This window comes from Thermaerobacter sp. PB12/4term (assembly GCF_003403315.2).
Taxonomy (GTDB): domain Bacteria; phylum Bacillota; class Sulfobacillia; order Thermaerobacterales; family Thermaerobacteraceae; genus Thermaerobacter.
The window spans coordinates 288,358-346,028 of sequence record NZ_CP048407.1; the positions used below are offsets into that span (position 1 = coordinate 288,358).

A 57,671-nucleotide genomic window follows, 5' to 3' on the forward strand; every position below is an offset into this window, starting at 1 on the left:
GGTGCGGGGCAGTGTGGCCTGGCTGCCCGAGCGGGGACTGAGCGTGGCCGGGGAGCTGGCCGTGGCGGTCGAGCAATTGCGCCGGTTCGTCCGGGAAGAGGGGCGGGGAGCGAAGGGCCGGGGTACCGGCTTCGACGACGAGGTCCTGGTGCGGCAGGCGGCGGGGGCGGTGGTGGCCCTCTCCCACCTGGCCCGGGTGATCAACGCCACCCTGCGCCCGGACGAGGTGGCCGAGCGGGTCCTGGACACCTTCCTGCAGGTCGTGGGCGGGCGCGTGTTGTGGCTGGTTCCGGGGGGCCGGACCGGCGTGCTGCGGGTGGCGGCCCTGCGCAACGGGCCGCCGGGCCTGGTGGGCGGAGAGCTGGATCTGCACCGTCCGCCCTTCCAGCGGCTGCTGGAAGGGCGCAGGCCGCTGCTGGCCCGGCTGGAACCCGGCCAGGGGCCGGACTGGCTGCTGGCGGGCCAGCGGCGGTGGGTGCTGGCCCTTCCCCTGGTGGCCAGGGACCAGCTGCTGGCGGCGGTGGTGGTGGTCCGGGACGAGCCCCTCCCCCAGGCCCTGAGCCAGACGGACCTGCTGGCGGTGGTGGCCAGCCAGGCGGCCCTGAGCCTCGACAACGCCCGGCTGTTCGAGCAGGTCCAGGCGCGCCTGCAGGAGCTCACCGCCCTGAAGCGGTTCCAGGACCTGATCTTCGAGCAGGTGGGGACAGGCATCGTCGCCGCCGACGCCGCCGGCACGGTCACCCTGGTCAACCGCGCGGCGGCGGCCATCCTGGAGCGGGCCGGCTGGGCGCCGGCTGTGGTATCGCGGCCGCGGCCCTTGGGGGCGAGCAACCCCTGTGATAGCATGCTGCTGGAACAGCTGGAGGCGCCCGAGCCCCTGCCCCCGCGCCTCCTGGAGCTGGAGGGGCGGGACGGGTCGCCGCTGGCCGTGGCGGTCCGCGCCTTTCCCCTGGTGGGACCGGACGGGGAGAAGGCCGGGGCCGTGGTGCTGTTGCAGGACGTGACCCAGGAACGGGAACTGGAACTGCGGGCGCGGCGCTCGGAGCGCCTGGCGGCGGTGGGCCAGCTGGCGGCGGGCGCTGCCCACGAGATCCGCAATCCCCTGACCGCCATCAAGGGGTTCATCCAGCTCCTGGACCGGCGGCTGGAAGGCGAGGCAGCGGGCTACATCGACATCGTCCTGCAGGAGATCGAGCGGATCGAGACCATCGTCAACGACCTGCTGCTGCTGGCCCGCCAGCCCCGGCTGCGCCTGCGCCGCGTGGATGTGGGCGCGCTGCTGCAGCGGCTGGTGGACATGATTCGCCTGGACCAGGCGGCCCGGAGCTGCGCCGTGGAGCTGCGGGTGAGGGAGCCGCTGCCGCCCGTGGTGGCCGACGAGGGCCAGCTGCGGCAGGTGTTCCTCAACCTGATCCGCAACGGCCTGGACGCCATGCCGGAAGGCGGCTGCCTGCAGATCCGGGCCTTCGCCAATCCCGCGGCGGGGACCGTGGTGGTCGAGGTGGAAGACCGCGGGCCCGGGATTCCGCCCGAACACCTGGGCCGGATTTTCGACCCCTTCTTCTCCACCAAAGAGGGGGGCACGGGCCTGGGCCTGGCGGTGAGCTACGGCATCGTCCGCAGCCACGGCGGGCACATCGACGTGGACAGCGAGCCGGGTCGGGGCACGCGGATGCGTGTGGTGCTGCCCGTCGACGGCCCCCCGTCCGCGGACGAACCGGCGGCCGCCGGCCCCCCGTCCCCGGGCGCGCAGCCGGGGCCGGCGGGCCGGGTGGGAGGACCAGGCCGGACCGGCTCCTGACCGGCATCGGGGCGGGGCCCCGGTCCGGCAGGACCGGCCCGGGGTGTTTCGGGACCGGCAGGCCCGGCGTTGGGAGGTTCTGGTTTTGGCGGATTTGCTGGCAGATCTCAACCCGGCGCAGCGGGAGGCGGTCACCCATCCCGGCGGTCCCGTGCTGGTGCTGGCCGGGGCCGGGAGCGGCAAGACCCGGGTGCTGACCCGCCGGGTGGCCTACCTGCTGGAGCAGGGGGTGGCGCCCCACCAGATCCTGGCCATCACCTTCACCAACAAGGCGGCCCGGGAGATGCGGGAGCGGGTCGAGCAGCTGGTGGGGGCCGGCGCCCGGGACATGTGGATCGGCACCTTCCACGCCAGCTGCGTGCGCATCCTGCGCCGGGACGGTTACCGCATCGGCTACGATCGCAACTTCGTCATCCTGGACGAGGACGACCGCCGCGCGGTGCTCCGGGAGGTCCTCAAGGAGCGGAACCTCAGCGAGACCCGCTACCCGCCCAATGCGGTGGGGGCGGCCATCTCGGCCGCCAAGAACCAGCTGCTGGATCCCGAGCAGTTCGCCGCCCGCTACCGGGACTTCTACCGCCAGCAGGTGGCCATGGTGTACGCCGCCTACCAGCAGCGGCTGGAGCGCAACGGCGCCATGGACTTCGACGACCTGCTGATGCAGGCGGTGCGCCTGCTGGAAGAGGCGCCCGACGTGCTGGCCTACTATCAGCGCCGGTTCGTCCACATCCTGGTGGACGAGTACCAGGACACCAACCACGCCCAGTACCGGCTGCTGCGCCTCCTGGCGGCAGGGCACCGCAACCTGTTCGTGGTGGGCGACCCGGACCAGAGCGTCTACCGCTGGCGGGGCGCCGACATCACCAACATCCTGCGCTTTGAGGAAGACTATCCCGACGCCCGGGTGGTGCGGCTGGAGCTGAACTACCGCTCCACGGCCTCCATCCTGGGAGCCGCCCAGGCGGTGATCGAGCACAACACCCAGCGCAAGGAGAAGCAGCTGCGCTCCGTCCACGGGGAGGGGGCGCGGGTGGTGGTCTTCGGCGCCGCCGACGAGCACGACGAGGCCTGGTTCGTGGCCCGGGAGATGGAGCGGCTGCACGCCGAGGGCCACGAGTACGGGGAGATGGCCGTGCTCTACCGTACCCACGCCCAGTCGCGGGTGGTGGAGGAGACCCTGCTGCGCCGGGGCATCCCCTACCGCATCGTCGGGGGCCTCAAGTTCTACGAGCGGAAGGAGGTCAAGGACATCCTGGCCTACCTGCGCCTGGCGGTGAACCCCGAGGACCGGATCAGCCTGCGGCGGGTGATCAACGTGCCGCGGCGCGGGATCGGGGAGGCCACCCTGGCCCGGCTGGAGGCGTACCTGGACCGGGAGGGCGCCGGCATGCTGGAGGCTCTGGCGGCCGCCGAGACCATTCCGGGCATCACCCGTCCCCAGGCGGCCGCCCTGCTGGCCTTCGGCGGGGTGATCGCCGACCTGCGGGCGGCGGCGGAAAACCGGCCGGCCTATGACGTCATCGCCCTGGCCCTGGAGCGCACGGGCTACCGGGAGATGCTGGAGCAGGAGCAGACGCCCGACGCCATGACCCGGCTGGAGAACCTCAAGGAGCTGCTCTCGGTGGCCCGGGACTTCGAACGCCAGCGGGGGCCGGGCGACGCGCCCCTGGTCGACTTTCTGGCGGAGGTGGCCCTGGTCAGCGACGTGGACCAGCTGGAGGAAGGGGCCCGGGCCGTCTCCCTGATGACCCTGCACAGCGCCAAGGGCCTGGAGTTCGACGTGGTCTTCATCACGGGGATGGAAGAGGGGGTCTTCCCCCACAGCCGTTCCCTGGACGACCCGCAGGAGCTGGAGGAGGAACGCCGCCTCTGCTACGTGGGGATGACCCGGGCACGGCAGCGGCTCTACCTGTGCTTCACCCGCCAGCGGACCCTGTTCGGCGCCACCCGGCGCCAGGTGCCCTCCCGCTTCCTGGAGGAGGCCGATGAGCGCTACCTGGAGTGGCAGGGACTGCCGCCCGGCGGGGGCGATCCGGACCTGGACGAGGAGGAGCCCCTCTGGGGCGGGAACGGTCGCCCCGGGCGCGGGTCCAGGGCGGCTTTCCCGGGAAGCTTCCCGGGGATCTTCGCGGGGGCAGGCGGGACCGGCCGGCACGGCGGCCCATGGGGTGCCGGGCGGGCCGCCCGGGCCGGTTCCACCGGTCCGGGCAGGGGTGCTTCGGGAGGAACCGGCGGCGCCGGCGGCGCCCACGGCGGGGCGGGCGCGGCGGGGAGCGCCCTGCCCGGGCGCGGCCCCGGGGGCGATTTCCGGCCCGGGGAGAGGGTGGTTCACCCGCGTTTCGGCCAGGGCACCGTGATTATGCGCCGGGGTGAGGGGGACGACGCCGAGGTGACCATCGCCTTCCCCGACGCCGGCCTCAAGACCTTCATCGTGCGCTACGCCAACCTGCGGCGGGCTTGAAGACGCCGGGGCAAGGGGGAATGGTCATGGACGGCCAGGGGGACCTGTGGAGCGCGGGGGAGGGCGCGGGAGCAGGCCCGCAGGCCGCGGGGGATGAGGCTCCAGCGGCGGACAAGGGCCTGGGGGCGGCCGGGGCCGGGGGAGGGGCGCCGGCGGGGCGCCCGGCGGCGGGCGTTCCGGCCGACCTGGAGGCGGCCCGGGCCCGGGTGGAGGCCCTGCGCGAGCAGATCCGGCATCATGACTACCTTTATTACGTGCTCGACCGGCCCGAGATCGACGACGCCGCCTACGACGCCCTGATGCGCCAGCTGCGGGAGCTGGAGCGGCGGTTCCCCCAGCTGGTCACCCCCGACTCGCCCACCCAGCGGGTCGGGGGCCGCCCGGCCGCGCCCTTTGCCCGGGTCGAACACGCCGAGCCCATGCTCAGCCTGGACAACGCCTTCAGCCGCGAGGAGCTGGAGGCCTTCGATCAGCGGGTCCGCCGCGCGGTGGGGGACGATGTGGCCTATGTGGCGGAGCTGAAGATCGACGGCCTGTCCATTGCCCTGACCTACGAGGGAGGCCGGTTCGTCCGCGGCGCCACCCGCGGCGACGGCGAGGCGGGGGAAGACGTCACCGCCAACCTGCGCACCATCCGCAGCCTGCCCCTGCGGCTGCGGGACCGGGAGCGGCCGGTGCCCCGGCGGGTGGAGATCCGCGGCGAGGTCTACATGACCTTCGACGCCTTCCGCCGGCTCAACCAGGAACAGGAGGCACGGGGGCTGGCGCCCTTCGCCAACCCGCGCAACGCGGCGGCCGGCTCGGTGCGCCAGCTGGATCCGGCGGTGACGGCCTCCCGGTCGCTGAACCTGTGGGTCTACGCCCTGGCGGGCTGGGAGGGGGACGAGCCGGCGCCGCGCACCCAGTGGGAGGTGCTCCAGACCCTGCGGGCGTGGGGGCTGCCCGTCAACCCCCACGCCCGGCGGTGCACCAGCCTGGACGAGCTCTTCGCCTACATCGACGAGTGGGCCGAGCGGCGCCACCAGCTGCCGTACCTGACCGACGGCATCGTGATCAAGGTCGACGACCTGGAACAGCAGCGGCAGCTGGGCGCCACGGCCCGCAGCCCGCGCTGGGCCATCGCCTACAAGTTCCCGGCGGAGAAGGCGCGGACGCGGGTGCGGGACATCCTGGTCAGCGTGGGCCGCACCGGTGCCCTGACGCCGGTGGCGGTGCTGGATCCCGTGCTGCTGGCGGGGACCACCGTCAGCCGGGCCAGCCTGCACAACGCCGACTACATCCGGGAGAAGGACGTGCGCATCGGCGATCTGGTGGTGGTCCACAAGGCGGGGGAGATCATCCCCGAAGTGGTCGAGGTGGTGAAGGAGGCCCGCACGGGCGCCGAGCGGCCCTTCACCATGCCCGAGCACTGCCCCGCCTGCGGCAGCCCGGTGGTGCGGGTGGAAGGCGAGGCGGCCACCCGCTGTCCCAACGCGGCCTGCCCGGCCCAGCAGCTGGAGCGCATCCGCCACTTCGCCTCGCGGGACGCCATGGACATCGAGGGGCTGGGGCCGGCCATCATCGAGCAGCTGGTCGGCCGGGGGCTGGTGCGCGACGTGGCCGACCTCTACCACCTGGAGCCGGAGCCCCTGGCCCAGCTGGAGCGCATGGGTCCCAAGTCCGCCGCCAACCTGGTGGCCGCCATCGACGCTTCCCGGGGGCGGCCGCTGCGCCGGCTGCTCTACGGCCTGGGCATCCGCTTCGTGGGCGAGCGGGTGGCCGGGCTCCTGGCGCGGCACTTCGGCACCATCCAGCACCTGATGGCGGCGGGGCAGGACGAGCTGATGGCCGTCCGCGAGATCGGGCCCCGCATCGCCGAGAGCGTGGCCACCTTCTTCCAGGACGAGCACAACCGCCAGCTGATCTGCCGGCTGGCGGAGGCGGGGGTGCAGGCGGCGGCGGGCGCGCCGGAGCCGGGCAGTGCCGCGGCGCGGGCGGTGGTGGCGGCAGGGACGGCCGCGGGCGGGCCCGGGGGAGCAGCGGGCACGGCCCCTGGCGGCCCGGCGGCTACAGGAACAGGGGCGCCAGGGACCGCGGTGGGCAGCGTCGCAGCGACGGGCGCCGGGGTGGCCGCGGGCGGCGGGGCAGGCGCCGGGGATGGGGCTGCGGGGGCCGGGTTCGTCCCTGGAGCCGGCCCCGGGGCGGGAGCGGGTGCCGCCGGTGCGCCGGCCGGTTGGCCCGATGTGCCGCCCGAGGTACGGGAGCGGGTGGCCGGCAAGACCTTCGTGTTCACCGGCGGCCTGGCCAGCATGACCCGGGATGAGGCCCAGGAGCTGGTGGAGGCGTTGGGCGGCCGGGCCACCGGCAGCGTCAGCCGCAAGACGGACTACGTGGTGGCAGGCGAGGGGGCGGGTTCCAAGCTGGCCCGGGCGCGGGAGCTGGGCATCCCCGTGCTGGACGAGGCGGCCTTCCTGCGGCTTGTCGGCCGCGAGCCGGCGGAAGGGTGAGGGGCCCGCTGTGCAGGGGTGCGGGATCCGGCGGCGCATCCGGCCATGCCCCGGTGGAACGGGAATCCGGCGAAGGCCTGGCGGGATGGGCCGGGGCAGGCATGACGGCGGACCTGCCCGGCCGGAGCCTTTGCAGGCCTAGGCGGCGCGCGGGGAGGGGGCCCGGCCGCCACCTCCGGCCGCCGACGGGAAGGATCCCGGAATCGTGCAGCGAACCACTGCAGGGAATCGCCACCGGACATGCTGCGCACCGGGCGCCGCCGGCCCCGCCGGCGGCGCCCCGTCTACCGCACCTGGGAGGAACCCGCGTTGCCCGAGGCAACCCAGTCCCCGTTTGCGGCCGCGGCCGGGACGGGAAGCCCGTTCCCCGGCCGGTCGCTGGCCCACTCCGGCCCCCCCTCGCCCTCGCCGGTCCCGCCCAGGACCGGGTCCCGGCCCGCTGGCGCGGCGTCCCGGGCCGGTACGGAACCGGCGGCGCCGGACCGGCGCGGGAGTGCCGAGCCCCTTCTGGAAGTGCGCGACTTGCGCACCGAGTTCCACGCCGGCGGGGTCCGCTTTGCCGCCGTGGACGGTGTCAGCTTCACCATCCACCGCGGCGAGACGGTGGGCCTGGTGGGGGAGTCCGGCTCAGGGAAGAGCGTGACCTCCCTTTCCATCCTGCGGCTCATCCCCTCGCCCCCCGGCCGCATCACCGGCGGCTCCATCCTGTTCGAGGGCCGGGATCTCTTGCGCCTCGGCGAGGCCGAGATGCGCCGCATCCGCGGCAACCGCATCGCCATGATCTTCCAGGAGCCCATGACCTCGTTGAACCCCGTCTTCACCGCCGGCGAGCAGATCGCCGAGGCCCTGCGCTGGCACCGCCGCCTCTCCCGCCGGGAGGCGCAGGCCCGGGCGGTGGAGCTGCTCCGGCTGGTCGGCATCCCCGACCCGGAGGTGCGGGCGCGCCAGTACCCTCACCAGATGTCCGGGGGCATGCGCCAGCGGGTGATGATCGCCATGGCCGTGGCCTGCGATCCCCAGCTGCTCATCGCCGACGAGCCCACCACGGCCCTGGACGTGACGGTGCAGGCCCAGATCCTCGATCTCATGAAGGACCTGCGCCGGCGCCTGGGCACGGCCATCCTGCTGATCACCCACGACCTGGGCGTGGTGGCGGACATGGCGGACCGGGTGCTGGTGATGTACGCCGGCCGCATCGTGGAGGCGGCGCCGGTGGACGACCTGTTCGCCCGGCCGCTCCACCCCTACACGGAGGGCTTGCTGGCCTCCATGCCCCAGCTGCACCGGCGCGCCCAGCGGCTCCACGTGATCCCGGGCCAGGTGCCGAGCCCGGCGCGGCTGCCGGCGGGGTGCCGGTTCCACCCGCGCTGCCCCTACGCCATGGACATCTGCCGCCATCAGGAGCCGGCGTTGAAGCCCGCCGGCGAGGGGCGCTGGGTGGCCTGCTGGCTCCGGGACGAACCGGCCGCCGGCGGAGCGCCGGCGGCGGGCGCCGCCGGGGCGGGCGGTGCCCCGGGTGCCGGCGACCTCCCGGCCGGCGGCAGCCGAGCCGGCAGTGTCCCGGCAGCGAGCGGTGCCCCGGCCGGCGTTGACGGCCCGGCCGGCGTCGATCGCCCATCCGGTGGGACGCAGCAACGGCCCGGCGCGGCCACGGGAGGGATCCGCCCATGAGCCGCCCCCTGATCGAGATCCGCGGCCTGAAGAAGCACTTCCCCGCCGGCGGCGGCCGGCTGGGCCGCCCGCGCGGCTGGGTGCGCGCCGTGGACGGCATCGACCTCGACATCTTCCCGGGGGAGACCCTGGGGCTGGTGGGCGAGTCCGGTTGCGGCAAGACCACCACGGGGCGGCTCGTCCTGCGCCTGCTGGAGCCCACGGCCGGTTCGGTCCGGTTCGACGGCACGGACATCTTCCAGCTGCGCGGCGCGGCCCTGCGCCGGCTGCGCCGGGACATGCAGATCATCTTCCAGGATCCTTTCGGGTCCCTCAACCCGCGGCTGACGGTGGGGGACATCATCGGCGAGGCCCTGGCCGTGCACGGCATAGCCCGCGGCCGCGCGCTGCGGGAGCGGGTCGCCGAGCTGCTGGAGCTGGTCGGGCTTGCCCCCGAGCACGCCCGGCGCTACCCCCACGAGTTCTCCGGCGGCCAGCGCCAGCGCATCGGCATCGCCCGGGCCCTGGCCCTTAACCCGCGGTTTGTCGTCTGCGACGAGCCCGTCTCGGCACTGGACGTGTCCATCCAGTCCCAGGTGATCAACCTGCTGGAAGACCTGCAGGACCGCTTCGGCCTGACCTACCTTTTCATCGCCCACGACCTGTCGGTGGTCCGCCACATCAGCGACCGGGTCGGGGTGATGTACCTGGGCAAGCTGGTGGAGCTGGCGCCGGTGGAAGACCTGTTTCGCCGCCCCCTGCATCCTTACACCCAGGCCTTGCTGTCGGCCGTGCCGCTGCCCGACCCGCCCCGCCAGCGGCAGCGGGAGCGCATCGTGCTGCAGGGCGACGTGCCCTCGCCGGCCAACCCGCCGGCCGGCTGCCGTTTCCACACCCGCTGTCCCTTTGCCGAAGCCGTCTGCCGCCAGGAAGAACCGGCCCTGCGGGCCGTGGAGGGCGGCCGCCTGGTCGCGTGCCACCTGGCCGAGAAGCTGCCTGCCACCGGTGCCTGGGAACCGGCCGGCTCCCCGTGAGGTGCCGCGGGGACCCCGGCGAGCCTGCAGGCGCCCGTGCGCGCGGCATCGCCGGCGAGGCACGGGGGGATGGCCCCGAGCATGGTGAACCAGCGGGCGGCTCTGCGGAGTCCGGGCGGCGGTGGCTGCACGCGCCGGGCGGGGTCCGGCCAGCGGCACCGGCGGCGTCCGGAAGGGACTGGTGGTTGAAGGCTGGCGGCAGCGCCGCTTATTCCCTGGCTGGCGGACAGCGGGCAAGAAGGAAATTGCTTACCTGGCGAGAACATTCCCACGGTGTATGCTGTTTGTCGAAAAACGACCGGCGAAAGGAGGTGAATCCCCATCAGGCCGGTCTGCGCCACCGGGCGCAAACCTGCATCAGGGGGGTACCCATATGTTGAAGCGGAACCGTAAGTGGCTGGCCCTTTATAGCCTGCTGGTGGTGGCTGCCCTCGTCCTCTCCGCCTGCGGAAGCGGCGGGGGCGGGCAGAGCACGGACAACCAGCAGCCCCAGCAGCAGGAGCCGTCTCAGGCCAGCGGGCCGGACAGCCCCAACTATCTCAAGCTGAACCTGGGCGACGAGCCGCCGAGCCTCGATCCCCAGCTTGCTACTGACACCATTTCCTTTGAGATCATCGGCGCCACCTACGAGGGGCTGGTGCGCCAGGACGCCAACGGCGACTTCCCTCAGGGCAGCGGCATTGCCGAAAGCTGGGAGGTCTCCGAGGACGGGCTGACCTACACCTTCCACCTGCGTGACGCGCAGTGGAGCGACGGCAAGCCCGTGACCGCCAACGACTTCGCCTTCGCCTGGAAGCGGGCCATGGACCCGCGGACGGCCTCGCAGTACTCCTACATCGTCTACCCGTACATCAAGGGTGGCGATGCCGTGGCGGGCGCCTGCGGCGACGACGGCTCGTGCGAGGGCGACGATGCCAAGATCGAAGAGGCGCTGAACAACGTCGGCATCGAGGTCGTCGACGAGAAGACGCTGAAGGTCACGCTCAGCCAGAACGTGCCCTTCTTCATGAACCTGCTGACCTTCCCGGTCTGGCGGCCGGTGCGGCAGGACATCGTCGAGCAGTACGGCGACCAGTTCGCCACCGATGCCGACAAGGCCGTGTACAACGGTCCCTTCATCGTCAAGGAATGGAACCACAACAACTCGCTGCGCCTGGAGAAGAACCCGACCTACTGGGATGCCCAGAGCGTCAAGCTCGACTACATCGACTTCGTGATGGTCAGCGACGCGGCGGCCTACATCAACGCCTATGAGGCCGGCGAGATCGACATCACGGGCGTCCCGGCGGAGTTCAAGGAGCAGTTCGAGCAGACCCATGCCGACGAGCTGGGCCGCTACGCCGACGGCGCCACCTTCTACCTGGTGCTGAACACCACCAAGAAGCCCTGGAACAACCCCAAGGCGCGCCGGGCCGTGGCCCTGGCCATTGACCGGGACATCTACATCAACACCCTGAACAAGGGCATCGGCCTGCCGGCCGTCAGCTACACCAACCCGGTCATCACCTCGCCGGGCGAGCCGGGCGTGAGCTTCGAAGAGAAGTACGTGCGCCCGCTCAACCTGTTCCCCACCAAGGCCCAGCCGGAAGAGGCCAAGCGCCTCTGGCAGGAGGCCCTCCAGGAGGAAGGCATCAGCGAGCTGCCGACCCTGGAGTTCGTGGGTGACAACGGCGACGTGGTGAAGACGCGCCTGGAGTTCTTCCAGCAGCAGCTGAAGCAGAACCTGGGCATCGACATGCAGATCGTCCAGGTGCCCTTCGAGGAGCGGCTGGAGCGCCAGCGCACCCAGAAGTTCGACGTGATCATGGCCGGCTGGGGTCCGGACTACGACCACCCGCTGACCTTCCTCGACATGTGGGTGTGTGACGGGCCCTACAACGACGGCAAGTACTGCAGCGAGCAGTACGACAACCTGGTCAAGCAGCTCCAGCAGGCGACCGATCCCGCCCAGCAGCGGGAGCTGGCCATCGAGCTGGAGAAGCTCATCGGCCAGGACGTGCCCATCGTGCCCATCTACCACCGCGAGGTGCTGTATGCCCAGAAGCCTTACGTCAAGAACCTGATCCGGCGCGCCGTCGGCTTCAGCCCCGAATTCAAGTGGGCTTACACCGAGGGCCGCGGCAAGTAAGCTTGGCGTGAGGCCCGCGGCAGGCAGGGTCAAGGCCCGGTGCGCGGCGGGACGGCCGCCGCGCACCGCCGGCCGCGGGTTCCGGGCGGCAACCTGCAGCAAGGAACACGAGACCGGTTGGGACGGGACGAGATCCCGGCCTCGCGGCCGGGATCTCGTCCGTCCTGCCCCTGTGGTGGCGGGAGGGGGGAGAACCAATGCGGCGTTACGTAGCGCAGCGCCTGGTCTTGATGGTGATCTCCATCTGGGCCGTGGTCACGCTGACCTTCGTGATGATGCACGCCATCCCGGGGAATCCCTTTGCCGACCCCCGGTTGAGGCCCGAGATCCTGGCGCTGATGATGGACAAGTACGGGCTCAACGACCCTTTGTGGGAGCAGTATCTGCGGTACTGGGGCAACCTGCTCCAGGGGGATCTGGGCGTTTCCCTGAAGAACATCGGCCAGAGCGTCAACCGGATGATCGCCGAAGGGTTCCCGTATTCGGCCTGGATCGGCGGGCAGGCCCTGATCTTCGCGCTGGTCGTGGGGCTTAGCCTTGGGACCGTCGCTGCCCTGAACCGCAACCGCTGGCCGGACTACACGGCCATGGTCATCGCCGTGCTGGGTGTGTCGGTGCCCAGCTTCGTCATCGCCGTCTTTGCCCAGTGGCTGTTCGCCGTGAAACTGGGCTGGGTTCCGGTCCTGTGGAACGGTACCTGGAAGACCTCGATCCTGCCGTCGCTGGCCCTGGGCGGCACCATGCTGGCTACGCTGGTGCGCCTCATGCGCACGCAGATGCTGGACGTCATGGGGCAGGACTACATCACCACCGCGCGGGCCAAGGGGCTGTCGCAGGGCGAGGTCATCTGGCGCCACGCCCTGCGCAATGCGATCCTGCCCATCGTGACCATCATGGGCCCGCTGGTGGCGGGGATTCTGACCGGCACCGTGGTCATCGAGGCCATCTTTGGGATTCCTGGCCTTGGCAAGTATTACGTTGATAGCGTGTACCAGAGGGACTATCCCTTGATTCTAGGGACCACGGTGTTTTACTTTGTGTTCCTGATCATCGCCAACTTCCTGGTCGACCTGTCCTACGGGATCATCGATCCGCGGATCCGGCTGACCAATCGGGCCAGGGGGTGAATCCATGGCAGTCAACCGGGCGGCACCCGCCCAAGTCCCGGCGCCGGCGCGCCCCACGCTGACGCCGGATCTGTTCCAACCGGCACCGGTGGCCGCGAGCGAGGCCGAGGCCATCGTTCGCCCAAGCCTGACCTTCTGGCAGGACGCGTGGATCCGCTTCCGGGCGAACCGGCTGGCCATGCTGGGCCTGGTGCTGCTGATCTTCATGGCCCTGGGGGCCATCTTTGGCCCGATCCTCTCGTTCCACCTGCAGGGCCACACCTTTGACTACCAGGACTACGCCAACATCAACAAGCCGCCCTCGGCCCAGTTCTGGTTCGGCACCGACCAGATCGGCCGGGACCTGTTCACCCGGGTCTGGATGGGCGGGCGCATCTCCCTCTTCATCGGCATCGTGGCCGCGCTGCTGGAGCTGATCATCGGCGTGCTGTACGGTGGCATCTCCGGCTACCTGGGCGGCCGGGTCGATGAGATCATGATGCGCATCATCGACATCCTGTACGGTATCCCGTACTTGCTGCTGGTGATCCTCCTGCTGGTGGTGATGAACCCGGGCCTGCCCACCATCATTCTGGCCATGGGCATGACCGGCTGGGTCGGCATGGCACGGCTGGTGCGCGGTCAGATCCTGCAGCTGCGGGAGATGGAGTTCGTCCTGGCGGCGAGGGTGCTGGGCGTGCCCACCATGGCATTGATCCTGCGCCACCTGGTGCCCAACGTGATGGGGCCCATCATCGTCAGCCTGACGCTTACCGTACCGGGGGCCATCTTCGGGGAGGCGTTCCTGAGCTTCATCGGGCTGGGCGTGCCGCCGCCGCGGGCCAGCTGGGGTACGTTGATCAACGAAGCCTACACCGTGATGCGCATCTGGCCCTGGCAGTTCGCCTTCCCGGCCCTGGCGCTGAGCATCACCATGTTCGCCTTCAACGCCGTGGGCGACGGCCTGCGGGATGCCCTGGATCCGCGCCTGCGGGCCCGGTAGAGAAAGGACGAAGGCCATGGAGAAGCTGCTGGAAGTCCGCGACCTGCGCGTTCACTTCCGCACCCACGGCGGCGAGGTCCAGGCGGTCCGCGGCGTCTCCTTCGACCTGCACAAGGGCGAGACGCTGTGCATCGTAGGGGAATCGGGCTCCGGCAAGTCCGTCACGGCCCAGACCATCATGCGCCTGATCCCCATGCCGCCGGGGCGGATCGTGAGCGGCAGCATCCGCTTTCAGGGGAAGGACCTGGTCAAGCTGCCCGAGCGGGAGATGCAGAAGATCCGGGGGCGGTCCATGGGCATGATCTTCCAGGATCCCATGACCTCCCTCAACCCGACCATGACCATCGGGCGGCAGATCACCGAACCGCTGATCAAGCACCAGGGGATGCGGCCCGACCAGGCCATGGCGCGCGCCATCGAGCTCCTGCAAATGGTCGGGATTCCGAATCCGGAGACCCGGGTGCGCCAGTACCCCCACCAGTTCTCGGGGGGCATGCGGCAGCGGGCCATGATCGCCATCGCCCTGGCCTGCAACCCGGCGCTGCTCATCGCCGACGAGCCCACCACGGCGCTCGATGTGACGATCCAGGCCCAGATCCTGGAACTCATGCAGGATCTGAAGCAGCGGCTGGGGACGGCCATCATCCTGATCACCCATGACCTGGGTGTGGTGGCGCGCATGGCCGACCGCATCGCCGTGATGTATGCGGGCCAGATCGTGGAACAGGGGACGGCGGACGAGATCTTCCACCATCCCAAGCACCCGTACACCGAGGCGTTGCTGCGGTCGATCCCGCGCCTGGACGACCGCCGGGACCGCCTGCAGGCGATCCCCGGAACGCCGCCCGACCTGTTCGCGCCGCCGGCAGGCTGTGCCTTTGCGGCTCGCTGCCCGTACACCATGCGCGTCTGCCACGACTACGACCCGGAGCTGGAGGAAATCCGGCCGGGGCATCTCGCCCGGTGCTGGCTCCACCACCCGTACGCGCCGGTGGTCGGTCTCAACGCCGAGGAAAGGGGGGCGTGATCCATGGCCAGGGACGGATCCGGAACCGCGACGGCACAGGCCCCGCGGCGGGCCGCGGCGCCGGACGCCACGACGCCGGCGGAAGAGCGCCCGCTGCTTGAGCTGCGCAACGTCAAGCGGTACTTCGAGGTGGGCCGGGGCGCGGTCCTCAAGGCCGTGGACGGCGTCTCCTTCAGCCTGCGGCGCGGCGAGGTGCTGGGGCTGGTGGGCGAGTCGGGGTGCGGCAAGTCCACGGTGGGCCGCACCGTGGTGCGCCTGTACGACCCGACGGAAGGCCAGGTGCTGTTTGACGGCCAGGACGTGCACAAGCTGGCTGGCAAGGACCTGATGCAGTTCCGCCGGCGGGCCCAGATGATCTTCCAGGACCCGTACGCCTCGCTGAACCCGCGCATGCTGGTGTCGGAGATCATCGGCGAGGCCCTGGACCTGCACGGCATGGTGAAGGGGCGCAAGGAGCGAACCGAGCGCATCCACGAGCTGCTGAACCTGGTGGGCCTGAACCGGGAGCACGCCAACCGGTTCCCCCACGAGTTCTCGGGCGGCCAGCGGCAGCGCATCGGCATCGCCCGGGCACTGGCGGTTCAGCCCGAGTTCATCGTCGCTGACGAGCCCATCTCCGCCCTGGACGTGTCGATCCAGGCCCAGATCGTCAACCTGATGACCGACCTCCAGGAGCAGTTCGGGCTGACCTACATCTTCATCGCCCATGACCTGTCGATGGTGAAGCACATCAGCGACCGGGTGGCGGTGATGTACCTGGGACAGGTCATGGAGCTGGCGCCCAGCGACGAGCTCTACCTCCGGCCCCAGCATCCTTACACCCAGGCGCTGCTCTCGGCGGTGCCCATCCCTGACCCCAGCGTGGAGCGGACCCGGGAGCGCATCGTGCTCAAGGGCGACGTGCCGAGCCCGGTCAACCCGCCGCGGGGGTGCCCCTTCAGCACCCGCTGCCCCCTGGCGGAGAAGATCTGCTTTGAAGAGCGCCCCGCGCTGGAGGAGATCGCCCCGGGCCACTGGGCCGCGTGCCACCTGGTCAAGGGGACCAGCGCCGCCGCCTGAGCGGGCTCCGGCGGCAGTCCTTGGCGCCACCGGACGAGAGGTCATGGCCAAGGCGCAGCCCGGGCGCAACCCCCGACTGGACGAACCGGCAAGGCGCCGGAGGACCGTCACGGTCCTCCGGCGCCTTGCTTTTCGCCTCTGATCGTCGCGGGGGATTGTCATGCCGGCGGGTGGGCCGATACCGTGTTGATGCGGCTCATCGATGTCATGCTCTCGTTCCCCTCCCTGTTCCTGAATATCCTGGTGCTGGCCATCTTCAGCTCGGATTTCAAGTATCTGATCTCCATCCTGGTGCTGACCAGCTGGATGGGGGTGGCACGGCTGGTCCGGGGCCAGTTCCTCCAACTGCGGGAGATGCAGTACGTGGAAGCGGCGCGGGCCATCGGCACCCCGGCCTGGGAGATCATCGTCCACCACCTGCTGCGGAACGCCACGGCGCCTCTGATCGTCAATGCAACCCTCATGATCGGCGGGGCGATCCTGGCCGAATCGGCCCTGTCCTTCCTCGGTCTGGGGGTCCAGCTGCCCCAGACCAGCTGGGGCCAGATGCTGAACAACGCCCAGGAGTACATGCTGACCAACCCCATGCTGGCCGTGTACCCGGGCGCGTGCATCTTCTTGACGGTCCTGGCCGTCAACTTCGTGGGCGACGGGATCCGCGACGCCCTTGACCCGCGGCAAAAGGAGCGGATCGGGCGCGGCATGCGGCTGGCCGCCCGGGCGGCCGTGGCCTTCGGCCGCCGCCATGCCGGCGAGCTGGAGGCCCGGGGAGGTGAGGCCCGTTGATCCGCAAGGCATGGGCTGCGTCGCCGGCCGGAGCATCGCTGCCGGCGACCGGTGCCGCCGGTGGTACCGGCGCGGAGAGGGCAAGCCGGCCCTTGCTGCAGGTGGAGGACCTGACCGCCGGGTTCATCACCCGGCAAGGCCCCATGCTGGCCGTGGAGGGCGTTTCCTTCCGCGTCGACGTGGGGGAGACGGTCTGCCTGGTGGGCGAGTCGGGCAGCGGCAAGAGCGTCACCTCCCTGGCCATCATGCGGCTGCTGGAATACGACAACGGGGCCATTTTTGGAGGCCGGATCCTGCTGGACGGCACCGACCTGGCGGCCCAGAGCCAGGAGGCCATGCGCCGGATCCGCGGGCGCCACGTGGCCATGGTCTTCCAGGAGCCCATGACGGCGCTGAACCCGGTCTTTCCTATCGGCGACCAGATCGCCGAAGCGGTGATGCTCCACGAGGGCAAGAGCCGGGCGGAGGCCTGGTCCCGGGCGGTGGAGATGCTGCGGCTGGTGGGCATCCCCGAGCCCGAGGTGCGGGTGCGCCAGTATCCCCACCAGTTCTCCGGCGGCATGCGCCAGCGGGCCATGATCGCCATGGCCCTGGCGTGCCGCCCCCGGCTGCTGATCGCCGACGAACCCACCACGGCCCTGGACGTGACGATCCAGGCCCAGATCCTCGAGCTGCTGCGGCAGCTCAAGGCCGAGCTGGGCATGTCCATCCTGCTCATCACCCACGACATGGGCGTGGCGGCGGAGATGGCCGACCGCATCGTGGTCCTCTATGCCGGCCGGGTGGTGGAGGAAGGACCGGTGGACCGGATCTTTGGACAGCCCGCCCACCCCTACACCATGGGCCTGCTGTCATCGGTACCGGATCTGGAGCGGCCGCGGCAGCGCCGGCTGTGGGCTATTCCCGGTTCGGTGCCCAGCATCGACCGGATGCCGCGGGGGTGCCGGTTCCACCCGCGCTGTCCCTATGCCGAGCCCCGTTGCAGGGAAGAGGAGCCGCCCCTGCGGCCCTGGGAGGGGGGCCACGTCGCCTGCTGGCTGGCCGAGCAGGTGGCCGCCCAGGGGCTGCGGTTCGGAGGCACCCCTGCCGGGCCGGCCGGGTTTACCATCGGAAACCCGGAGGAGGCCGGGGTGGTTGCAGGGGACTGGGGTACAGGGGACGGTCCGCCGGATTCTTCCAGCGGCCCGGCAGCTTTCGGCAACGGCCGGGCGGAGGCAGCGGGCGGTGCTGGGGAGGTGACCGGTTGATGGCAGCGGTCGAACCCGCAACCCCCACGGTCCGGCCGGCCGGAGCGGGGGGCGCCGGTGAAGCGCCAGGCCAGGCCGGCCAGGGGGGCGAACCCCTGGTCAGGGTTGAAGGACTCAAGAAGTACTTCCCCATCACCCGCGGCATCCTGTCCCGCACCGTGGGGCACGTGCGGGCCGTGGACGGCGTGTCCATGGAGATCTACCCCGGGGAGACCTTCGGCCTGGTGGGGGAGTCGGGCTGGGGCGAATCGACCCTGGCGAGGCTGATCCTGCGGCTGGTCGACGCCACCGAAGGGAAGGTCTGGTTCGACGGCCAGGACCTGTTTGCCCTGCCGCCGGCCGCCATGCGGCGGGTGCGGCGCCAGATGCAGATCATCTTCCAGGATCCCTTCGGCTCGCTGAACCCGCGGTTCACCGTGGCGGACATCATCGGCGAGCCGCTGCGGGTGCACGGCATGCGCCGGCGGGCCGACCGCGATCGCCGGGTGGCGGAGCTCCTGGAGCTGGTCGGGCTGAACCCGGCCTGGCGCCACCGGTTCCCCCACCAGTTCTCCGGCGGCCAGCGCCAGCGCATCGGCATCGCCCGGGCCATCGCCCTGAACCCGCGGTTTGTGGTCGCCGACGAGGCCGTCTCCTCCCTGGACGTGTCGGTGCAGGCCCAGATCCTCAACCTGCTGGCGGACTTGCAGGAGCGGCTGGGGCTGACGTACCTCTTCATCGCCCACGGGCTCAACGTGGTCCGCCACGTCTCCACCCGCGTGGGGGTGATGTACCTGGGCCAGCTGGTGGAAGTGGCGCCCGTGGACGAGCTGTTCCAGCACCCGGCCCACCCCTACACGGCGGCCCTCCTGTCGGCGGCTCCGGCACCCCACCCGCGGCGCCGCCGGGAACGCCTCGTCCTACAGGGCGACGTGCCGTTGCCGGCCAGCCCGCCGCCGGGTTGCCGGTTCCACCCCCGCTGCCCCTTTGCCCAGCCTCGCTGCCGGGAGGAGATGCCGGCGCTGCGGGTGCTGAGCCCGGGGCACGCGGTGGCCTGCCACTTCCCCCTGGAGTGAAAGGATGTCCAGGGCGGTGGAACCGGCAGAGCCGGGCCCGCGCCCCTAGGCTCCGGCTTTGCCCCTGGCTGCTGCGAGCCTTGCCCCTTCCGGCGGCCCCCCAGGGCGCCCGGCCCCTGCCCGTGCAATACCCGCCACGGGCAGGGGCCGTCATGCCGGGAGGGAATGCCCGCACGGCCGTGGAAGGTGGGTCCACCGGCGCCCCCGTTGCCACCCGCGCCATGGCTGATCAAAGGGCTCGCCATGGCGCCCCTGGCACCGGCCCCCGCGGCGCCGGCCCCACGCCGGCCGGCCGTTCCCTCACCCGGCCCCGCGGCCGGCCCACGCTGGTTGATGAGGAGGGATTCTCCCTTGGAAGGTGCCCTTGCCTACAGCCGGGCCCACCGGGAGACGGCGCTGGACGACCTGCGCACCCTGCTGCGCCAGCCCTCGGTGGCGGCCCAGAACCTGGGCATGGAGGACTGCGCCCGGCTGGTGGCCGCGATGCTCAAGGGGATCGGCGCCACGGTGGAGGTGGTTCCCCTGGAGGGGGGCTTCCCCGTGGTCTATGGGGAGATCGACGCCGGTGCCCCCCGCACCCTGCTCTTTTACAACCATTACGACGTCCAGCCGCCCGAGCCCCTGGAGGAATGGGAGGTCGACCCCTTCGCGGCCGAGATCCGCGACGGGCGCCTGATCGCCCGGGGCGTGGCCGACAACAAGGGCAACCTGATGACCCGCATCAAGGCGGTGGAGGCGTGGCTCAAGGGCGAGGGCCGGCTGCCCGTCAACGTCAAGTTCGTCATTGAAGGGGAAGAGGAGATCGGCAGCGTCCACCTGCACCAGTTCATGGAGCGGTACGCGGACCGGCTGGCCGCCGACGGCGTGGTCTGGGAGTCGGGCGGCAAGGACGCCCGGGGGCGGCCTGCCATCTCCGCGGGGTGCAAGAGCATCCTCTACGTCGAGCTGGTGGCCCGGGCGGCCAACCAGGACCTGCACTCCAGCCTGGCCGCCATCGTGCCCAACCCGGCCTGGCGGCTGGTGCAGGCCCTGGGCACCTTGAAAGACGTGGCCGCGGACCGGGTGCTGATCGAGGGCTTTTACGACGCCGTGCGCGGCCCGACCCCGGCCGAGCGCCGGCTCCTGGAGCAGTTCCCCCTGGAAGAAGACGAGATGCTGGCTTCCTGGGGGCTTGAGGAGTTCATCGGCGGCCTGCGGGGGACGGCGCTGCAGGAAAAGCTGCTCTACGCTCCCACCTGCACCATCTGCGGCCTGGTATCGGGCTACACGGGCCCGGGGACCAAGACGGTGCTGCCCCGGGAGGCCCGGGCCAAGATCGACTTCCGCCTGGTCCCCGACCAGCGGGCCGATGACATCCTGGCGAAGCTGCGGGCCCACCTGGACCGCCACGGCTTCGGCGACCTGGAGATCGTGGTGCTCGGCCCGGAAGACCCGGCCCAGACCGACCCGGACCATCCCCTGGTGGGGGTGATCCGCGACACGGCCCGGGAGGTTTACGGGGTCGAACCCGTGGTGCGGCCGCGGGCGGCGGGGACAGGGCCCATGTTCCTGTTCCACCGTATCGGCCTGACCGCCACCGTGGACGGGGTGGGCATCGGCCACCACGGCTCCCTGGTCCACGCGCCCAACGAGAACGCCTACGTGGACGACTACTACCGCGGCATCGAGTACGTGATTCGCATCATCGACCGGTTTGCCCGGATTTGACGCGCACTTCCGGATTCCACAGTCCATGGGCGCTTAACGGCGCACTGCACGGAGAGGGCGGCGATGGGACGATGACCGTCAACACCGGTGGCCACCAGCACGACTGGCGCATCAGCGACGCCGAGCTTCTGCGCCGGCGCCGCCGGGTTCAGGAGGAACTGGCCCGGCAGGGGGCGTCGGCCTTCATCACCTATAGCCCCACGTCCATCTTCTACCTGACCAACTTTCACTTCATCCCCACCGAGCGGCCGGCCGCCCTGGTGCTGGACGAGGGCGGCCGCTGCGGCCTGCTGGTCCCCCGCCTGGAGCTGGAGCATGCCCAGCTGGTCGCCCCGGTGGACGAGGTGAGGGACTACCCCGAGTACCCCGGCGAGATCCACCCCATGGAGCACCTGGCCCGGTGGCTCAAGGACCGGGGCCTGGGGGCGGCCCATCTGCTGGCGGAGGCCGCGGGCTACGGCTCCTCCTGGGGCTACCAGGGGCCGGCCCTGGCCGACCTGCTGCCGGAGGCCCGCATCACCGTGGATGCCAGGCTCATCGAGCGGCATCGCCTGGTCAAATCGGCCGAGGAGATCGCCCTGATCCGGGAGAGCTGCCGCTGGGGCAACCTGGCCCACGAGCTGCTCCAGGAGTATTCGGTCCCCGGGGCCAGCGAGGTGGAGATCAGCCACCAGGCCTCCCACGAGGCCACCATGGCCATGATCCGGGCCTTCGGCCGGGCACGTCGGCCGGTGGGACCGCTCTCGGCCTTTGCCGGCTTCCGCGGCCAGGTGGGACCCAACAGCGCCCTGCCCCACGCGGTGACCATCAACGCCATCCTGAAGCCCGGCGACGTGCTGGTGACGGGAGCCGCCGCCTACGTGGGCGGGTATTTGAGCGAGCTGGAGCGGACCATGTTCGTGGGGGAGCCCAGCGCCGAGCAGGTCCGGTTCTTCCGGCACATGGTGGAGCTGCAGGAGGTGGCCTTTGCTGCCATCAAGCCGGGCGTGCCCTGCTCCGCCGTCGACCGGGAGGTGCGCCGCTATTATGACGAGCACGGCCTCTGGCCCTACTGGCGCCACCACGTGGGGCACAACCTGGGCCTGCTGGCCCACGAGGCACCGTTCCTGGACATCGGCGACGAGACCCTGATCGAGCCGGGCATGGTCTTTTCCGTCGAACCCGGGCTCTATGTGCCCGGCCTGGGCGGCTTCCGCCACTCGGACACGGTGCTGGTCACCGAGACCGGGATCGAGCTTCTGACCTATTACCCGCGGGATCTGGAAAGCCTGATCTGCGGGGTGTGACGGGGGTGAGGCGACCCGTGCCTGCGGCGCCGGGCGGCGCTGCCGGTTCCTCCGGGGCCGGGAAGCCTTGGTGTATAATGGCCGCACGAGAGGAGGACGAGCATGGCCGACATCACGCGGGAGGAGGTGCGGCGCATCGCCGCCCTGGCCCGGCTGGGGCTCGATCCGGCGGAAGAGGAGCGCCTGGCCGGCCAGATGGTCCGCATCGTCGAGGCCATGGCCCAGCTGCGCCGGGTCGAGACCGGCGACGCCCAGCCCCTGACCCACGTTCTCAGCGGCCTCGGCAACGTCACCCGGCCCGACGAGCCCCGGCCGGGGACCGACCGCGAGGCGCTGCTCGCCGCCGCCCCCGATCGCAGCGGCCCATTCCTGCGCGTTCCCCGGGTGATCGAATGATGGAGGAACTCTGGTTCGAACCGGCCCACCGCCTGGCCCAGCGCCTGGCGAAGGGGGAGGTCAGCTCGCGGGAGCTGACCCGCCTCTTCCTGGACCGGATCCAGGAGCTGGACGGCACGGTGGGGGCCTACCTGACGGTGACGGCGGAGCTGGCCCTGGCCCAGGCCCGCGAGGAAGACGAAAGGCGCCGCCGGGGCGAGGCGGCGGGGCCCCTGGCGGGAGTCCCCGTGGCCATCAAGGACAACCTTTGCATCCAGGGCGTTCCGACCACGGCTGCCTCCCGGCTGCTGGCCGGCTACCGGCCGCCGTATACGGCCACGGCGGTGGAGCGGCTGCGCCGGGCGGGGGCCGTGATCCTGGGCAAGACCAACATGGATGAGTTCGCCATGGGGTCGTCCACGGAAAACTCCGCCTTCCGCATCACCCGCAACCCCTGGGATCCCCAGCGGGTTCCCGGCGGATCCAGCGGCGGGTCGGCGGCGGCGGTGGCGGCGGGCGAGGCGCCGGCGGCCCTGGGCTCGGACACCGGCGGCTCCATCCGCCAGCCCGCGGCCTTTTGCGGCGTGGTGGGTCTCAAGCCCACCTACGGCCGGGTGTCCCGCTACGGGCTGATCGCCTTCGCCTCGTCCCTGGACCAGATCGGCCCCCTGGCTCGCGACGTCACCGATGCGGCCTTGCTGCTGGAGGCCATCGCCGGGCCGGATCCGGCCGACGCCACCTCGGCGCCCGTGCCGGTGACCGCCTGGCGGGACGCCCTGACGGGGGAGGTGGAGGGCCTGCGCATCGGCCTGCCCCGGGAGTTCTACGGCGAGGCGGTGGAACCCCCGGTGGCGGAGGCGGTCCGGGCGGCGGTGGAGCGGCTGGTGGCCGACGGTGCCGTGGCGGAGGAGACCTCCCTGCCGTCGGCGGAGCACGCCCTACCCGCTTACTACCTGATCGCCACGGCGGAGGCTTCCTCCAACCTGGCCCGCTACGACGGCGTGCGGTACGGTTTCCGGGCCGAAGCCGGCGACCTGGCGGGCATGTACCTGGAGACCCGGAAGAACTTCGGCCCGGAGGTCAAGCGCCGCATCCTGCTGGGCACCTTCGCCCTGCGGGAAGGCTACTACGACGCCTACTACCGCAAAGCGCTGCAGGTGCGCCGGCTGATCAAGGACGACTTCGACCGGCTCTTCGCGACCTTCGACGTGCTGATCACGCCCACCTCGCCGGTGGTGGCCTTCCCCCTGGGCGCCCGCACCGAGGACCCGCTGGCCATGTACGCCGCGGACATCTGCACGTTGCCCGTCAACCTGGCGGGCCTGCCGGCGGTGTCGGTCCCCTGCGGCTTCGCCGGCGGGCTGCCCGTGGGGCTGCAGATCATCGGCCGGCCCTTCGCCGAGGACGCGGTGCTGCGCGTCGCCTACGCCATCGAGCAGCGGCTGCGGCTGGACCTGCGGCCGCCTGTGGGGAGGGTTGCGGCATGACGGGTGCGGCGGAAGCCCATCGCCCCCGCGACGCCGCGGCGATGCCGTCCCGGGCCGCCATGGCGCCGGCCGCGGCGACTGGGGTTGCGGTGCGCGATGCCGCTGCGGGGCAGGCCGCTGCGATCCCTGCCGCCGGCGGCCCGCGGCCTGCGGCCGGTTCGTCCGCGGAACCGTGGCAGGAGCAGGACGGGCTGCGCTACCGGGTGATCGTGGGGCTGGAAGTCCACGTGGAGCTGCGCACCCGGACCAAGATCTTCTGCAGCTGCCCGAACCAGTTCGGCGCCGAGCCCAACACCCACGTCTGCCCGGTGTGCATGGGCCTGCCCGGCACCTTGCCGGTCCTCAACCAGCAGGCCCTGGAGTACGCCGCCCTGGCGGCCCTGGCCCTCAACTGCCGGATCGCCCGGGAGACCAAGTTCGACCGGAAGAACTACACCTACCCCGACCTGCCCAAGGGCTACCAGATCTCCCAGTACGACCAGCCCCTGGCCACCGGCGGCTGGGTGGAGATCGACACGCCGGAGGGGCCGAAGCGAATCCGCATCCGGCGGCTGCACCTGGAGGAGGATGCCGGCAAGTCCGTCCACGACCAGGACGCCACGGGTACCCTCCTGGACTTCAACCGGGCGGGGGTGCCCCTGATCGAGATCGTCACCGAACCCGACCTGGCCTCGCCCGAGGAGGCGCGCCTGTTCCTGCAGGAACTGCGGGCCGCCATCCTCTACACCGGCGTCTCCGACGTGCGCATGGAGGAGGGCTCCCTGCGCTGCGACGCCAACGTCAACGTGGTGGTGGCGGGGGCCGGGCCGGGCGGGACCGATCTGCGCACCCCCATCACCGAGATCAAGAACCTCAACTCCTTCCGCTCGGTGGTGCGGGCCCTGGAGCATGAGGTGGCCCGGCACCTGGACGCGGTGCGCCGGGGCGAGCCGCTCCAGCGGGAGACCCGCCACTGGGACGAGGGGCGGGGCGTGACCCGGCCCTCCCGCGGCAAGGAGGAGGCCCACGACTACCGCTACTTCCCCGAGCCCGACCTGCCCCGGCTGGTGCTGGACGAGGCCTGGGTCGAGGGCTTGCGGGCGCGGCTGCCCGAGCTGCCCCGCCAGCGCCGGGCCCGGTACGTGGAAGAATTCGGCCTGCCGGCCTACGACGCGGGCGTGCTGACCGCCGATCCGGCCCTGGCCCGGTTCTTCGAGGACGTGGTGGCGGCAGGGGTGGCGCCCAAGGCGGCCAGCAACTGGATCATGAGCGAGGTGCTGGCCCACCTCAACGCCACCGGGCGAACGGTCCAGGACCTGCCCTTCGGGCCGGGGCAGCTGGCGGCCCTGCTCCGGCTGGTCGACCAGGGCACCATCAGCGGCAAGATCGCCAAGCAAGTCTTCGCCATCATGCTGGAGGAGGGCGGCGACCCGGAGGCCATCGTCCGGGAGCGGGGCCTGGTGCAGGTGACCGACGAGGCCCAGCTGGCGGAGTGGGTCGACCGGGCCATCGCCGAGAACCCCGAGGCGGTGGCCAACTACCGGGGCGGCAAGGAGACGGCCCTGGGCTTTCTGGTCGGCCAGGTGATGCGCTTCAGCAAGGGCAAGGCCAATCCCCAGCGGGTCAACGAGCTCCTGAGAGAGCGGCTGAAGGGCTAGACGGCCGAACCGGTGGCTCCGGCCGGGCCCCGGCTGGGCTCCCGAGCCTTCGCCGGGGGTGCCCCCGGGTCCGGAGCGGAGCGGAAACCACCGGGCCCGGAGCGGAAACCAGCGGATAAAACGGGGGCCGGCGGGCCACCCTCCCAACCGGCGGCGCCTGCGCGCCGCCGGTCCTTTTCGGGGAGGGTCCGCGGTGCCGGTATGGCGCTGGGCCATCGCACGGCCGGTGGCCACCCTGATGGCCATGGGGGTGCTGGTGTGGGCCGGGTTCTTCGCCCTGCGCACCTTGCCCGTCGGCCTGTTGCCCGCCCTGAACCCGCCGGTGCTGACGGTGGTCGCCTCCCTCCCGGGGGCCTCCCCGGAGGCCATCGACCAGCTGCTGGGCCAGCCCCTCACCCAGGCCCTGCGGACCGTCAGCGGGGTCGACGAGATCACCACCCGCTCGGGTGACGAGACGGCCGTGGTGGTCTTGCGCTTCCACTGGGGGACCGACCTGGAGGTCGCCCGGGAGCAGGTGCACCAGCGCCTGGACGCCGTGCCCCTCCCGCCCGGGACGGGCCGGCCCCAGATCCTGCGGTTCGACCCCCAGCAGCTGCCCGTCATGGAGGTCAGCCTGGCCGGTCCCGGCGATGCGGTGGAACGGGCCCGGCGGGCGGAAGAGGCCCTGCTGCCGCGGCTGGAAGCGGTGCCCGGCGTGGCCGCCGTCACCCTGCGCGGCGCTCCCGCGGAGCGGGTCGAGGTGGTGCTGGACGCCGCAGCGCTGCGGCGGCACGGGCTGGTGCCGGGGCAGGTGCAGGCCGCCGTGGCGGCTGCCGCGGCCACCGTGCCGGCGGGCGCCGTGGCGGGGAGCGACGGGAGCCGCCGCTGGCCCGTGGAGGTGGAGGGCGGGTTCCACCGCCTGGACGCCCTGGAGCGGGTGGTCGTCGGCCTGTCCTCGCCGGTGGCGGTGCCGGCTCCGGCGGCGCCGGGCGGCGTCCCCGGCGTCCCGGGCGTCCCGGGCAGCGAGCCCGGCCTGCCGCTCCCGCCCGGCAGGACGGCGGAGGACCTGCTGCTGGACCCGGGAGCGTTGCTCCGGAAGCTGGGCGGCGGGTTGCTTCCCGGCCTGTTCCCTGGCCGGTCCCGGGACGGGATGGCGGGGGCAACGGATCTCGCCGAGGCCCCGGGTGGCGCGGCCCCCGGTGGTCGAACGGGGCGGGCTCCGGGACCCGGGAGTGCCGCGGGGCTCGCTCCGGGCCGGGCTCCGGGATTCGATGGCGCCACCGGGCTGGTTGTGGGGCGGGCTCCGGGGTCCGATGGCGCGGCGCCCGGCCAGGCTCCGGGGTGGGGCGCCGCGGCCGGGGGTGGAGGGGACCCGGCCGCGGTGGCGGCCGGCGTCCTCGGCCGGGCCGCGGGGCAGGGGACGCCGGTGCTGGCCGGCGCCGTGCCGGTGCGGCTCGGCGATGTGGCCCGGATCCACATCCGGCGGGATCCGCCCGGCAGCCTGGAGCGGCTGAACGGCAGGGACGGCCTGGGCCTGGTGATCTACCAGGAACCCGCGGCCAACACCGTGTCCGTCAGCCGGGCGGTGCGCGCGGCCCTGGCGGCCGCCCTGGCCTCCCTGCCGGGCTGGCAGGCCACGGTGACCTACGACGGCGGCCTGCTGGTGGAGCGGGCGGTGCGGGGCGTGGGGCAGTCCCTGCTGGCCGGCAGCCTGCTGGCCGTGGCCATCCTCTGGCTCTTCCTGCGCCGCGGCCGGGCGGTGCTGGTCATCGCCGCCGCCATTCCCGTCAGCGCCTGCGCCACCCTGGCCGCCATGCACCTGGCCGGCATGACCCTCAACGTGATGAGCCTGGGCGGCCTTGCCCTGAGTGCGGGCGTGCTGGTCGACCAGGCCATCGTGGTGCTGGAGAGCATTGCCCGGCGCCGGAAGGAAGGCCTCCCTGCCGCCGAGGCCGCCGCGGCCGGCACCGAGGAGGTGGCGGCCGCCATCGCCGGCTCCACCGTCACCAACCTGATCGTCTTCCTGCCCGTGCTCTTCCTGGGCGGGCTGCCTGGCCAGCTGTTCCACGACCTGGCGGTGACCAACGCCCTGGCCCAGGCCGCCTCCCTGCTGGTCGCCGTCACGGTGGTGCCCGCCCTGGCGGCCTGGTGGCTGGAAGAACCGGCCGCTGCGCCGGCCGGCTCTCCAAGCCCCCAGGATGTCGCCCCTGCGCCTCCCGGCCCGCGGTCTCCCGCCCGCGGATGGCCGGCCTCCGCACCGTTCGGCCGGCCCGCTGCGCCCGCATCCGCCGCCGGCATGAGAGGGGCGGCCGCAGCCGGCCGGTTGCCGCGGCCGGTGGAGGCCTGCCTGGCCCGTCCGGGTCTGACGCTGCTGGCGGCCCTGGTGCTGGTGGCTGCTTCCATCCCGGCGGCGGCGCGCCTGGGGACCGAATTCCTGCCCGCCGTGGACGAGGGCGCCGTGGACATCGCCGTGACCCTGCCCGAAGGGGCGTCCCTGGCCGCCACCGCCGACGCCATCCGGCAGGTGGAGTCGGCCCTGGCCGGCCTGCCCGGGGTCCAGGCGGTGATCAGCCGGGCGGGCGGCGGCCCGTGGCCGGGGCAGGCGGGAGGACCGAATCAGGGGCTGGTCAGGGTCCAGCTGGCGGCAGGGGCCGGTTCGTCCCAGGCCTGGGCCGAGCGCATCCGCCGGCTCCTGGCCCGGGCCGGGGAAGGCCGCGACGGCCTCGGGGGAGCCGAGGTCACCGTGCGGCCGCGCAACCTCTGGGCCGAAGTGGGGGCCGGGGCGCCGGTGGTGGAACTGGCGGTGCGGGCTCCCGACGCCGCGACCCTGGCCCGGGCGGCGGAACGGGCCCGCCGTGCCCTGGCGGCCACCCCCGGGCTGGCCGACGTGGCGGTCGATCTGGACCGCACCGAGCCCCGCCTGGCCGTCCGGGTCGACGCGGCGGCCGCGGCGGGCTTCGGGCTGGCCCCGGTCCAGGTGGGACAGCAGCTGCGCCTGGCCCTGGCCGGCGAGACGGTGGCCCGGGCGCGGGTGGAAGGGCGCTGGCTGCCCGTGGTCCTGCGCCTCGACGAGTCGCCGGCCGGGGTGGCCACCCCGGCCCTGGCCGCGGCGGCAGGCGGCGCCGGCGGCGCGGGGGGTGCCGGGGGCCGGGAAGGTGGCGGGGGACCCCAGGATGCCGGGGGCCGGGAAGGTACCGGAGCACCGCAGGGCACCGGGGGGCCGGGCCTGGCGGGCCTGCCCGTGGCAGGAGGAGCGGGCTGGGCGCGGCTAGGCGACCTGGCCGTGGTGCGCCCCGGCCACACGCCGGCGGCCCTGGTGCGGCGGAACGGCTGGCTGGCGGCGACCCTGACGGCCCGGGTCCAGGGGATCGACCTGGGCACCGCCGTGGCCCGGGCGCGGGAGCGGGTGGCCGCCGTGCTGCCGCCGGGCGCCGCGGTGGAACCGGCGGGCACTGCCGTGCTGATGGCCGAAGGGTTCGGCACGCTGGTGCCGGCGGCCCTGGGCGCTCTGCTTCTGATCTACATGGCGATGGCGGCCCAGTTCGAATCCCTGGTGCATCCGCTCCTGATGATGGTGACCCTGCCCCTGGCCCTGACCGGCGCCGTGGCGGGCCTGGCCGCCACCGGCCATGCCATTGGGCTGACGGCGGTGATGGGGGCCGTGGTCCTGGCGGGGATCGCGGTCAACAACGGCATCGTGCTGGTCGACGCCGCGCGCCGTTACCGGGCGGCCGGTGCGGATGCCGCGACCGCCATCCGCCTGGCCTGGAGCCGGCGGCTGCGGCCGGTGTTGATGACGGCCCTGACCACTTTGCTGGGCTCCCTGCCCATGATCCTGGTGCCGGGGCAGGGCAGCGAGCTGGAGGTGCCCCTGGCGGCGGTGCTGGTGGGCGGCTTGTTCACCTCCACGGCCCTGACCCTGGTGGTCTTGCCCTGTGCCTGGCTGCTGGCCGAAGGCCGGCGACGGCCCGGTGCGGCCGACCGGGCCTGAACGGGAGTCGCCGGCGGTCCGCGCTGGTGCGCCGCCGCCGGCCCCCGGCACGCCGCCGGCGGGGGCTCGCGGTCCCTCCAACGCGGCCACAGGCCCAAGAACTTCAACCGGAGGGGGCCGCGTTGCTCCTCCGCCGCGGCCACTGGCCGTGGCACTCCGCCGGCGGGGCCCGCCGCCTCCCTTCAGCGCGGCCGTGCGCCTCGGGGACGCCGGGGCCCGGCGCGCGAGCCTGCGGGATGCCATCATCGACGTGGCGAGCTATGGTCTCCATGCACGACCTGCGCCACCTCCTCACTCCTTTTGCCACAACCGCCCAGCCAGGTGCCGCCGCCAGGCGCGTACCATCGCGCCGCGCCGCGGCTACTGCCCGCCGGGGGTGCGCGGAGCCAGCATTCGCCAGACAACAGGGCAGGGGCCGCGGCCGCCGGTGGCGAAGCGAGCCTGCCGGGCCCGCCGCGGGCCCCGTCCGCCTGCGGGCCCAGGGCCCGCGGTCATGGCATGGGGGGAAGGGGATGGACTGGCGGAACTGGCGCCATGTGGTCAAGCTGGATCCCGCCCGCCCGCTGGATCCGGCGGTCATCGCCCGGCTGCCGGCCACGGGCACCGACGCCCTGGTCCTGGGCGGCAGCGACGGCATCCGGCGCGGGGCCGTGTTCGGCCTTCTGGGTACGGCCCGGGAGACGGGGCTGCCCGTGGCCATCGAGGTCTCGTCGGTGGAGGCGGTGGTGCCGGGGGCCGACTGGTACCTGATCCCCATGGTGCTGAACACCACCGACCCCCGCTGGCTGGTGGGCGCCCACCAGGAAGCCTTTGCGAACCTGCACCGCATCGCGCCGGGCATTCCCGTTCCCTGGGACCGGGTGGTGACGGTGGCCTATGTGGTCTGCAACCCCGCCGCCACGGTGGCCCGGGTGGCGGCGGCGCGGCCGCCGGAAGGACCCGGCGCGGTGGCGGCCTGGGCGACGGTGGCGGAGAGGCTCTTGCGCGCAGACATCGTGTACATTGAGTACAGCGGCCGGTTGGGCGACCCGGCGTGGGTCGAGGCGGCGGCCGGTGCCCTGCGGAGGGCCCGCCTGTTCTACGGCGGCGGGCTGAGCACCGCCGAGCAGGCGGCGGTCATGGCCGCCCGTGCCCACACCGTGGTGGTGGGCAATGCCCTCTACCGGCCGGACGGGCTGGAATGCATCCGGGCCACCGTGCGGGGCGCGCGCCAGGTGCGGCCCGGAGAGGGAGGGGAACCCTTTGCCGCCGGAAGTCGTCTTCCTTAACGGATCCTTTGTTCCCTACGAGCAGGCCGTGGTGCCCGTGGAGGACCGCGGCTTCCTCTTCGCCGACGCGATCTACGAGGTGATCCGCTGCTACGGCGGCCGGTTCTTCCGCCTGGACGATCACCTGGAGCGGCTGGAGCAGAGCGCCGCGGCCCTGGACATCCCCCTGCCCTATGACCGGGCGCGGTGGGCGGCCCTGCTGGACGAGCTGATCCGGCGCAACGGGGTGCGGGACGGGTCGGTGTACGTCCAGGTGAGCCGCGGGGTCGCCCCGCGCAGCCATGCCTGGCCCCAGGGGCTGCAGCCCACGGTGGTGGCCATCGCCCGGCCGGGCGGCACGCCGCCGGCGGAGGCGGTGGAGCGGGGCGTCAAGGCCATTACCGTGCCGGACAACCGCTGGGGGCTCTGCTGGGTGAAGACCACCGGTCTTTTGCCCAACGTCCTGGCCAAGCAACAGGCGGCGCGGGCGGGGGCCTACGAGGCCCTGTTCGTCCGGGACGGCCTGCTGACCGAGGGCACGTCGAGCAACGTGTTCGTGGTGCTGGACGGGGTCTTATACACCCACCCCCTGGCCAACATCCTGCCCGGCGTCACCCGGGCCGTGGTCCTGGACGTGGCGCGGCAGGCGGGGCTGGCGGTGAGGGAACAGGCCATCCCCGCCGGCTGGCTGGAGCGGGCGGAGGAGGTCATCCTCTCGGGGACCAACAGCGAGGTGCTGGCCGTGGTGGAGGTCGACGGGCGGCCCGTGGGCGGCGGCCGGCCCGGACCGGTGTTCGCCCGCTTGCGGGAGGGCTACCTGGCCCGGGTGGCGGCGGAGACCGGCGCGGCGGTGCAACCGGGCCCGGGCGCCTGACGGCCTCTCCGGAAGGTGAGCCCCGTGGCGACGCGGGTCCTGGTGCTGTCCGACACCCACATCCCCGGCCGGGCGCGGGCGCTGCCCCCCGCGGTGCTGGAGGCGGCCGCTGCGGCCGACCTGATCATCCATGCGGGGGATCTGGTGAGCCTGGACGTGTATGATGAACTGGCCCTGCTGGCGCCGGTCGTCGCCGTCCACGGCAACGTGGACGGCCCGGAGGTGTACCGGCGGCTGCCGCCACGGGCCGTGGTGGAACGGGACGGGGTCCGGGTGGGGGTGACCCACGGCCATCTGGGCCGGGGACGGTCGACCCCCGAGCGGGCCCTGGCGGCCTTCGCCGGCGAGGAACCGCCGCCGGCGGTGGTGGTCTTCGGCCACAGCCATCAGCCGCTGCTGGAGCGGCGGGGCGGGGTGCTGTTGCTGAACCCGGGTTCGCCCACCGACCCGCGCTGGGCGCCGGCGCCGAGCTATGGGTGGCTGGAGCTGGAGGGGGGCGAGGCCCGGGCGCGGCTGGTCCAGCTGCCCCGGCGGTAGGGACGGGGGAAGGGCGGCCGTCCCCCGCGGCGCCGGGGCGGGGCCCGGGCAGGGCAGGCAAGACCCTTGCCGCAGCGCGCCATGGGTGAGCAACGGGTAGGGAGAGGATGGCGCTTGACCGAGCAGACGCTGAGCTGGCGGCGCCGCCTGGGGGCGGCACTGATCCTGGCCCTGGTGATCACCGCCGTGGCAGGAATCTGGCGCATGGCCGGCACCACGGGTCGCGCCCCCGCGATGCCGGCCGGCGGTGGCGCGACGCCTGCGCCGGCGCCCGGGGACGGCCCCCAGCCGCCCCAGCTGGTGCTGGGCAGCCTGGGCGGGTTTGAAGGGTGGAACCCGCTCTTGACGGAGCGCCACCCCCTGCAGCCGCTGCTCTTTCGCAGCCTGGTGCGGTACAACGACCGGATGGAAGTGGAACCGGACCTGGCCGCCTCGTGGGAGGTCGGCAAGGACGGGCGCGTCTACACGCTGCACCTGGCGGAGGCCACCTGGTCGGACGGCCGGCCCGTGACGGCCAGCGACGTGGTCTTCTCCCTGACCACTCGCCTCCACCCCCGGGCCGACCGCCTGGCGGCCTACAACCTGGCCGCCTTGAACGGCGCCGAGACCTACCTGGCGGAGCTGGAGCGGCTGGACCGGGACCGCCAGGCAGGCCTGCTGGATGAAGCCGCCTGGGAGGCCCGGGCCATGGCGGCCTACGACCGCTGGCTGGAACGGGGAGCGGTGCGGGCTCCCGATCCCCGGACGGTGGTGGTCACCTTTTCCGAGCCCTACGCGCCGGCGCTGGAGCTTTTCACCCTTCCCATCGTTCCGGCCCACGCCTTCGCCAGCCAGGCCGAGGCGCTGGACCCCCGCAACCCCTTCCATACCGGTCACCCCGTGGGTTCCGGGCCCTATCGCCTGGACAGCTGGGTGCCGGGTGTCCAGGCGCGGCTGGTGGCCCGGGAGGACCTGCCGAGGGAGCAGGCCCCCGGGTACCCGGTGGTGGTGGTCCGGTTCTTCCGCGATCAGGAGGAGCTGGACCGGGCGGTGCTGGCAGGCGAGGTCGACGCCGGCAGGCTTTCGCCGGAGGCCGCCCGCCGGGTGGTGGCGGGCCAGGAGCCGCTGCGCCTGGTGGAGTTCCCGGACCTGGGCTATACCTATCTGGCGTACAACCTGGCCGACCCGATCCTGGCCGACCCGGCGGTGCGCCAGGCCATGGAGCAGGCCGTGGACCGGCCGGCCCTGGTGGGCGCGCTGTTCGGCCGCTATGCGGAGGTGCTGGCGGGACCGGGCCTGCCCGGGACCTGGTGGGCGGCGACCCAATCCCCGCCGCGCTATGATCCGGAGGCCGCCCGGGCCCTGCTGGAACAGGCCGGGTGGGTCGACGGCGACGGCGACGGCGTGCGCGAGCGGGGCGAACAGCAGCTGGCCATCCGTATCATCACCCACCGGGAGAACCGCTACCGCGAGGAGGCGGCAGACATGCTGGCCGGGTTCCTCCGCCAGGTGGGCATTGCCGCCGAGGTGCAGGTGGTGGACTGGCCCGACCTGGTGGCAGCCCTCCGGGAGGGCCGGTACCAGGCGGCCCTGCTGGGGGTCGGCGTGGGCGTCGACCCCGACGGGTACGCCCTCTGGCACTCCACGGGCCACCTCAACTTCACCGGGCTGCACGACGCCGAGGTGGACCGGCTGCTGGAGGAGGGCCGGCGCGGCGGGGACCGGCGGGTGATCTACCGCCAGGTCCAGCAGCGGCTGGCCGAGCTGGAGCCCGCCCTGTTCCTCTGGCAGGAGATCCTGGTGCTGGGCGTGCGGCAGGGGGTGGAAGGCCCCATCAGCGGCTCGCCGGGCGGGTTCTTCTGGAACGTGGCCGCCTGGCACCCGGCGGACGAACCCGGCCCCACCAGCGGGCCGGCGGCGGCAGGGGGCGGGACCTAGAAGGCCCGCCGGCAGGCGGTGCAGGGTGGCCGGCGGGCCCGGCCCGCACCGGCTCGGGCCCCGGTGACCGCGGCCTGCGGGGACCCGGTTGCCCGCCGGGGGGAGCCCCGGGCGGCGCCCCGGGAGTCCACGAGGCCGCATGGCGCTTTGGTTGACACCCATTTTTGCTTCTCCATATAATGTGGATGGCTTTCGGGCGGGCTCCGTCATGTTCCGAATTTCACGAAGTCCCGCCCGTCGCCTTTCTTACCTCTTGCCCGGTGACGCCTTCCCGGTAACGCCGGCCGGTAGACGGTGTCCGGTGGCGGCAGCCCGCCGGGGGAACGGGGGTCGGCCAGTTGGATTCCCGGATCTGGATCGACGTGCTGGTCTTCCTCATCGCCGGGGCCAGCTTCCCCATGGTCAACGTGGCCGTGAGCCGGCTGCTGCGGCGCGACTGGCGCGAGCCCAGCAAGCTCACCACCTACGAGACCGGGATCCGCCCCTACGGCGATGCCCGCGTGCGGTACAGCATCCACTATTACATCTTCGCCCTGATCTTCCTGGTGTTCGACGTGGAAGTGGTCTTCTTCTATCCCTGGGCCGTCCGCTTCCGCGAGCTGGTCCAGGCGGGTCCCTTCGCCTTCATCGAGATGGCCCTGTTCATCGTCATGCTGGGTGTGGGCCTGATCTACGCCTGGAAGAAGAAGGTGTTACGATGGGCGTGACCAACCCGCGGGTGACGGGTCCCTCCGGCATTACCCTGGCCGACGTGGCCTGGGACGAGACGGACCCCGAGCACCTGATCGACCGGGCGGCGGAGCGCCTGCCGGGCGTCTGGGAGTACCTGCCCGGCGTGATCACCACCAACCTCCAGACCCTGGTCAACTGGGGCCGCAAGAACTCCCTCTGGTACCTGCTCTTCGGCATTGCCTGCTGCGCCATCGAGATGATGGCGGCCGGCGCCTCCCGCGTCGACCTGGACCGGCTGGGGTCGGTGTTCCGTGCCTCGCCGCGCCAGGCCGACATGATGATCGTGGCGGGGACCGTCACCGAGAAGATGGCGCCGGTGATCAAGACCCTGTACGACCAGATGGCCGAGCCCAGGTACGTCATCGCCATGGGCGCCTGCGCGTCCAACGGCGGGCCCTACTACCAGGGCTACAATGTGGTCGACGGGGTCGACAAGATCGTCCCTGTGGACGTGTACGTGGCCGGGTGCCCGCCGCGGCCGGAAGCGCTGATCTACGCCATCATGAAGCTGCAAGACAAGGTGGCCCGGGCGAACCTGCCGGCCTGAGATCCGTTGGTGCAGCCCCGCGGGGAGCGGGGCTGGCGTTTGCCTGGGGCCCCGCACCGGCGGCGGCCGCCGGAGCGGACGAGCCGGCGCCAAGGGCCGGGCCCGGCTGGATCCGCCAGGCAGGACGCCGGTGCGTCCCGGCTGCCTAGGCCCGGCGGCCCCGGCCCGGCGGCGTGCCCGAAGGATGGGGGGAAGAACCTGTGGCCGAACACCCTGAGGCGGCGCCCGCCCAAGCCGGGGACGGCCGCCCGCTGCACACGCACCAGGACGACAAGCCCCTTCTTGAAGCGCTGCCGCTTCCGGCGGAGGGGACCTTCGTCGATCCCAAGGCCAAGAAGAAGGCACCCGCCGGAGAGGCTGGCGCCGAGCCGGGGGTGGATCCGGTGGTGGCCCGCCTGCGGGAAGCCTTTCCCGACGTGAGCTTCGATCCGGTGGCTGCCACCGCCGACGGCTGCCCCATCGTGACCGTGCCTGCGGAGCGGTGGCTGGAGGTGGCCCGGTTCCTCCGCGACGATCCCCAGCTGGGGTTCGACTACCTGTCCGATCTCTGCGGCGTCGACTACAAGGACGCTCTGCAGGTGGTCTACCAGCTGCGGGGAGTGGGCCACGACCGGCGCCTGACGGTCAAGGTCAACGTGAGCAAGGAGCAGCCGGAGGTCCCCAGCGTGGTGGAAGTCTGGCCCGGCGCGGGCTGGCATGAGCGGGAGGCCTTCGACATGTTCGGGGTCCGCTTCAGCGGCCACCCGGACCTGCGGCGGATCCTGATGCCGCCGTGGACGCCGGACGACGTGTTCCCGCTGCGCAAGGACTTCGTCGACCGGCGGCCCAAGCGGGAGCGCAAGGTGCGGCCGCGCTGACGGCGGCGGAGGGACCGCCTGCCGGTGCGCCGGCCCGGCGGAGCGGGTGCCGGTGAGGGCGCGGCGAGGGGCCGGCAGGGCATGAACGCGCCGGAAGGGCTGGTATGGGCATAGGGAAGGCGAGGTGAGGGCCGTGAGCCTGACGCGGGAACCGGTGCAGCCGCTGGAGCTGGATCCACGCCTGGGGGACCGGGTGCGGATCGAGCCCCTGGAAGGCGGGCGCCAGACCATGACCATGAGCATGGGCCCCCAGCACCCCAGCACCCACGGGGTGTTGCGGGTCGTGCTCAGCCTGGACGGCGAGACGGTGGTCGACGCCCAGCCCGACATCGGCTACCTGCACCGCAACTGGGAAAAGATCGCCGAGTACATGACGTACGCCATGACGGTCCCCTTCTCGGACCGGAACGACTACCTGGCCGCCATCACCAACGAGCTGGCCCTGGTGCAGGCGGTGGAGAAGCTGACGGGCCTGGAGGTGCCCGAGCGGGCCCAGATCCTGCGGGTGATCTTCTCCGAGCTGCAGCGCATCACCAGCCACCTGCTGTGGTTCGGTACCTTCGGCCTGGACCTGGGTGCGGTGACGGCGTTCCTCCACGCCTTCACCGCCCGCGAGTACTGCTACAAGCTCTTCGAGCAGGCCACCGGCGCGCGGTTCCTCTACGCATACCTGCGCATCGGCGGCCTGCGCAACGACGTGCCCGACGGCTGGATCGAAGACCTGCTCTCCTTCCTGGACCAGCTGGAGAACAAGTACTGGCCCGAATTCATGAAGCTGCTCATCGAAAACCCAATCTTCATTCGCCGCACCCGGGGCATCGGCGTGCTGAAGCCGGAGGTGGCCGTGGCCTACGGCGCCAGCGGGCCGGTGCTGCGGGGTTCGGGCATCAAGTACGACGTGCGCAAGGCCGACAACTACCTGCCCTACGACCGGTTCGAGTTCGACGTTCCGGTGGGGGAGAACGGCGACGTCTACGACCGGGCCCTGGTCCGCATGTACGAGATGCTGGAGAGCGCCCGGATCATTCGCCAGGCCGTCAAGGAACTGCCCGACGGCCCGGTGATGGCCAAGGTACCGCGGGCCATTCGCCCCTACGGCGAGGTGTACCACCGGGTGGAAGGACCGCGGGGCGAGGTGGGCGTCTACCTGGTGGCGGCCGGTGACACCAACGCCTACCGGGCCCGCTGGCGCTCGCCCTGCTTCGTCAACCTGCAGCTGCTGCCGATCCTGGCGAGGGGGCACCTGGTGGCCGACGTGGTGGCCATCATCGGCAGCATCGACATCGTCCTCGGGGAGGTCGACCGCTGATGCCGGAGTGGCTGGTGGCGGTGCTGTGGGCCATCCTCAAGGCCACCATTGCCCTCGCCTTCATCGGCGTGAACTTCATGTTCCTGGTCTGGCTGGAGCGGAAGGTGTCCGCCCGGATGCAATACCGGGTGGGGCCCTACCGGGTCGGCAAGCCCCACGGCTGGGCCCAGCTCTTCGCCGACGCCATCAAGATGTTCTCCAAGGAGGACGTCATGCCCGCGGCGGCGGACCGCTGGGTCTGGGCGGCGGCGCCGGTGGTGGTGTTCGCGCCGGCGGTGCTTTTGTTCGTCATCCTGCCCGTGGGGCCCGGTTTCGGCGTCCAGCCCGACTTCAACCTGGGGCTGCTGTTCCTCAGCGCCGTCTCGTCCTTCACCCTGTTCGGCATCTTCATGGCCGGGTGGGGTTCCAACAACAAGTACTCCCTGATCGGCGCCATGCGGGCCGCGGCCCAGCTGATGGCCTACGAGATCCCGCTGGTGCTGGCGGTGCTGGGCGTGGTCATGCTGGCGGGCAGCCTCAGCCTGCAGGACATCGTGGAGGCCCAGAAGCGGTACTGGTTCGTCTTCCCGCAGTTCCTCGGCTTCATCGTCTTCCTCATCGCCGCCATCGCCGAGCTCAACCGCACGCCCTTCGACCTCTCCGAGGCCGAATCGGAGCTGGTGGCGGGCTACTTCACCGAGTACAGCGGGATCCGCTGGGGCATGTTCATGTTCGCCGAGTACACCAACCTCTTCACCATGTCCGCCATCGCGGCCAGCCTGTTCTTCGGCGGGTGGAACGGGCCGATCCTGCCGCCGGTGGTGTGGTTCCTGATCAAGACCTACGCCTTCGTCCTGCTGGCCATGTGGATCCGCTGGACCCTGCCGCGCATCCGCATCGACCAGCTGCTGGACCTGGGCTGGAAGTTCCTCGTCCCGGTGGGCCTGCTGAACCTGGTCATCACCGGGTTGTTCCTGGTCTGAAAGGCGGTGACCACGGATGAGCGTCCTGGCTGAGATCTGGCAGACCGCGAAGAGCCTGGTGGCGGGCCATGCCGTGACCTGGCGGTCGGCCGCCCGCCCGCCGGTGACGGTGAACTATCCGGACGAGCGGCCCGACCTGCCCAAGGGCTACCGCGGCATCCCGGTGCTCAAGACCAACCTGGAGACGGGCGACCTGAACTGCACGGCCTGCGGCCTGTGCGCCCGCTCCTGCCCGGTCAACGTCATCGAGGTCATTGAGGAGACCGACGAGAACGGCAAGCGCCTGCGCCGGCCCAAGGTCTTCAACATCGACATGTCGCGCTGCATGGTCTGCAACCTGTGCGTCGAGGCCTGTCCCTTCGACGCCCTGGAGATGGCGAACCACTTCGAGATCGCCGACTACTCGGTGCCCAACCTGATCTTCAACAAGGAGCAGCTGGCGGAGATCTGGAAGCAGTACGACGCCGTCCGGCTGGCCGGAGGCGAGAAGCCATGAGCGGGACGGCCGTCATCTTCGCCGTGCTGGCGGCGGTGGTGCTGCTGGGTGCCTGGCGGGTGGTGACCAGCGAGCAGATCGCCCACAGCGCCCTGTTCCTCGGGCTCACCTTCGTCGGCATGGCGGGCCTGTTCATCCTGCTCAAGGCGCCGACCTTCGCCCTGCTGCACGTGCTGGTGTACGTCGGGGCCATCCTGACCGTGGTGGTCTTCGCCATCATGCTCTCGGACCCCGAGGAGCTGCGGGGCGCGGGCGACCTTCCCCTGGGCGAGCGCCTGCGGCGCCGGTTCCTGTCGCCCTACTACGGCTGGCTGCCGGTGGTGGTGGCCGGGGTGCTGGTGGCCGTGGTCCTGGCCGGCCTGGCCGCCGCCCAGCTGCCCCGGGTTCCCCTGGGCGAGCCCGTGGCCGACGACCTGCGGGCCATCGGGGGCGAGATGTTCACCCGCTACGCCATCCCCTTCGAGGTGGCCTCGGCCGCGCTATTGGCGGCCCTCATCGGCGCCATCGGCCTGACGCGGCGCGAGACGGCGGAAGAACGCGGCCGTGCCGGGCGCGACGGGGGGGCGGCCCGCACGGCGCCGGTCGCCCGGGTGCCGGGCGCCATGGCGGCGCAGGGCGCGGGTGACGGGGCGCCGCAGGTCGGGACGCCCGCCGGATCCTCGCCGGCCGGGGACCGGGTGACGGCGGCGGCCGGTTCGTCCGGTGGAGCCGGTGCGGCAGGGGAGGTGGGCCGCTGATGGGCGGCATTCCTTTGCTGGATTATCTCGTGGTGGGGACCCTGCTCTTCGGCATCGGCCTGTGGGGCGCCCTGACCCGGACCAACGCCATCCGCATCCTGATGTGCATCGAGCTGATGCTCAATGCCGTCAACCTCAACCTGGTGGCGCTGAACCAGTACCTGGACCCCGGGTCGGTGGAAGGGCAGATCTTCGGCCTGTTCATCATCGCCATCGCGGCGGCGGAGGCGGCCATCGGCATCGGCATCGTGCTGATGGTGGTGCGGCGCCGCGGCGAGGTGGACATCAACAAGATCCGGCTGATGCGCGGTTGAGCCCGCGACGGTCAGGCCGGGGTGCGATACGGAACGGGCTGGGTACGGACGGGACTGCGAGGTGAGCGGCGTGGTGGAATCGGCCTGGTTGATCCCGCTCTTCCCCCTGGCGGCCTTCGTGCTGACGGTCTTCTTCGGCCGCCGGCTGGGCGAGCGGGCGGGCTGGATCGGCGTCACCGGCATGGTGGCGGCGGCGATCCTGTCCCTGGGCGTATTCCGGGACGCGGTGGCCCGCCCCGAGGCCTACGAGGCCGCGTGGCGGTGGCTGCAGTTCGGCTCCTTCGAACTGCGGGCCGGGTTCCGGGTCGACAACCTGGAAGCGGCCCTGCTCTTGATGGTGTCGTTCGTCAGCTTGATGGTGCACATCTTCTCCCTGGGCTACATGCATGGCGATGCCCGCTACAACCGCTACTTTGCCCTGATCTCCCTGTTCACGGCGGGCATGCTCGGGCTGGTCATCGCCGACAACGCCGTCTTCTGGCTGATCTGGTGGGAGATCATGGGCGCCTGCTCCTACCTGCTCATCGGCCACTGGTTCGAGGAGCGGGAGAACCAGGCGGCGGCGTACAAGGCCTTCATCACCACCCGTATCGGCGACGTGCTGATGATGGCCGGCTTCTGGTACATGTTCCACCTGACGGGCAGCCTGCGTTTCGCCGACTGGCAGGCCTGGGTGGAGCACCAGGCGGGGGCAGGGACCCCGGACTTCGCCCGGGCCATGACCGTGGCGGCCCTCCTGATCTTTGGCGGCGCGGTGGGGAAGTCGGCCCAGGCGCCGCTGCACGTGTGGCTGCCCGACGCCATGGCCGGTCCCACGCCCGTCAGCGCCCTGATCCACGCCGCCACCATGGTGGCCGCGGGCGTGTTCCTCGTCGCCCGGACCTACTTCATCTTCGCCGAGTCGGCCACGGCCCTGGCAGTGGTGGCCTTCTTGGGAGCTTTCACGGCCTTCCTGGCGGCAACCATCGCCGTGGTGCAGACGGACATCAAGAAGGTGCTGGCCTACTCGACGGTCAGCCAGCTGGGCTACATGGTGATGGCCCTGGGGGTGGGCGGCTACGCGGCGGCCATGTTCCACCTGTGGACCCACGGCTTCTTCAAGGCCCTGCTGTTCCTGGGCTCGGGGGCCGTGATCCACGCCGTGCACACCCAGGACATGCGGGAGATGGGCGGCCTGGCCGGCAAGATGAAGCTGACGGCCCTGACCTTCATCGTCGGCACCCTGGCCCTGGCCGGCATCTGGCCCTTCGCCGGGTTCTACTCCAAGGACGAGATCCTGCTGGCGGCCTACCACTCCCCCTACCCGGTGCTCTTCTGGGTGGGCACCCTGACCGCCGGGCTGACGGCCTTCTACATGACCCGGGCCGTGGTGCTGACCTTCTTCGGCCGGCCGCGGGATGTCCACAAGTACGAGCACGCCCACGAGGGCGGGCCGGAGCTGCGCTGGCCGCTGGTCTTGCTGGCCATCCCGGCCTTTGCCGCGGGCTTTCTGGCCCCGGCCCTGTTCGGCGCACCGGTGCACGAGTTCATCACCTTCGGCGAGCACGTGGCGGGTCACGAGCCCGAGTCCGTCGTGGTGCTGCTCGGCACCTTGTTCGCCGTGGGCGGCATCCTTCTCGGCATCGTGGTGTACGGCCTGGGCTGGATCTCGCCCGAGACCCTGCGCGCGGCCTTTGCCACGCCCTACTTCGTCCTGCAGGAGAAGTGGTTCTTTGATCGGGCCTACCAGGTGGTGGTCCTGGGCGGTTCGTCCGCGCTGGCGCGGCTGGTGGCCGGCTTCGACCGGCTGGTGGTGGACGGCATCGTCAACGGCGTGGCCCGCCTGGTGGCCGGCGTGGGCGAGGTGGTGCGGCGCTGGTCCACCGGCCTGGTGCAGGGGTACATGCTGACCCTCTTCGCCGGCGTGGTGGTGCTGGCGCTGCTGATCCTGCAAGTGACGGGAGGCCTGAGGTGATGTCCGCGTCGCTGCCCTATCTCAGCCTGATCCTGGGGGTGCCGGCGGCGGGCGCGCTGCTTACCCTCCTGATCCCCCGGGAGAACCACCGGGCCATTCGCCTCGTGGGGACCGTGGCCCTGGCCGTGCCGCTGCTGCTGGTGGCGGCGGTCTGGGCCGGGTTCGACCCGGCCGCGGGCGGCCCGCAGTTCGTGGAGCGCTACCGCTGGATCCCCACCCTGGGCGCCTGGTACTACCTGGGCGTCGACGGGCTGTCCCTGCCCCTGGTGGCCTTGACGGCGCTGGTCGCGCCTCTGGCGGCCCTGGCTTCCTGGGGCATCGAGCAGCGCGTCAAGGAATACTGGGTGCTGCTGGGCATCCTGGTGACCGGGATCTTCGGCGTGTTCCTGGCGCTCGACTACCTGCTGTTCTACGTGTTCTTCGAGCTGTCCCTGATTCCCATGTACTTCCTTATCGGCATCTGGGGCGGCCCGCGCCGGGACTACGCCTCCCTGAAGTTCTTCATCTACACCCTGGTCGGCAGCATCGTGCTGATCGTGGGCATCCTGGGCCTGTACTTCCTCACGGGCGCCAGCACTTTCGACATGGTGGAACTGGCGCGCCGGGCGCCAGCGGCGGTGCCGCAGGCGCTCAAGCTGCCGCTGTTCGTGCTGCTGTTCGCCGGGTTCGCCATCAAGACGCCCATGTGGCCGGTGCACACCTGGCTGCCCGACGCCCACGTGGAGGCGCCGACCCCCATCAGCGTGATCCTGGCCGCGGTCCTGCTGAAGATGGGCACCTACGGCATGATGCGCATCACCTGGCCCACCATGCCCGACGTGGCCCGGGACCTGGCCGGCACCCTGGCCGTGCTGGCGGTGATCGCCATCCTCTACGGCGCCTTCACGGCGCTGGGCCAGCGGGACTTCAAGCGGCTGGTGGCCTACTCGTCGGTCAGCCAGATGGGCTTCGTGGTCCTGGCCCTGGCGGCCGCGGCGGCGGCGCCGGCGGCGGCGGAGGCGGCCCAGCTGGCGGGGCGCGATCCCCAGGTGGTGCTCCAGGCGGGCCAATCGGCGACCATGGCCGCGGTGTTCATGATGGTGGCCCACGGCCTGGCCTCGGCCCTGCTGTTCCTGCTGGTGGGCTTCTGGTATGACCGCACCCACACGCGGGATTTCGACCGGCTGGGGGGCATGTTCCGCACCACGCCGGTGGCGGCCACCTTCCTGGGCATCGCCGCCTTTGCCAACCTGGGACTGCCCGGGTTCAGCACCTTCATCGGCGAGTTCTTCACCCTGATGGGGACCCTGCCGGTGTTCCCGGTGGCGGTGTACGTCGCCCTGATCGGCCTGGTGGGCGGTGCCATGTACAACCTCACCATGCTGCAGCGGGTGACCATGGGCGGGCCCAGGCCGGAGTGGCAGGGGTTGCCTGACGTGTCGGCCCGCGAGCTGGTGACCTTCGTGCCCCTGGTGGCGGCCATGCTGCTTTTGGGCTGGATGCCGGGGTTGCTGACCCAGGTCCTGAGCACGCCCGTCGCGCAATTCGTCGCCAAGTTGGGGGGGATGTGAGGATGCCAGTGCCATCGGCTGGAGAACTGGTCTATCTCCTGCCCGAGATCGTCCTGGTCTTCACGGCCATGATCCTCCTGCTGGCGGACGCCTTTGCGGGCGGGCGGGTGGAAGCCCAGGGGGCCGTGGCCTCGGGGGCGGGAACCGGCTCCGTCCCTTTGAGCAGCGCCGCAGGGGCGCGCCGGGACTGGATCGGTTACCTGGCCGTGCTGGGGGTGGTCGTGGCCATGATCCTCATCCGGCGCGACCTGACCCAGCCGGGGCCCATCCTGGGGAACATGGTCGCCAGCGACGGCTACGCGGCCTTTTTCAAGGCCGTGTTCCTCATCGCCACGGCGCTGGTGGCCCTGATTTCCATCGACTACGTGGCCGCCCGGGGCATCGCCGCGGGGGAGTACTTCAGCCTGCTGCTGCTGGCCACCACCGGGGCCCTGTTCATGGCAGGAGCGGCCAACCTGCTGACCTTCTACCTCGGCCTGGAGCTGCTGTCCCTCAGCTCCTACGCGCTGGCCGGCCTGATGCGCACCGATCCACGCTCCCAGGAGGCCTCGCTGAAGTACTTCCTCAACGGCGCCTTGAGCTCAGGTATCCTGCTCTTCGGTATCTCCCTGCTCTACGGGGCCACGGGCACCTTCGACCTGGTCGAACTGGCCCAGCAGGCGGGCCAGGCCCTGCAGGGCGGCGCCACCGCGGGGCCGCTGCCGGCGCCGGTGCTGGCCCTGGGCATCGCCTTCCTCCTGGCCGGGCTGGCCTTCAAGGCGGGCGCGGTGCCCTTCCACCTGTGGCTTCCTGACGCCTACCAGGGCGCGCCCACGCCCATCACCGCCTACCTGGCGGTGGCGTCGGAGGGTGCGGCCTTCGCCGCCATCCTGCGGGTGTTCTACGGCGGCCTGGGCGGCGCCCAGGGCAGCTGGCAGCTGGCCTTCGTCCTCCTGGCCGTGCTGACCATGACCGTGGCCAACGTGGCGGCCCTGCGGCAGACGGACGTCAAGCGCCTGATGGCCTATTCGTCCATCGCCCAGGCAGGGTACATCCTGGCGGCCGTCGCCGCGGCCACCGAGCTGAGCCGGCCGGCCGTCCTGTACTACGTGATGGCCTATACCTTCATGAACGTGGGGGCCTTTGCGGTGATCACCGCCCTGCAGGTCCAGGGCGAGGGCCGGGAGGTGCGGGATTTCGCCGGCCTAGCCCGCCGGGAGCCGCTGCTGGCCGCCCTGCTGGTGGTGTTCCTGGTCTCCCTGGTCGGCCTGCCGCCCACGGCCGGGTTCATGGCCAAGTTCTCGGTGTTCCGGTCCCTGGTGGCCGCGGGCAACTACTGGCTGCCTGTGGTGGTGGCCCTCAACAGCGTGATCTCCGTGGGCTACTACTACAACCTGGTGCGGTACATGTACGTGGTGTCGCCGGAGAAGGAGCCCGTCCCCGACACCCCGGTGGCCGTGCCGGCGCCCATCTGGACCGTGCTGGTGGTGTGCGTGTTCTTTACCCTGGTGCTGGGGCTCTGGCCCGAGGCCTTTGTCCGCTGGGCCGAGGTGTCGCTGATGGCCATGGGGGGCCGCAGCTTCTAAGCAGTGCACAGGTGCCGTGGCGGAAGGTACCGCAGGAAAACGGGCAGGGGCCGGCGCGGGCCAACGGCGCCGGCCCCTGTTCCTTGGCCCCCGGTCCTTGCGGGCCGGGTCCTTGCGTTGCAGCCCTGGCCCTTGCCTCGCTACTGGACGACGAGCACCGGCCCGTCCCAGTGCTCGATCACATAGGAGCTCACGCTGCCCAGCAGCGCCGCCTGCAGCCGGCCCAAGCCCCGGCGGCCGACGACCAGGAGGTCAGGCCTTTGTTCCCGGGCCACCGCCACGATCTCGCGGCCCGGGTCACCGCGGTGCAGCAGCTGGAGGACCGGGGGGCGGGGCTCGGGCAGGCGCCGGGCGGCGGCGTCCAGGATGGACCGGCCGAGGCGCTCCGATTCCTCCATGAACCGGTACACGGCGTCAAGACCGACGAACAGGTCACCGCTCATGCCGGATACGCAGTGGATCAGGATCACCTGGGCGCCGTCCCTTCCCTGGATGAGGCGCCCGGCCATGTCCACGGCCCGGGCCGAGGGCGGCGAGCCGTCGACAGCGACCATCACTTTCAAACGGTTCCGACCCCCTTCCGGCGCCATCAGCCGGCTTCTCCCGAGCGGGTACCCGGGATGGGCGAGTAGGCGGCGGCACCCGACGGCGATCCGGGAGCCCTGCCGAAGGACCAGCGCAGCAGGATGGGCGTGATCAGGGTGGTGAAGAGGGTCATCACCACCATCACGGAGAACACCGCCTGGGAGATGACGCCCTCCTGAAGCCCGATGCCGGCCACGATCAGGGCGACCTCGCCCCGGCTGACCATGCCGATGCCCACCCGCAGCGCCTCCATCCAGCCGAAGCCGAAGGGGCGCACCCCCAGCCCGGAACCCACGATCTTCCCCAGGACCGCCGCCACCAGGATGAGGACGAGAAAGCCCGGGCCGCTGGCGGCCACCGACTGGACCAGGTTGGCTTCGAGGCCGATGTTGACAAAGAAGATGGGGACGAAAAAGCCGTAGGCCAGGATGGCCAGCCGTTCTTCCACCGCCTGCTTCAACTCGGGGACCAGGGCGAGCATCACGCCCGCCATGTACGACCCGGTGATGGCCGCCACGCCGCCCAGTTCCTCCGCGGCGACGGCCAGCAGCAGGCCGGAGACCAGCGCCATGGCAAACTGGGGTTCCGTGCCAGGCCACCGGCCAGCCTGGCGGAGCAACCAGGGCAGGACCCACCGCCCAGCGGCGAGGGCAGCCGCGAAGAAGGCGGCCATGCGGAGGAGGATGAGGGCCACGGTCGCCAGCCCTGCCGCACCGGCTCCGGCTGCGGGCCCCTCGGAACCGGCGGCCGCGGCGGCCTGGCCCGCCAGGGGTGCCGTGGCCATCCCGGCCTGATGCAGCGCCACCACCACCGAGAGGATCACGATCCCCATCACGTCGTCGATGACGGCGGCACCAAGGACCGTGGTGCCTTCGCGGGACCGCAGCCGGCCCAATTCCAGCAAGGTCTGGGCGGTGATGCTGACGGAGGTGGCGGTCAGGATGGTGCCGATGAAGATGCTCTCGTAGACGGGAAAGCCAAAGGCGAGGCCGAGGGCCGTGCCGCTCAGGAAAGGCAGGGCCACCCCGCCGGCGGCGCCGGAGAAGGCGGCCGCGCCCACCTTGCGCATCTCCTGCAGGTCGGTCTCCAGACCGGCCAGGAACATCAGAAAAATCACACCCAGCTCGGCCAGGTCGCCCACCAGATGCTCGAGATATTGGGGATCGGAGAACAGCGGCCAGTGGAGGATGTCCAGCAGGGTGGGACCCAGCAGGATCCCGGCCAGCAACTCCCCAAATACGGCAGGCTGGCCGAGCCGCTTGGAAAGCGCGCCGGCGCCCTTCGCCGCGGTGATGACCAGCGCCAGCAGAACCGCCACCTGCAAGAACGAGGGCATGTCCAGCAGGTCCTCCTCCGCAAGGGAACGGTCCGGCAGCGGCAACGCGTCCGGGACCGTTCCTGTACCTCGCCCGGCGGGAACGCCGGCCGGATCGGCTCCCCTCGATCCTCAGGAGCGCGAGGGGGTGCCGGCTCGCCCGCGCCGCTCTGCGGCATCGGAGGCATCCTCCGGCCGGGGAGGTTTCCCGGCAGCCGCCGCGGCGTACCACGCGGTGAGCCGCTCCGTCACGTGAGGGGATCCTTGAGCCTCGGCCGATTGCAAAACCAGCCGGCCGAGGTGCTCGGGATTCAGCTGCCAGCAGCCGTGCTCCAGCACCGGCCCGCCGGCCGGGCGCCGGGTCAGCACCAGGACCGGCTGTAGGGATTCCGGCCAGGCAAGGCCGGCGGCGGCCAGCGACTCGCCCAGCGACCTGGCACCTGCCTGCAGCAAGTCGCAGGCCCGCCGGAGCTGCTTTCGGGCTGATCGTGGCCGGGCGGCGGCCGACAGATCCAGCGTACCCAAAACCCACGCCCGGTTGGAGCCCACCAGCAGGATCTCCGCACCGCCCCGCCCGGCTGGACCCCTGTGGGCCGCGGGCAGGGCCACCCGCAAGATGCCCGGTGGCAGCTGGTCCACCGCGTCCAGCAAGCGCCGCCGGCCGTCGGCCACCTGCAACAGGGTGAAGAAGCGGGCCGCCGCCAGCCCGGCCCCCACCAGGCACCAGAATCCGAACATGTCCAGGACGTTCACGCCGGTCAGCTGGCGCAAGCGGAACAGCGAACCCGCGCCCCACCCGAAGGCGAGGCACGCCGCAGCCCAGCCCCAGGGCAGCGGCGGGGGCCGGAGCGGGGTGCCGATCCAGCCTTGCTGGTTAGCGGCCCCGGTGGTGGACGTAGCCGGGCCTGCCGTGCTGGAGGAACCGCTCATACCCTCACGACCTCCTGTGCGACGGGCGAAGGGTCCGCAGAGGGGGGACCCGCACAAACCATAGGGGGCACCGGCTCACGGCACCCGGTGCCCCTCCCCTGAGACGCGGCGCGATGCGGCCACCAGCTGGGCGGCCTGAAGTAGGCATGGGCGGCGGTCAGGAGCCACCGCCGGCGCCACCACCCTGGGAACCCGACCCGCCGCCTTGTCCTTGCCCCTGCTCACCCGTATTGCCGGCACTTTCAGCCGGGTTGGGCTCCTGGGCGGCGCGCTGGTCCACGTCGCCGAGACCCATCAAGAAGCGGGCCAGCAGGCGAATCTCCTCCTGTGACAGGGCATCCTTGTACGGCGGCATGATGCTGCGGAACTTCTCCGCTTCCTTGCGATACACCTCGGTCAGGTCCACCGGGGTGCCCTGACCATGCCACACGGAGGGCATCCGCTCCCAGGGCTCGAAGGACTGCGGGTCGGTGATCCAGCGCTCGGTGAACTCCAGGCTGGGGAGCCATTCCCCGGCGCGGGTCAGGTTGGGCCCGACCACCCCGCCGTAGCTGCCCAGGGTGTGGCACTGGATGCAGTTCATCTTGACGAAGAGTTCCTTGGCCCGCTGGTTCTCTTCGTCCGTCAGGCCCGCCGCCTTGACGTCCAGATCCTGCGCCGTCACCGGCCGGGTACGCTGCTCCTGCTGGCCGGTATCCTGGTTCTGGACGTATTCCGTCACGGTGAGGCGCGCCACCTCGGGAGCCGCGGCATGCTTGCTGGGCTCCTGCCAGTTCCCGTACATCAGGAAGGTCACCAGGTCGCGGATCTGCTGCTCGTTGAGCGGCCCGTTATCCGCGGTCGACCAAGTGGGCATCCGGGTATACGAGTGGATCTTGCCGTCCTCGATCTCCCACGTGTTGTGGTCGAACCCCGGCCGGCCGCGAGCGATCACCTTGGTCAGGAAGTCCTGGATGGTCGCGGCCTGGATGGGCGTCTTGCCCTCGGCCCGGAACTCCTCCCGGTTCAGGGGGGGGCCGATGATGCCCTCGCCCACCGGCCCGTGGCACAGCATGCAGTTCTGGGCGTAGAGCTGGGCGCCGTGGGCGGCCTGTTCTTCCCGCGCCGCCGCCGACGCCTTGGTCATGCGCTGGCTTTCGAAGAGCCAGTACCCCTGGATGATCAGGATCAGCACCCAGAGCAGTGACAGGGCGACGACTTTGCGCTTGCTCAAGGCTGGGACTCCTTTCCGCGCGGGCGGGAGTCAGTCGTCCTCGCCGGACTTCTCCAGCGGGCGTCCCGTGAACCGCTCCACGGTGTCAACCGCCACCAAGCAGAGAAAGATCACGATCATCACGGCCAGAAGTTCAACGGATTCCAGTACCTCGAACATGGTCCCAACCTCCTCGCCGTGGCACCCGGCCTCACCGGCCCCTGGCCCCCGTCGCAACCGGCGGGACGAAGCGGGTACGGGACGCCCTCACGCTCCGCCGGATCCGCCTCCGGACGGCCTCCCCGGGGGACGACCCCCGGGACGGCCGGATTACGAGACCGGTGTCAGCTGGCTGGGGTCAAAGGCCTGGCGCTGCTGCACACGGCCGGTGTCGACCCACACGTTGCCCGCGGCATCGATCTCGATGGGGAAGTAGTCCATAGGCCGCGGGGCAGGGCCGCCGATCTTCTCACCGACCTTGTTGAACTGCGAACCGTGGCAGGGGCAGCAGAAGCAGCCGCCCGCGTCGGGCCGTTCTTCCGGCTTCCACGGCACCGTGCAGCCCAGGTGGGTGCAGCGCCAGTACAGGGCGATGAGCCCCTGCTCCGTGTGCACCAGGTAGAACTTGCCCGCGTCCACCTTGGTGACCGACCCCACCGGGAAGTTGGACACCGGCCCGATGTTGATCTTCTGCCCGAAGAAGCCGACCTTCCGCGGCCAGAAGTAATAGGCGAAGTTCCCGGCGAACTGGCCGAGCCAGAGCAAGGCCGATCCCCAGAGGGCCCAGTGCAGGAAGTCGCGGCGCGTAACGGGCTCGTCCCGGCGGGCGGCGGCACCATGCCCACCGGCCCGGGCCGCGGGTCTGGCCGCCGCACCGGCTGCGGATCCCGGCCCCCCGGCTCCGCCACCCTTGCCCGCTCCGGCCTCCGCCTTCGCAGCTGCCGCCTTGGCTGCGGCTGCCCTGGCTGCGGCCAGCTTTTCCGGATCCACCTTGGGCCGCGCCGACGCGCCGGCGGCCTCCTGCCCCCCCTGGCCTCCCTGGCCCGCAGACGCTCCGCCCGCGGCTACGGGAGTACCCTGGGAGGTGCCGGACGCTCCGCCTGCCGGCTCGGCCTGGTCCGGGCTTCCCGCTTCAGCGCCGGTCGCCGGCTGATCCTTGCCGACTTCCGGGCTGCGCTCGCGTTCGTCGGCCATGTGCCAATCCCTCCAGCCATCAAGAGCATCCCGATGCCTATTGCACGATCAGTGGGGCGGTTCCAGCTGCCACGGCCACACCAGGTGCAGGCTCTCGCCGCGGAAGCCGGTGCCGATGATGGTCAAAACGAAGTACGAGGCGACGAACACCGTGAACAGCGCGATGATGGTCTCCCGGGTGTTGGCCTGGTAACGCCGGCGCACGATGACCGCCAGCACGCCCGGCACCGCCGCCATGACGATCAGCGGGATCACCACGCCGGCGATGTGCTCCACCAGCTGCGCCTGGGCGTGGATCGCCTCGGGGCTCATGAACAGGCCGAACACCGCGGCGACCAGGCCGCGGGTGCCGATGTAGTCGACGCCCCCTACGTTGACCGCGAAGAAAGCGTCAAACAGGATCAGGCCCAGCACGATCAGCGACGTGTACAGGAAGGAGAACTTGAAGATCCGCAAGCCTTTCTCGCCCGCGAACCACACGCCGGTATCCGAGGGGTCCGTATCGATGTAGGGGATGGCCGCGATCAGCACCAGCACGAGCCCCGGCACGATGACGCCGGCCAGGCTGGGGTGCATGTGCAGCAGCAGCTCCTGCAGGTTGAGGAAGTACCAGGGCGCCTTGGCCGGGTTGGGCGTGTGGGACGGGTTGGCCAGCTCCAGAAGGGGCGCCTTGATCAGGATGGCCAGAAGCGACAGGCCGATGGTGTAGATCAGGGCCCCGACGAATTCGATCAGCAGCAAGTGGGGCCAGACCGTCACCTGTTCCTTGGGGTTCGGCCGCTGCGGCTCCTCGCCGGTCGCGGCCGGCGCCGGTTGTGGCTGTGCCACGGGACTCCCTCCTCGTGCCCTACGTTGCTGGCGTGTTCGGCGGATGCGGCCTCTGGCCGGGCTCGGGCGGCGAACCGCCCGTTCCCCGGGCTACTGCCTCAGCGGGAGAAGCCGTCCTTGCGGACCCGCCAGAAGTGCATCCCCATGAACACGGCCGCCACCAGCGGCAGGGCGAAGACGTGCAGCGTGTACCACCGGATCAGGGTGTTCTGGTTGATGTCGTAGCCGCCGATCAGGAGGAACTTCAGCTTGTCGCCCACGAAGGGCGTCGCGCCGGCCATGTTGGTACCCACCGTCACCGCCCAGTAGGCCAGCTGGTCCCACGGCAGCAGGTAACCGGTGAAGCTCATCAGGAACGTCAGCACCAGCAGGATCACGCCGATGACCCAGTTGAACTGCCGGGGCGGCTTGTAGGCGCCGGTGTAGAAAACCCGAACCATATGTAGAAACACCAGCAGCACCATGGCGTGGGCCGCCCAGCGGTGGATGTTGCGGAAGAACTGGCCGAAGGCCACGGTGGTCTCCAGGTCTTCGATGCTGAAGTAGGCCTGGGGGACCGAGGGGATGTAGTAGAACATCAGGATGACGCCGGTGACCGTCAACAGGATGAACATGAAAAACGACGTGCCGCCGAGCCCGAAGGTGTAGCGGAACGTCAGCGCCTGCCGGGTGATCCGGCCCGGGTGCAGGTGCAGGAACAGGCTGTTCAGAACCGCCAGGCCGCGGGTGCGCCGGTCCCGCGGGTAGGGGTTCATGTACATCGACTTCCAGAGGGCGCTGTTGAAGATCCAGTCGGCAAGCCGCCCGATCAGCGACTTGCGCCCCCCGGACGCCGGCGGCTGTTGCTCCGGTGTACCAACCCGGCTCAACGGGAAGCTCCTCCTTCCGGCCGACGATGGTTGCCGCCCTGCGGAGCCGGCCGCGCGGGACCAGGCCCCAGCCCTGGAACAGCGCCCTGTCGTGCAGGCGGGATGGGCGCCAGGGGGCGGCGTGCCGGCGGGGCCGGACCGGACGAGCCGCCGGCCACAACCCGGGCCACCCGGGTGTCCGGACGCCCGGACCGCGGCTCAGCGGCAGGGCCGGTTCGCACGGGGCCCCGCATGTCTACCACTCAACACTACACAAAGTCGCTTTCCACCCGCAAGGGTCGCACACCGGATTATGCCTGGGCCGGCTCCGGTGACCATCCGAGCCGGGCCACGCCGGACGCCTGCTGCCCGTTCCCGGACGCCGGGACCCCTGCCACGGCGAAGGCTCCCGAACCAGGGCGTTAGTATTCCCTCCCTGCGCAGGATCCCGTCCCACGACCTGTCAGGGGAGTTGCATCGGCAACGCGGCTGTCGCACCCTGCAGGGGGCAGCCCTTCGGACAGGTTCCTGGCATCCGGAAGGAAACCGGGGGGCGGTGGCGAATCCCGCCCTCGTAGACGGGACTACATATGGTGGAGAATGATGTCGCGGCGCCTAGATGTTGTTGCTTGGCGCCGCCGTCGTTCCCCCGGGGCATGGAAAGGAGGTGAGCCGGTGCGCTGTCCCCGCTGTCTCGCACCGGACACGCGGGTGCTGGACTCCCGCCCGACGGAAGAGGGCATGGCCATCCGCCGCCGGCGGGAGTGCCAGGCGTGCGGCGAGCGCTTCACCACTTACGAAAAGGTGGAGGTCACGCCGCTCCTGGTCATCAAGAAGGACGGCCGGCGCGAGGCATTCGACCGGGACAAGGTGCTGCGCGGCATGCTCACCGCCTGCGAGAAGCGCCCGGTCGAGCTGGAGCGCCTTCAGGCCATCGCCGCCGAGATCGAGCGCGAACTCCAGAGCCGGTACGACAAGGAAGTGGAGTCCCGGGTCATCGGCGAGATGGTCATGGAGCGCCTGCGGCGCCTGGACCAGGTGGCTTACGTTCGCTTTGCATCGGTCTACCGCCAGTTCAAGGACCTGGAGACCTTCCGCCGCGAGCTGGACCGCCTGCTGGCGGGGGACGAACCGGCTCCCGATCCCCGCAGCGCCGGGGAGGCCCCCTCCGATCCTGCCGGGGACCACCAGGCGCCGGCGCCCGCCTCCGGCGGTGGCGCCGGCCCGGTTCAGGCGGGGGACGGGCACCCCGCGGCCGGTATCGTGCGGGGGACAAGCCCGGTAGACCCCTGCTGAGAAGGAGGACCGCCGATGGAACTCACGGGTATCCGGAAGACCGTGTTCCTGGATCGGTATGCCCGCAAGGGGCCCGACGGGAAACCGGTGGAGTCGTCGCCGGAAGAGATGTGGGACCGGGTCGCCCGGGCCATCGCCGAGGTGGAGGAACCGGACCGGCGGGAGGTCTGGGAACGGCGCTTCCGCCAGGCCCTGGAGGGATTCAAGTTTGTTCCCGGCGGTCGTATCCTGGCCGGCGCCGGTACCGGGAACAAAGTAACTTATTATAACTGCTACGTGATCCCGTCCCCCGAGGACAGCCGCAAGGGGATCATGGACAACGTTTCGCTCATGGTCGAGATCATGTCCCGGGGCGGCGGCGTGGGGGTGAACCTCTCCACCCTGCGCCCGCGGGGCACCTACGTCAAGGGGGTGAACGGCACCGCCAGCGGCCCCGTGTCGTGGGCCGAGGTGTACAGCACGGCCACGGGCAGCGTGATCCAGGGCGGCAGCCGCCGGGGCGCCCTCATGCTGATGCTGGACGACGACCACCCGGACATCGAGGAGTTCATCACCGTCAAGCGGGACCTGACCAAGATCACCAACGCCAACCTTTCGGTGTGCATCAGCGACGCCTTCATGGAGGCCGTCCAGCAGGACCTGCCCTGGGACCTGAAGTGGAACGGCAAGGTGTACAAGACGGTGCGCGCCCGCGACCTTTGGGAGCTGATCTGCGAGTCGGCGTGGGCTTCGGGCGAGCCCGGCGTGGTCTTCATGGAGCGGGTCAACAAGCGCTCCAACACCTGGTACTGCGAGACCATCAACTGCGTGAACCCCTGCGGCGAGCAGCCGCTGGGCCCCTGGGGCGTGTGCAACCTGGGCGCCATCAACCTGGCCGCGTTCGTCCAGGACGGCGAGCTGGACCTGGAGGGCTTGCGGGAGACGGTCGGCGTGGCCGTTCGCTTCCTGGACAACGTCATCGACGCCACCGAGTACTTCTTCCCGGAGAACGAAAAGGCCCAGCGCTACGGCATCCGGCGCATCGGCCTGGGGACCATGGGCCTGGCGGATATGCTGATCAAGCTGGGTGTGCGCTACGGCAGCGAGAAGGCCTTCGAGGTCTGCGACCAGGTGTACCGGCTGATCCGCGACGAGGCATACCGGGCGTCGGCGCTGCTGGCCCAGGAAAAGGGGCCCTTCCCCCTGTTCGACCGGGAGAAGTACCTGCAGGGCTGGTTCATCCAGCGGCTGCCCGAGGACATCCGGCAGCTCATCGCCCAGCACGGGATTCGCAACGGCTTCTTGCTGACCCAGGCGCCCACCGGCACCACCAGCCTGCTGGCCGGCGTCAGCTCGGGCATCGAGCCGGTGTTCGCCTTCTCCTTCAAGCGGACCGATCGCACCGGCACCCACATCGTCTACCACGAGCTGTACCAGAAGTGGCTGGACGAGCATCCCGGCGAGCCGGTGCCGGACTACTTCGTGTCGGCGGACCAGCTGACGCCGGAAGAGCACGTGCGCATGCAAGCGGTGATCCAGCAGTACGTGGACGCCTCCATTTCCAAGACCGTCAACGCGCCGCGGGAGCATACCGTCGACCAGGTGCGCACCCTGTACCGGTTGGCGTACGAGCTGGGCTGCAAGGGCATCACCTACTACCGCGACGGCAGCCGGGAAGGCGTGCTGCACAAGCTGGACGACGGCGAGAAGGGCCGGCAAGGCAAGGGGGCGGCCCAGGGGGCCCAGGGCGATGCAGCCGCAGGGGCCGGGGCGGGGCCGGAGACGGGCGGCGCAGGCGAGCCCCAGCAGCCGGCGGCCGTGGCGGTGACGGGCGCTCCCGGTACCACTGTCGGCCTGCAGGTCACCTGGGGGCAGATCCGGCCCATCGAGCGGCCGAGCAAGCTCAACGGCTTTACCGTGCGGCGGACCACGCCTCTGGGCAACCTCTACCTGACGTTGAACACGTTCAACGGCTACCCGTTCGAGCTGTTCGCCCAGATCGGCAAGGCGGGCTCCGACGTGGCGGCCTTCACCGAGGCCATTGCCCGTCTGGTGTCCCTGGCCTTCCGGGCCGGTATCGACCCCCACGAGGTGGTGGAGCAGCTGCGCGGCATCGGCGGCAGCCGCTCCGTCGGGTTCGGTCCCAACCGGGTGCTGTCGGTGCCCGACGCCATTGCCCAGTTCCTTGACGATTACCTGGCCGGCAAGATCGAACGGGATCCGGTGGATGAGGTGGCCGCCGGGCAGCTGACGGTCTTCCCCGGCGACCCCGCCCAAGAGGCGCGGGAGGTCGTGGCGGCGGCGCGGGCGGGCCAGGGGGCTGCCGCTGCGGACGAACCGGCCGGCGGCACCGGGGCGGGTCCCGCCGGCGATGCCGGGACCGGTCTCCAGGGAGCCGGTGGAGCGGCCGGCAACGGCGCGGCCCGGACCGATGGCGTCACGGCGGGCGGACAGGCCCTTGCCGCCGGAGGCACGGCGGGCCACGGGCGGCAGGGGGCAGCGCCCATCACCGGCGGCAACGGCCGGGAGCTCAGCATGAACCTGTGTCCAGAGTGCGGCAGCCACGCCCTGGTGCATGAAGAGGGCTGCAGCAAGTGCCTGGCCTGCGGCTACAGCGAGTGCTGAGGCGGCAGGGGCCGGGCGCCGGTGGCCGGGCACAGGGCGGGACACCGGAGGCGGAAGGCAAGACGGGGCCTGAGGCCCCAGGGCAAGGGGGCAACCGGGCCGCCGCCCGGCCGCAACGGGCAGGGCCGGCACGGGCGGCGGAACCGGCCCCCAAGCCGGGCCGAGACGGCAGAGCCGTGGCAGGGGGCGGGGACAGGATCCCCGCCCTCGCCTTCCATGGGGCCAGCCTGTCATGGCCCGGGCCGCCCGGCAGCCCATGGTCCCAGACAGCTCATTCTATCCGCCTATGACGCCGGGCGAACAGCGCCCCCGGCGATTCGCGCCGGCCGCTCCGACAAGGCCTGCGTCGACTGCCTGCTGGCTGCCCTGGCAAAGGATCAGGGAGGGGCCGTCTGCACTGTCCACGCGGACGACATCCTCGCGTTGGGAGCCAGGGCCGCCCCGCCGGAGGAAATCGTGTGATCTGCCGATCCGGCCAAAGAGAGGCTGGAAGAACCCCGGGGGCCGGACCGGCGGACCTGCGGGCACCCTTCACCGGCCGTGGCCCGCGAGGGCGGCTTTCCCTGCGTGGTCATGCGGCGGTCCATGCCGCATCCGGTCCCCAAACCCATGACCAGGGAGGGGCCAAGGTGCCGGAGCGAAACCTGTCGGACCAGGTCTGGGTCATCACCGGCGGCGCCGGGGCCATCGCCGGCAGCGTGGCCCGCGCCTTCGCCGCTGCGGGGGCGCGGCTGGTGCTGGCGGACGTGGCCGGCGAAGCCCTTGAGGCCCGGGCCCGGGAGCTGGGGGCCGGGTTCGTCCCGGTGGACCTGACCCGGGCCGAGGAGGCCGAGGGGCTGGCCCAGCAGGTCCGGGCCCGCCTGGGGCGGATTGACGGGCTGATCCACACCGTGGGCACCTACGCCGGTGGCCGGGTGCACGAGGTGGACCCGGCCCAGTACGACCGCCTCTTCGACCTGAACGTGCGGACCCTGTTCTACTGCGTGCGGGCGGTCCTGCCGGTGATGCTGGAGCAGGAGGAGGGCTTCATCGCCGGTTTCGCCTCGGGTCCCGCCTGGCGGGGCGCAGGACCCCGCGCCGCCCTGTACGCGGCGGCCAAGGGCGCCGTGGCCACCTTCCTCCGCTCCCTGGACGAGGAACTGCGGGAGGGGCAGCCGCCGGGGTCCGGAGGTGCGCCCCCGTCCAGGGGGCGCATCCGCGTGGCCGTGGTCTATCCCATGGGGGTCGTGGACACCCCTGCCAACCGGAAGGCCATGCCCGGTGCCGGTCCGGCGGGCTGGATCGACCCCGGCGAGATCGCCGCGGCCCTGCTCTTCGCCGCCACCCGGGGACCCGGCGGCCGGCTGCTGGAACTGCCCGTCTACCCGGGACGATGAGGGACGGCACCGTGACGGTCCGGCAGCCGCCCCGGCCGGAGGGGCGCTTGCTGGGCAGGCGGCGGAGGATACCGCCCAGCCAGCGGGCCGCCGGGGCCGGGCCGGGGCGGCCCGGGGACTGCCTGGGGAGCGGGCCGGGGTACCGCTCAGCCCGCGGCCGCCGGTCGCTGGGGACCTGTCGCCGCGCGGCTCGAGAGCAGGAGGGTCGCCGCCAGCACCGCCGCGCCGCCTGCCAGCATGGGCGGCGTGAAGGGAACGCCCAGCCAGAGGGTGGCCGAAGCGGCGGCGGCCAGCGGTTCCATGCAGGCCAGCAGGCTGGTCTGGGACGGGCGCAGGTGGCGGAGGCTGGCCAGGTACAGGGTGAAGGCCAGGAGGGTGCCGCCCAGCACCACGAAGGACCACAGGCCCGCCGCCACGCCGTTCCAGGGGACGGGACGGGGACCGGGGTGCCACGGCGGCGCCACGATGCCCATGGCCACCCCGCCCAGCCCCATGGCCCAGCCGATGACCAGCGCCGGTGGCCACCGTCGCAGGAGGCCGGCACCGGCCACGGTGTAGAAAGCCAGGGTCAAGGCCGAGACCAGGCCCCAGGCCACGGCC

General features: G+C 71.6%; 46 protein-coding genes (2 of these 46 only partly in view). 37 read left to right on the forward strand and 9 right to left on the reverse strand.

Translation table 11 applies throughout. The features are described from left to right. The 34 genes from DYI95_RS01240 to DYI95_RS01405 form a co-directional block, all read left to right on the forward strand. Positions 1–1,801, forward strand: partial view of an ATP-binding protein gene (locus tag DYI95_RS01240; RefSeq protein ID WP_116901188.1) — the 3' portion only. Its footprint begins 1,199 nt before the window's first position; 1,801 of the gene's 3,000 nt are visible here — the last part of the coding sequence; its start codon lies off the left edge, out of view; it ends in the stop codon at positions 1,799–1,801. A gap of 85 nt (positions 1,802–1,886) precedes the next feature. Beyond that, complete coding sequence (locus DYI95_RS01245) at positions 1,887–4,262, forward strand: ATP-dependent helicase (RefSeq protein ID WP_116901292.1); 2,376 nt, start codon at positions 1,887–1,889, stop codon at positions 4,260–4,262. A gap of 26 nt (positions 4,263–4,288) precedes the next feature. Beyond that, positions 4,289–6,748, forward strand: coding sequence for an NAD-dependent DNA ligase LigA (gene ligA / locus DYI95_RS01250; RefSeq protein WP_203530672.1), 2,460 nt, complete (start codon positions 4,289–4,291; stop codon positions 6,746–6,748). A gap of 309 nt (positions 6,749–7,057) precedes the next feature. Then, the gene (locus DYI95_RS01255) at positions 7,058–8,419 is read left to right on the forward strand and encodes an ABC transporter ATP-binding protein (protein WP_116901290.1); all 1,362 of its coding nucleotides are present in this window, start codon (positions 7,058–7,060) and stop codon (positions 8,417–8,419) included. Then, on the forward strand, positions 8,416–9,432 hold the full coding sequence (locus tag DYI95_RS01260; protein ID WP_116901187.1) for an ABC transporter ATP-binding protein: 1,017 nt from the start codon (positions 8,416–8,418) through the stop codon (positions 9,430–9,432). The genes DYI95_RS01255 and DYI95_RS01260 overlap by 4 nt, the downstream gene beginning before the upstream one ends. A gap of 373 nt (positions 9,433–9,805) precedes the next feature. Then, the gene (locus tag DYI95_RS01265; RefSeq protein WP_116901186.1) at positions 9,806–11,560 is read left to right on the forward strand and encodes an ABC transporter substrate-binding protein; all 1,755 of its coding nucleotides are present in this window, start codon (positions 9,806–9,808) and stop codon (positions 11,558–11,560) included. Positions 11,561–11,757: 197 nt separating this feature from the next. Continuing rightward, entirely contained in the window at positions 11,758–12,687 is a 930-nt protein-coding gene (locus DYI95_RS01270) for an ABC transporter permease (RefSeq protein ID WP_116901185.1), read from the forward strand. Positions 12,688–12,691: 4 nt separating this feature from the next. Beyond that, a complete protein-coding gene (locus tag DYI95_RS01275) occupies positions 12,692–13,669 on the forward strand; it encodes an ABC transporter permease (protein ID WP_116901184.1) in 978 nt (325 codons plus the stop codon). A gap of 16 nt (positions 13,670–13,685) precedes the next feature. Continuing rightward, the gene (locus DYI95_RS01280) at positions 13,686–14,696 is read left to right on the forward strand and encodes an ABC transporter ATP-binding protein (protein WP_116901183.1); all 1,011 of its coding nucleotides are present in this window, start codon (positions 13,686–13,688) and stop codon (positions 14,694–14,696) included. A 3-nt stretch (positions 14,697–14,699) separates the two neighbouring features. Next, positions 14,700–15,755 carry an ABC transporter ATP-binding protein gene (locus DYI95_RS01285; protein ID WP_243149791.1) on the forward strand — a complete coding sequence of 352 codons (1,056 nt, stop codon included), beginning with the start codon at positions 14,700–14,702 and terminating at the stop codon, positions 15,753–15,755. A gap of 141 nt (positions 15,756–15,896) precedes the next feature. Further along, on the forward strand, positions 15,897–16,541 hold the full coding sequence (locus tag DYI95_RS01290) for an ABC transporter permease (RefSeq protein WP_371731893.1): 645 nt from the start codon (positions 15,897–15,899) through the stop codon (positions 16,539–16,541). Continuing rightward, positions 16,538–17,788, forward strand: a complete 1,251-nt coding sequence (locus DYI95_RS01295) for an ABC transporter ATP-binding protein (protein ID WP_116901182.1) — start codon at positions 16,538–16,540, stop codon at positions 17,786–17,788. The genes DYI95_RS01290 and DYI95_RS01295 overlap by 4 nt, the downstream gene beginning before the upstream one ends. Beyond that, positions 17,788–18,843: an ABC transporter ATP-binding protein gene (locus DYI95_RS01300; protein ID WP_116901181.1), complete on the forward strand. Its 1,056-nt coding sequence runs from the start codon at positions 17,788–17,790 to the stop codon at positions 18,841–18,843. The genes DYI95_RS01295 and DYI95_RS01300 overlap by 1 nt, the downstream gene beginning before the upstream one ends. Before the next feature lie 351 nt (positions 18,844–19,194). After that, positions 19,195–20,550, forward strand: coding sequence for a M20/M25/M40 family metallo-hydrolase (locus DYI95_RS01305; protein WP_116901180.1), 1,356 nt, complete (start codon positions 19,195–19,197; stop codon positions 20,548–20,550). A 71-nt stretch (positions 20,551–20,621) separates the two neighbouring features. Then, complete coding sequence (locus DYI95_RS01310; RefSeq protein WP_116901179.1) at positions 20,622–21,836, forward strand: Xaa-Pro peptidase family protein; 1,215 nt, start codon at positions 20,622–20,624, stop codon at positions 21,834–21,836. 102 nt (positions 21,837–21,938) lie between these two features. Continuing rightward, positions 21,939–22,232: an Asp-tRNA(Asn)/Glu-tRNA(Gln) amidotransferase subunit GatC gene (gene gatC, locus DYI95_RS01315; RefSeq protein ID WP_116901178.1), complete on the forward strand. Its 294-nt coding sequence runs from the start codon at positions 21,939–21,941 to the stop codon at positions 22,230–22,232. Continuing rightward, a complete protein-coding gene (gatA, locus tag DYI95_RS01320; protein WP_116901177.1) occupies positions 22,229–23,698 on the forward strand; it encodes an Asp-tRNA(Asn)/Glu-tRNA(Gln) amidotransferase subunit GatA in 1,470 nt (489 codons plus the stop codon). The genes gatC and gatA overlap by 4 nt, the downstream gene beginning before the upstream one ends. After that, positions 23,695–25,335, forward strand: coding sequence for an Asp-tRNA(Asn)/Glu-tRNA(Gln) amidotransferase subunit GatB (gene gatB, locus DYI95_RS01325; RefSeq protein ID WP_243149792.1), 1,641 nt, complete (start codon positions 23,695–23,697; stop codon positions 25,333–25,335). The genes gatA and gatB overlap by 4 nt, the downstream gene beginning before the upstream one ends. 193 nt (positions 25,336–25,528) lie before the next feature. After that, positions 25,529–29,305 carry an efflux RND transporter permease subunit gene (locus DYI95_RS01330; RefSeq protein WP_116901176.1) on the forward strand — a complete coding sequence of 1,259 codons (3,777 nt, stop codon included), beginning with the start codon at positions 25,529–25,531 and terminating at the stop codon, positions 29,303–29,305. A 512-nt stretch (positions 29,306–29,817) separates the two neighbouring features. After that, on the forward strand, positions 29,818–30,573 hold the full coding sequence (locus DYI95_RS01335; RefSeq protein ID WP_116901175.1) for a heptaprenylglyceryl phosphate synthase: 756 nt from the start codon (positions 29,818–29,820) through the stop codon (positions 30,571–30,573). Next, positions 30,548–31,426 (forward strand): D-amino-acid transaminase, encoded by an 879-nt coding sequence (gene dat / locus DYI95_RS01340; protein ID WP_116901174.1) that lies wholly within the window; start codon positions 30,548–30,550, stop codon positions 31,424–31,426. The genes DYI95_RS01335 and dat overlap by 26 nt, the downstream gene beginning before the upstream one ends. A gap of 24 nt (positions 31,427–31,450) precedes the next feature. Further along, complete coding sequence (locus DYI95_RS01345) at positions 31,451–31,963, forward strand: metallophosphoesterase family protein (protein ID WP_116901173.1); 513 nt, start codon at positions 31,451–31,453, stop codon at positions 31,961–31,963. A 114-nt stretch (positions 31,964–32,077) separates the two neighbouring features. Beyond that, positions 32,078–33,880, forward strand: a complete 1,803-nt coding sequence (locus tag DYI95_RS01350; RefSeq protein ID WP_116901172.1) for an ABC transporter substrate-binding protein — start codon at positions 32,078–32,080, stop codon at positions 33,878–33,880. A gap of 338 nt (positions 33,881–34,218) precedes the next feature. Then, the gene (locus DYI95_RS01355) at positions 34,219–34,587 is read left to right on the forward strand and encodes an NADH-quinone oxidoreductase subunit A (protein WP_116901171.1); all 369 of its coding nucleotides are present in this window, start codon (positions 34,219–34,221) and stop codon (positions 34,585–34,587) included. Beyond that, the gene (locus DYI95_RS01360; protein ID WP_116901170.1) at positions 34,578–35,159 is read left to right on the forward strand and encodes an NADH-quinone oxidoreductase subunit B; all 582 of its coding nucleotides are present in this window, start codon (positions 34,578–34,580) and stop codon (positions 35,157–35,159) included. Before DYI95_RS01355 ends, DYI95_RS01360 begins: the two co-directional genes overlap by 10 nt. A gap of 200 nt (positions 35,160–35,359) precedes the next feature. Then, entirely contained in the window at positions 35,360–36,016 is a 657-nt protein-coding gene (locus tag DYI95_RS01365) for an NADH-quinone oxidoreductase subunit C (RefSeq protein ID WP_116901169.1), read from the forward strand. Positions 36,017–36,149: 133 nt separating this feature from the next. Beyond that, complete coding sequence (locus DYI95_RS01370; RefSeq protein ID WP_116901168.1) at positions 36,150–37,325, forward strand: NADH-quinone oxidoreductase subunit D; 1,176 nt, start codon at positions 36,150–36,152, stop codon at positions 37,323–37,325. Then, positions 37,325–38,287 (forward strand): NADH-quinone oxidoreductase subunit NuoH, encoded by a 963-nt coding sequence (gene nuoH / locus DYI95_RS01375; RefSeq protein ID WP_116901167.1) that lies wholly within the window; start codon positions 37,325–37,327, stop codon positions 38,285–38,287. The genes DYI95_RS01370 and nuoH overlap by 1 nt, the downstream gene beginning before the upstream one ends. Before the next feature lie 16 nt (positions 38,288–38,303). Next, positions 38,304–38,783 (forward strand): NADH-quinone oxidoreductase subunit I, encoded by a 480-nt coding sequence (locus DYI95_RS01380; RefSeq protein ID WP_006904537.1) that lies wholly within the window; start codon positions 38,304–38,306, stop codon positions 38,781–38,783. Next, entirely contained in the window at positions 38,780–39,520 is a 741-nt protein-coding gene (locus tag DYI95_RS01385; RefSeq protein WP_116901166.1) for an NADH-quinone oxidoreductase subunit J, read from the forward strand. Before DYI95_RS01380 ends, DYI95_RS01385 begins: the two co-directional genes overlap by 4 nt. Further along, positions 39,520–39,834, forward strand: coding sequence for an NADH-quinone oxidoreductase subunit NuoK (gene nuoK, locus DYI95_RS01390; RefSeq protein ID WP_116901165.1), 315 nt, complete (start codon positions 39,520–39,522; stop codon positions 39,832–39,834). Before DYI95_RS01385 ends, nuoK begins: the two co-directional genes overlap by 1 nt. 70 nt (positions 39,835–39,904) lie before the next feature. After that, positions 39,905–41,788 carry an NADH-quinone oxidoreductase subunit L gene (gene nuoL, locus DYI95_RS01395; RefSeq protein ID WP_116901164.1) on the forward strand — a complete coding sequence of 628 codons (1,884 nt, stop codon included), beginning with the start codon at positions 39,905–39,907 and terminating at the stop codon, positions 41,786–41,788. Beyond that, positions 41,788–43,338 carry a NuoM family protein gene (locus DYI95_RS01400; protein ID WP_116901163.1) on the forward strand — a complete coding sequence of 517 codons (1,551 nt, stop codon included), beginning with the start codon at positions 41,788–41,790 and terminating at the stop codon, positions 43,336–43,338. The genes nuoL and DYI95_RS01400 overlap by 1 nt, the downstream gene beginning before the upstream one ends. A gap of 2 nt (positions 43,339–43,340) precedes the next feature. Next, a complete protein-coding gene (locus DYI95_RS01405; protein WP_116901162.1) occupies positions 43,341–44,903 on the forward strand; it encodes an NADH-quinone oxidoreductase subunit N in 1,563 nt (520 codons plus the stop codon). A 140-nt stretch (positions 44,904–45,043) separates the two neighbouring features. Here the strand turns inward: DYI95_RS01405 and DYI95_RS01410 are convergent, their stop codons facing one another. From DYI95_RS01410 to extP, 8 genes are all read right to left on the reverse strand, one after another. Further along, a complete protein-coding gene (locus DYI95_RS01410) occupies positions 45,044–45,457 on the reverse strand; it encodes a universal stress protein (protein ID WP_243149900.1) in 414 nt (137 codons plus the stop codon). A 35-nt stretch (positions 45,458–45,492) separates the two neighbouring features. Next, positions 45,493–46,824 (reverse strand): cation:proton antiporter, encoded by a 1,332-nt coding sequence (locus DYI95_RS01415; protein ID WP_116901287.1) that lies wholly within the window; start codon positions 46,822–46,824, stop codon positions 45,493–45,495. 111 nt (positions 46,825–46,935) lie between these two features. Then, positions 46,936–47,733 carry a hypothetical protein gene (locus DYI95_RS01420; RefSeq protein ID WP_116901160.1) on the reverse strand — a complete coding sequence of 266 codons (798 nt, stop codon included), beginning with the start codon at positions 47,731–47,733 and terminating at the stop codon, positions 46,936–46,938. 157 nt (positions 47,734–47,890) lie between these two features. Then, entirely contained in the window at positions 47,891–48,946 is a 1,056-nt protein-coding gene (locus DYI95_RS01425; protein WP_116901159.1) for a c-type cytochrome, read from the reverse strand. A gap of 30 nt (positions 48,947–48,976) precedes the next feature. Continuing rightward, positions 48,977–49,105, reverse strand: coding sequence for a hypothetical protein (locus tag DYI95_RS12795; RefSeq protein ID WP_006904526.1), 129 nt, complete (start codon positions 49,103–49,105; stop codon positions 48,977–48,979). A 150-nt stretch (positions 49,106–49,255) separates the two neighbouring features. Next, complete coding sequence (locus DYI95_RS01430; protein ID WP_116901158.1) at positions 49,256–50,119, reverse strand: ubiquinol-cytochrome c reductase iron-sulfur subunit; 864 nt, start codon at positions 50,117–50,119, stop codon at positions 49,256–49,258. A 48-nt stretch (positions 50,120–50,167) separates the two neighbouring features. Continuing rightward, complete coding sequence (locus DYI95_RS01435) at positions 50,168–50,947, reverse strand: menaquinol-cytochrome C reductase (RefSeq protein WP_116901157.1); 780 nt, start codon at positions 50,945–50,947, stop codon at positions 50,168–50,170. A gap of 98 nt (positions 50,948–51,045) precedes the next feature. Then, positions 51,046–51,816 (reverse strand): selenite/tellurite reduction operon b-type cytochrome ExtP, encoded by a 771-nt coding sequence (extP, locus tag DYI95_RS01440; RefSeq protein ID WP_006904523.1) that lies wholly within the window; start codon positions 51,814–51,816, stop codon positions 51,046–51,048. Positions 51,817–52,470: 654 nt separating this feature from the next. Here extP and nrdR point away from each other — a divergent pair. From nrdR to DYI95_RS01455, 3 genes are all read left to right on the forward strand, one after another. After that, positions 52,471–53,091 (forward strand): transcriptional regulator NrdR, encoded by a 621-nt coding sequence (gene nrdR, locus DYI95_RS01445; RefSeq protein WP_116901156.1) that lies wholly within the window; start codon positions 52,471–52,473, stop codon positions 53,089–53,091. A gap of 15 nt (positions 53,092–53,106) precedes the next feature. Then, a complete protein-coding gene (locus DYI95_RS12885; protein WP_116901155.1) occupies positions 53,107–55,695 on the forward strand; it encodes an adenosylcobalamin-dependent ribonucleoside-diphosphate reductase in 2,589 nt (862 codons plus the stop codon). Between the two features lie 629 nt (positions 55,696–56,324). After that, positions 56,325–57,071: an SDR family oxidoreductase gene (locus tag DYI95_RS01455; RefSeq protein WP_116901154.1), complete on the forward strand. Its 747-nt coding sequence runs from the start codon at positions 56,325–56,327 to the stop codon at positions 57,069–57,071. Between the two features lie 146 nt (positions 57,072–57,217). Here DYI95_RS01455 and DYI95_RS01460 read toward each other — a convergent pair whose 3' ends face one another. Then, positions 57,218–57,671, reverse strand: the 3' portion of a protein-coding gene (locus DYI95_RS01460) for a DMT family transporter (protein WP_116901286.1). The gene runs 452 nt beyond the window's last position; the window shows 454 of its 906 coding nt (coding positions 453–906); the start codon falls outside the window, past its right edge — the gene reads right to left on this strand; its stop codon occupies positions 57,218–57,220.

Bases quoted from the DNA above. Each gene is read 5' to 3' on its own strand.
- ligA (WP_203530672.1), top strand. From the start codon at position 4,289: ATGGACGGCCAGGGGGACCTGTGGAGCGCGGGGGAGGGCGCGGGAGCA.
- DYI95_RS01260 (WP_116901187.1), top strand. From the start codon at position 8,416: ATGAGCCGCCCCCTGATCGAGATCCGCGGCCTGAAGAAGCACTTCCCC.
- DYI95_RS01265 (WP_116901186.1), top strand. From the start codon at position 9,806: ATGTTGAAGCGGAACCGTAAGTGGCTGGCCCTTTATAGCCTGCTGGTG.
- DYI95_RS01270 (WP_116901185.1), top strand. From the start codon at position 11,758: ATGCGGCGTTACGTAGCGCAGCGCCTGGTCTTGATGGTGATCTCCATC.
- DYI95_RS01275 (WP_116901184.1), top strand. From the start codon at position 12,692: ATGGCAGTCAACCGGGCGGCACCCGCCCAAGTCCCGGCGCCGGCGCGC.
- DYI95_RS01280 (WP_116901183.1), top strand. From the start codon at position 13,686: ATGGAGAAGCTGCTGGAAGTCCGCGACCTGCGCGTTCACTTCCGCACC.
- DYI95_RS01285 (WP_243149791.1), top strand. From the start codon at position 14,700: ATGGCCAGGGACGGATCCGGAACCGCGACGGCACAGGCCCCGCGGCGG.
- DYI95_RS01300 (WP_116901181.1), top strand. From the start codon at position 17,788: ATGGCAGCGGTCGAACCCGCAACCCCCACGGTCCGGCCGGCCGGAGCG.
- DYI95_RS01310 (WP_116901179.1), top strand. From the start codon at position 20,622: ATGACCGTCAACACCGGTGGCCACCAGCACGACTGGCGCATCAGCGAC.
- gatC (WP_116901178.1), top strand. From the start codon at position 21,939: ATGGCCGACATCACGCGGGAGGAGGTGCGGCGCATCGCCGCCCTGGCC.
- gatA (WP_116901177.1), top strand. From the start codon at position 22,229: ATGATGGAGGAACTCTGGTTCGAACCGGCCCACCGCCTGGCCCAGCGC.
- gatB (WP_243149792.1), top strand. From the start codon at position 23,695: ATGACGGGTGCGGCGGAAGCCCATCGCCCCCGCGACGCCGCGGCGATG.
- DYI95_RS01335 (WP_116901175.1), top strand. From the start codon at position 29,818: ATGGACTGGCGGAACTGGCGCCATGTGGTCAAGCTGGATCCCGCCCGC.
- DYI95_RS01360 (WP_116901170.1), top strand. From the start codon at position 34,578: ATGGGCGTGACCAACCCGCGGGTGACGGGTCCCTCCGGCATTACCCTG.
- nuoH (WP_116901167.1), top strand. From the start codon at position 37,325: ATGCCGGAGTGGCTGGTGGCGGTGCTGTGGGCCATCCTCAAGGCCACC.
- DYI95_RS01380 (WP_006904537.1), top strand. From the start codon at position 38,304: ATGAGCGTCCTGGCTGAGATCTGGCAGACCGCGAAGAGCCTGGTGGCG.
- DYI95_RS01385 (WP_116901166.1), top strand. From the start codon at position 38,780: ATGAGCGGGACGGCCGTCATCTTCGCCGTGCTGGCGGCGGTGGTGCTG.
- nuoK (WP_116901165.1), top strand. From the start codon at position 39,520: ATGGGCGGCATTCCTTTGCTGGATTATCTCGTGGTGGGGACCCTGCTC.
- DYI95_RS01400 (WP_116901163.1), top strand. From the start codon at position 41,788: ATGTCCGCGTCGCTGCCCTATCTCAGCCTGATCCTGGGGGTGCCGGCG.
- DYI95_RS01405 (WP_116901162.1), top strand. From the start codon at position 43,341: ATGCCAGTGCCATCGGCTGGAGAACTGGTCTATCTCCTGCCCGAGATC.
- DYI95_RS01410 (WP_243149900.1), bottom strand. From the start codon at position 45,457: ATGGTCGCTGTCGACGGCTCGCCGCCCTCGGCCCGGGCCGTGGACATG.
- DYI95_RS01415 (WP_116901287.1), bottom strand. From the start codon at position 46,824: ATGCCCTCGTTCTTGCAGGTGGCGGTTCTGCTGGCGCTGGTCATCACC.
- DYI95_RS01420 (WP_116901160.1), bottom strand. From the start codon at position 47,733: ATGAGCGGTTCCTCCAGCACGGCAGGCCCGGCTACGTCCACCACCGGG.
- DYI95_RS12795 (WP_006904526.1), bottom strand. From the start codon at position 49,105: ATGTTCGAGGTACTGGAATCCGTTGAACTTCTGGCCGTGATGATCGTG.
- DYI95_RS01430 (WP_116901158.1), bottom strand. From the start codon at position 50,119: ATGGCCGACGAACGCGAGCGCAGCCCGGAAGTCGGCAAGGATCAGCCG.
- DYI95_RS12885 (WP_116901155.1), top strand. From the start codon at position 53,107: ATGGAACTCACGGGTATCCGGAAGACCGTGTTCCTGGATCGGTATGCC.